50 protein-coding genes and 1 tRNA gene (1 of these 51 running past the window's edge) are annotated in these 56,201 nt (G+C 72.7%); 20 read left to right on the forward strand and 31 right to left on the reverse strand.

The window, feature by feature from the left end; all coding sequences use genetic code 11:
* Window positions 1-567: 567 nt before the first annotated feature.
* The 3 genes from Ani05nite_RS34560 to thrB form a co-directional block, all read right to left on the reverse strand.
* Window positions 568-1,749 carry a nitric oxide synthase oxygenase gene (locus tag Ani05nite_RS34560; protein WP_203775425.1) on the reverse strand — a complete coding sequence of 394 codons (1,182 nt, stop codon included), beginning with the start codon at window positions 1,747-1,749 and terminating at the stop codon, window positions 568-570.
* Window positions 1,750-1,883: 134 nt separating this feature from the next.
* The gene (gene rho, locus Ani05nite_RS34565; RefSeq protein WP_203775427.1) at window positions 1,884-4,070 is read right to left on the reverse strand and encodes a transcription termination factor Rho; all 2,187 of its coding nucleotides are present in this window, start codon (window positions 4,068-4,070) and stop codon (window positions 1,884-1,886) included.
* Window positions 4,071-4,363: 293 nt separating this feature from the next.
* Window positions 4,364-5,299 (reverse strand): homoserine kinase, encoded by a 936-nt coding sequence (thrB, locus tag Ani05nite_RS34570; protein ID WP_203775429.1) that lies wholly within the window; start codon window positions 5,297-5,299, stop codon window positions 4,364-4,366.
* A gap of 83 nt (window positions 5,300-5,382) precedes the next feature.
* On the opposite strand from thrB, the gene Ani05nite_RS34575 reads away from it, so the two are divergent.
* Window positions 5,383-6,087 carry an energy-coupling factor transporter transmembrane component T family protein gene (locus Ani05nite_RS34575; RefSeq protein ID WP_203775430.1) on the forward strand — a complete coding sequence of 235 codons (705 nt, stop codon included), beginning with the start codon at window positions 5,383-5,385 and terminating at the stop codon, window positions 6,085-6,087.
* A gap of 488 nt (window positions 6,088-6,575) precedes the next feature.
* Here the strand turns inward: Ani05nite_RS34575 and Ani05nite_RS34580 are convergent, their stop codons facing one another.
* Both Ani05nite_RS34580 and Ani05nite_RS34585 read right to left on the reverse strand, forming a co-directional pair.
* Complete coding sequence (locus tag Ani05nite_RS34580) at window positions 6,576-7,886, reverse strand: MFS transporter (RefSeq protein WP_203775432.1); 1,311 nt, start codon at window positions 7,884-7,886, stop codon at window positions 6,576-6,578.
* A gap of 90 nt (window positions 7,887-7,976) precedes the next feature.
* Window positions 7,977-11,318: an efflux RND transporter permease subunit gene (locus tag Ani05nite_RS34585; protein WP_203775434.1), complete on the reverse strand. Its 3,342-nt coding sequence runs from the start codon at window positions 11,316-11,318 to the stop codon at window positions 7,977-7,979.
* A gap of 136 nt (window positions 11,319-11,454) precedes the next feature.
* Between Ani05nite_RS34585 and Ani05nite_RS34590 the strand changes: the two genes are divergently transcribed.
* On the forward strand, window positions 11,455-11,985 hold the full coding sequence (locus Ani05nite_RS34590; RefSeq protein ID WP_239130941.1) for a MarR family winged helix-turn-helix transcriptional regulator: 531 nt from the start codon (window positions 11,455-11,457) through the stop codon (window positions 11,983-11,985).
* An 82-nt stretch (window positions 11,986-12,067) separates the two neighbouring features.
* Here the strand turns inward: Ani05nite_RS34590 and thrC are convergent, their stop codons facing one another.
* The 4 genes from thrC to argS all read right to left on the reverse strand — a co-directional run bounded on the left by thrC (window position 12,068) and on the right by argS (window position 17,556).
* On the reverse strand, window positions 12,068-13,117 hold the full coding sequence (thrC, locus tag Ani05nite_RS34595) for a threonine synthase (protein WP_203775436.1): 1,050 nt from the start codon (window positions 13,115-13,117) through the stop codon (window positions 12,068-12,070).
* Between the two features lie 79 nt (window positions 13,118-13,196).
* Window positions 13,197-14,501 carry a homoserine dehydrogenase gene (locus Ani05nite_RS34600; RefSeq protein WP_203775438.1) on the reverse strand — a complete coding sequence of 435 codons (1,305 nt, stop codon included), beginning with the start codon at window positions 14,499-14,501 and terminating at the stop codon, window positions 13,197-13,199.
* Window positions 14,498-15,883 carry a diaminopimelate decarboxylase gene (gene lysA / locus Ani05nite_RS34605; RefSeq protein ID WP_203775440.1) on the reverse strand — a complete coding sequence of 462 codons (1,386 nt, stop codon included), beginning with the start codon at window positions 15,881-15,883 and terminating at the stop codon, window positions 14,498-14,500. The genes Ani05nite_RS34600 and lysA overlap by 4 nt, the downstream gene beginning before the upstream one ends.
* A gap of 2 nt (window positions 15,884-15,885) precedes the next feature.
* Window positions 15,886-17,556, reverse strand: a complete 1,671-nt coding sequence (gene argS / locus Ani05nite_RS34610; RefSeq protein WP_203775442.1) for an arginine--tRNA ligase — start codon at window positions 17,554-17,556, stop codon at window positions 15,886-15,888.
* A gap of 96 nt (window positions 17,557-17,652) precedes the next feature.
* Here argS and Ani05nite_RS34615 point away from each other — a divergent pair, with 96 nt between their 5' ends.
* The 3 genes from Ani05nite_RS34615 to Ani05nite_RS34625 all read left to right on the forward strand — a co-directional run bounded on the left by Ani05nite_RS34615 (window position 17,653) and on the right by Ani05nite_RS34625 (window position 19,253).
* Complete coding sequence (locus tag Ani05nite_RS34615) at window positions 17,653-18,450, forward strand: thioredoxin-like domain-containing protein (RefSeq protein WP_203775443.1); 798 nt, start codon at window positions 17,653-17,655, stop codon at window positions 18,448-18,450.
* Entirely contained in the window at window positions 18,450-19,115 is a 666-nt protein-coding gene (locus Ani05nite_RS34620; protein WP_203775444.1) for a DUF305 domain-containing protein, read from the forward strand. The genes Ani05nite_RS34615 and Ani05nite_RS34620 overlap by 1 nt, the downstream gene beginning before the upstream one ends.
* Window positions 19,116-19,181: 66 nt before the next feature.
* Window positions 19,182-19,253: transfer RNA gene (locus Ani05nite_RS34625), tRNA-Arg, on the forward strand.
* A 193-nt stretch (window positions 19,254-19,446) separates the two neighbouring features.
* Here the strand turns inward: Ani05nite_RS34625 and Ani05nite_RS34630 are convergent.
* The 3 genes from Ani05nite_RS34630 to Ani05nite_RS34640 all read right to left on the reverse strand — a co-directional run bounded on the left by Ani05nite_RS34630 (window position 19,447) and on the right by Ani05nite_RS34640 (window position 24,949).
* A complete protein-coding gene (locus Ani05nite_RS34630) occupies window positions 19,447-19,818 on the reverse strand; it encodes a hypothetical protein (RefSeq protein ID WP_203775445.1) in 372 nt (123 codons plus the stop codon).
* Between the two features lie 154 nt (window positions 19,819-19,972).
* Entirely contained in the window at window positions 19,973-24,397 is a 4,425-nt protein-coding gene (locus tag Ani05nite_RS34635) for a hypothetical protein (protein WP_203775446.1), read from the reverse strand.
* Window positions 24,398-24,433: 36 nt separating this feature from the next.
* Window positions 24,434-24,949 (reverse strand): hypothetical protein, encoded by a 516-nt coding sequence (locus tag Ani05nite_RS34640; RefSeq protein ID WP_203775447.1) that lies wholly within the window; start codon window positions 24,947-24,949, stop codon window positions 24,434-24,436.
* Between the two features lie 303 nt (window positions 24,950-25,252).
* Here Ani05nite_RS34640 and Ani05nite_RS34645 point away from each other — a divergent pair, with 303 nt between their 5' ends.
* The 3 genes from Ani05nite_RS34645 (at window position 25,253) to Ani05nite_RS34655 (ending at window position 27,729) form a co-directional block, all read left to right on the forward strand.
* Entirely contained in the window at window positions 25,253-25,759 is a 507-nt protein-coding gene (locus Ani05nite_RS34645; protein WP_203775448.1) for a MarR family winged helix-turn-helix transcriptional regulator, read from the forward strand.
* 15 nt (window positions 25,760-25,774) lie between these two features.
* Window positions 25,775-26,602: a helix-turn-helix transcriptional regulator gene (locus tag Ani05nite_RS34650; protein WP_203775449.1), complete on the forward strand. Its 828-nt coding sequence runs from the start codon at window positions 25,775-25,777 to the stop codon at window positions 26,600-26,602.
* A 182-nt stretch (window positions 26,603-26,784) separates the two neighbouring features.
* Window positions 26,785-27,729 (forward strand): NADP-dependent oxidoreductase, encoded by a 945-nt coding sequence (locus tag Ani05nite_RS34655; protein ID WP_203775451.1) that lies wholly within the window; start codon window positions 26,785-26,787, stop codon window positions 27,727-27,729.
* A 70-nt stretch (window positions 27,730-27,799) separates the two neighbouring features.
* Here the strand turns inward: Ani05nite_RS34655 and Ani05nite_RS34660 are convergent, their stop codons facing one another.
* Entirely contained in the window at window positions 27,800-30,790 is a 2,991-nt protein-coding gene (locus Ani05nite_RS34660; RefSeq protein ID WP_203775453.1) for a M48 family metalloprotease, read from the reverse strand.
* Window positions 30,783-31,331: a hypothetical protein gene (locus tag Ani05nite_RS34665; RefSeq protein ID WP_203775455.1), complete on the reverse strand. Its 549-nt coding sequence runs from the start codon at window positions 31,329-31,331 to the stop codon at window positions 30,783-30,785. The genes Ani05nite_RS34660 and Ani05nite_RS34665 overlap by 8 nt, the downstream gene beginning before the upstream one ends.
* Before the next feature lie 200 nt (window positions 31,332-31,531).
* On the opposite strand from Ani05nite_RS34665, the gene eno reads away from it, so the two are divergent.
* Entirely contained in the window at window positions 31,532-32,791 is a 1,260-nt protein-coding gene (eno, locus tag Ani05nite_RS34670) for a phosphopyruvate hydratase (protein ID WP_203775457.1), read from the forward strand.
* 44 nt (window positions 32,792-32,835) lie between these two features.
* Here the strand turns inward: eno and Ani05nite_RS34675 are convergent, their stop codons facing one another.
* Complete coding sequence (locus Ani05nite_RS34675) at window positions 32,836-33,807, reverse strand: MBL fold metallo-hydrolase (RefSeq protein ID WP_203775459.1); 972 nt, start codon at window positions 33,805-33,807, stop codon at window positions 32,836-32,838.
* Between the two features lie 178 nt (window positions 33,808-33,985).
* Here Ani05nite_RS34675 and Ani05nite_RS34680 point away from each other — a divergent pair, with 178 nt between their 5' ends.
* Entirely contained in the window at window positions 33,986-34,999 is a 1,014-nt protein-coding gene (locus tag Ani05nite_RS34680) for a hypothetical protein (RefSeq protein WP_203775461.1), read from the forward strand.
* Between the two features lie 81 nt (window positions 35,000-35,080).
* On the opposite strand, the gene Ani05nite_RS34685 is transcribed toward Ani05nite_RS34680, so the two are convergent.
* Window positions 35,081-37,114 (reverse strand): hypothetical protein, encoded by a 2,034-nt coding sequence (locus Ani05nite_RS34685; protein WP_203775463.1) that lies wholly within the window; start codon window positions 37,112-37,114, stop codon window positions 35,081-35,083.
* A gap of 191 nt (window positions 37,115-37,305) precedes the next feature.
* On the opposite strand from Ani05nite_RS34685, the gene Ani05nite_RS34690 reads away from it, so the two are divergent.
* The 3 genes from Ani05nite_RS34690 to Ani05nite_RS34700 all read left to right on the forward strand — a co-directional run bounded on the left by Ani05nite_RS34690 (window position 37,306) and on the right by Ani05nite_RS34700 (window position 39,652).
* Window positions 37,306-37,770 (forward strand): hypothetical protein, encoded by a 465-nt coding sequence (locus tag Ani05nite_RS34690; protein ID WP_203775465.1) that lies wholly within the window; start codon window positions 37,306-37,308, stop codon window positions 37,768-37,770.
* 93 nt (window positions 37,771-37,863) lie between these two features.
* Entirely contained in the window at window positions 37,864-38,424 is a 561-nt protein-coding gene (locus Ani05nite_RS34695) for a hypothetical protein (RefSeq protein ID WP_203775466.1), read from the forward strand.
* The gene (locus tag Ani05nite_RS34700) at window positions 38,417-39,652 is read left to right on the forward strand and encodes an MAB_1171c family putative transporter (protein WP_203775468.1); all 1,236 of its coding nucleotides are present in this window, start codon (window positions 38,417-38,419) and stop codon (window positions 39,650-39,652) included. Before Ani05nite_RS34695 ends, Ani05nite_RS34700 begins: the two co-directional genes overlap by 8 nt.
* 26 nt (window positions 39,653-39,678) lie before the next feature.
* Here the strand turns inward: Ani05nite_RS34700 and Ani05nite_RS34705 are convergent, their stop codons facing one another.
* Window positions 39,679-40,485, reverse strand: a complete 807-nt coding sequence (locus Ani05nite_RS34705; RefSeq protein ID WP_203775470.1) for an SDR family NAD(P)-dependent oxidoreductase — start codon at window positions 40,483-40,485, stop codon at window positions 39,679-39,681.
* 63 nt (window positions 40,486-40,548) lie between these two features.
* Between Ani05nite_RS34705 and Ani05nite_RS34710 the strand changes: the two genes are divergently transcribed.
* The gene (locus Ani05nite_RS34710; RefSeq protein WP_203775472.1) at window positions 40,549-41,352 is read left to right on the forward strand and encodes a helix-turn-helix domain-containing protein; all 804 of its coding nucleotides are present in this window, start codon (window positions 40,549-40,551) and stop codon (window positions 41,350-41,352) included.
* Window positions 41,353-41,361: 9 nt separating this feature from the next.
* Here Ani05nite_RS34710 and Ani05nite_RS34715 read toward each other — a convergent pair whose 3' ends face one another.
* The 5 genes from Ani05nite_RS34715 to Ani05nite_RS34735 form a co-directional block, all read right to left on the reverse strand.
* The gene (locus Ani05nite_RS34715; RefSeq protein ID WP_239130943.1) at window positions 41,362-42,792 is read right to left on the reverse strand and encodes a serine/threonine-protein kinase; all 1,431 of its coding nucleotides are present in this window, start codon (window positions 42,790-42,792) and stop codon (window positions 41,362-41,364) included.
* 149 nt (window positions 42,793-42,941) lie between these two features.
* Window positions 42,942-43,316: a nuclear transport factor 2 family protein gene (locus tag Ani05nite_RS34720; RefSeq protein ID WP_203775476.1), complete on the reverse strand. Its 375-nt coding sequence runs from the start codon at window positions 43,314-43,316 to the stop codon at window positions 42,942-42,944.
* Window positions 43,317-43,367: 51 nt separating this feature from the next.
* The gene (locus tag Ani05nite_RS34725; RefSeq protein WP_239130945.1) at window positions 43,368-43,760 is read right to left on the reverse strand and encodes a VOC family protein; all 393 of its coding nucleotides are present in this window, start codon (window positions 43,758-43,760) and stop codon (window positions 43,368-43,370) included.
* Complete coding sequence (locus Ani05nite_RS34730; RefSeq protein ID WP_203775478.1) at window positions 43,757-44,923, reverse strand: serine hydrolase domain-containing protein; 1,167 nt, start codon at window positions 44,921-44,923, stop codon at window positions 43,757-43,759. Before Ani05nite_RS34730 ends, Ani05nite_RS34725 begins: the two co-directional genes overlap by 4 nt.
* Window positions 44,924-44,956: 33 nt before the next feature.
* Window positions 44,957-45,952, reverse strand: coding sequence for a zinc-binding alcohol dehydrogenase family protein (locus Ani05nite_RS34735; RefSeq protein ID WP_239130947.1), 996 nt, complete (start codon window positions 45,950-45,952; stop codon window positions 44,957-44,959).
* A 74-nt stretch (window positions 45,953-46,026) separates the two neighbouring features.
* Here Ani05nite_RS34735 and Ani05nite_RS34740 point away from each other — a divergent pair, with 74 nt between their 5' ends.
* The 3 genes from Ani05nite_RS34740 (at window position 46,027) to Ani05nite_RS34750 (ending at window position 48,169) form a co-directional block, all read left to right on the forward strand.
* Window positions 46,027-46,416, forward strand: a complete 390-nt coding sequence (locus tag Ani05nite_RS34740) for a winged helix-turn-helix transcriptional regulator (RefSeq protein WP_203775480.1) — start codon at window positions 46,027-46,029, stop codon at window positions 46,414-46,416.
* A complete protein-coding gene (locus Ani05nite_RS34745) occupies window positions 46,413-46,880 on the forward strand; it encodes a hypothetical protein (RefSeq protein ID WP_203775481.1) in 468 nt (155 codons plus the stop codon). Before Ani05nite_RS34740 ends, Ani05nite_RS34745 begins: the two co-directional genes overlap by 4 nt.
* A 455-nt stretch (window positions 46,881-47,335) precedes the next feature.
* Window positions 47,336-48,169, forward strand: a complete 834-nt coding sequence (locus Ani05nite_RS34750) for a VOC family protein (RefSeq protein ID WP_203775483.1) — start codon at window positions 47,336-47,338, stop codon at window positions 48,167-48,169.
* Between the two features lie 13 nt (window positions 48,170-48,182).
* On the opposite strand, the gene Ani05nite_RS34755 is transcribed toward Ani05nite_RS34750, so the two are convergent.
* Window positions 48,183-48,551: a winged helix-turn-helix transcriptional regulator gene (locus Ani05nite_RS34755; protein WP_203775486.1), complete on the reverse strand. Its 369-nt coding sequence runs from the start codon at window positions 48,549-48,551 to the stop codon at window positions 48,183-48,185.
* A 77-nt stretch (window positions 48,552-48,628) separates the two neighbouring features.
* Between Ani05nite_RS34755 and Ani05nite_RS34760 the strand changes: the two genes are divergently transcribed.
* Window positions 48,629-49,531, forward strand: a complete 903-nt coding sequence (locus Ani05nite_RS34760) for an alpha/beta hydrolase (RefSeq protein ID WP_239130949.1) — start codon at window positions 48,629-48,631, stop codon at window positions 49,529-49,531.
* Here the strand turns inward: Ani05nite_RS34760 and Ani05nite_RS34765 are convergent.
* From Ani05nite_RS34765 to Ani05nite_RS34780, 4 genes are all read right to left on the reverse strand, one after another.
* The gene (locus Ani05nite_RS34765) at window positions 49,446-49,907 is read right to left on the reverse strand and encodes a VanZ family protein (protein WP_203775488.1); all 462 of its coding nucleotides are present in this window, start codon (window positions 49,905-49,907) and stop codon (window positions 49,446-49,448) included. The two genes, Ani05nite_RS34760 and Ani05nite_RS34765, sit on opposite strands and share 86 nt — an antisense overlap.
* A 30-nt stretch (window positions 49,908-49,937) precedes the next feature.
* Window positions 49,938-50,273, reverse strand: coding sequence for a YnfA family protein (locus Ani05nite_RS34770; RefSeq protein ID WP_203775490.1), 336 nt, complete (start codon window positions 50,271-50,273; stop codon window positions 49,938-49,940).
* Window positions 50,274-50,300: 27 nt separating this feature from the next.
* Window positions 50,301-50,657, reverse strand: coding sequence for an STAS domain-containing protein (locus Ani05nite_RS34775; RefSeq protein WP_203775492.1), 357 nt, complete (start codon window positions 50,655-50,657; stop codon window positions 50,301-50,303).
* A gap of 320 nt (window positions 50,658-50,977) precedes the next feature.
* Window positions 50,978-51,316 carry a hypothetical protein gene (locus Ani05nite_RS34780; RefSeq protein WP_203775494.1) on the reverse strand — a complete coding sequence of 113 codons (339 nt, stop codon included), beginning with the start codon at window positions 51,314-51,316 and terminating at the stop codon, window positions 50,978-50,980.
* Between the two features lie 305 nt (window positions 51,317-51,621).
* On the opposite strand from Ani05nite_RS34780, the gene Ani05nite_RS34785 reads away from it, so the two are divergent.
* Window positions 51,622-51,912, forward strand: coding sequence for a hypothetical protein (locus tag Ani05nite_RS34785; protein ID WP_203775496.1), 291 nt, complete (start codon window positions 51,622-51,624; stop codon window positions 51,910-51,912).
* Between the two features lie 29 nt (window positions 51,913-51,941).
* Here Ani05nite_RS34785 and Ani05nite_RS34790 read toward each other — a convergent pair whose 3' ends face one another.
* From Ani05nite_RS34790 to sigK, 4 genes are all read right to left on the reverse strand, one after another.
* Window positions 51,942-53,435 carry a molybdopterin-dependent oxidoreductase gene (locus Ani05nite_RS34790; RefSeq protein ID WP_203775499.1) on the reverse strand — a complete coding sequence of 498 codons (1,494 nt, stop codon included), beginning with the start codon at window positions 53,433-53,435 and terminating at the stop codon, window positions 51,942-51,944.
* A 71-nt stretch (window positions 53,436-53,506) separates the two neighbouring features.
* Window positions 53,507-54,139, reverse strand: coding sequence for a fasciclin domain-containing protein (locus tag Ani05nite_RS34795; RefSeq protein ID WP_203775501.1), 633 nt, complete (start codon window positions 54,137-54,139; stop codon window positions 53,507-53,509).
* 184 nt (window positions 54,140-54,323) lie between these two features.
* On the reverse strand, window positions 54,324-55,082 hold the full coding sequence (locus Ani05nite_RS34800; protein ID WP_203775503.1) for an anti-sigma factor: 759 nt from the start codon (window positions 55,080-55,082) through the stop codon (window positions 54,324-54,326).
* Complete coding sequence (gene sigK, locus Ani05nite_RS34805) at window positions 55,079-55,699, reverse strand: ECF RNA polymerase sigma factor SigK (protein ID WP_203775505.1); 621 nt, start codon at window positions 55,697-55,699, stop codon at window positions 55,079-55,081. The genes Ani05nite_RS34800 and sigK overlap by 4 nt, the downstream gene beginning before the upstream one ends.
* Window positions 55,700-55,950: 251 nt before the next feature.
* Between sigK and Ani05nite_RS34810 the strand changes: the two genes are divergently transcribed.
* Window positions 55,951-56,201: the 5' portion of a DUF6223 family protein gene (locus tag Ani05nite_RS34810; RefSeq protein WP_203775507.1), read on the forward strand. It continues 79 nt past the right edge of the window; only the first 251 of its 330 coding nucleotides appear in the window; its start codon is at window positions 55,951-55,953; its stop codon lies off the right edge, out of view.

Raw genomic sequence — 56,201 nt, forward strand, 5'->3', positions numbered from 1 at the left:
GGACGCCACAAGATCCGCACACGACCGACAGCACGGCTCAATCTTGTGGAGCGGTCGCGCCTCCAGCGGAGTGATCGCCACAAGATCCGCCCTCAGGGAGACAGCCCCTACCCCGATCTTGTGACGAGGCGACCCCTCAAGCAGGGCAGCCGCTCCAAGATCCAAGCTCAAGGAGACAGCACTGCCAGATCGTGTGAAACGGTGGCGCGTTGAGCGGGATGGTCGCCACAAGATCCGCACCGGCAGAAGACGAGCGACGCAACGTTGGTGAAGCGAAGACGTACAGAAGGCGCCACAAGATCCACGAACCCAGCGAGCAACCAGCCCGCTCCCCCCGCACAGCGCGCGAGGAGCCGCAGTAGGAGAAATCGCCGAGAACCGCAGAGTGGCACCCGACGGCGGCAGGCCCCCGGCCGGACCACCACAGGGCTGGCCGCATAGTCCAGGCTTGACCGCCCACGGTGAGTGACCCAACCCACCAAGCCGGACAGGACCAAGCACGCAGCCGGCAATCGGCGGGAGCGACGGTCAGTTATCTGCAACCAGGCACGACATAGCCGTGCCGATTCACCCGGTCACCGGGCAGCGCGTCCCGTGCTGGGACAACGCCTGCGCCTCCGGGTCGAGGTAGAAGTTGGGCCGCAGGTCCAACTCGTCGTAGTAGCGGTGGAAGACCGGCGTGATGCCGCCGGACATCGGCGGCACGATCCAGGTCCAGTCGGCCGGCACGCGCCGGCCCGCCTTCTCCTCGTTGCGCAAATGGGTCAGGAAGCGCGCCGACTCGGTGTGGTGGTCGGTGATCTTCATGCCGGCCCGCTCGAACGAGTGGAGGACGGCCCGGTTCAGCTCGATCAGGGCGCGGTCGCGCCACAGCGTCGATTCGCGGCTGGTGTCCAGGCCCATGCGGGCGGCGACGATCGGCACCATGTTGTAGCGGTCGGTGTCCGCGAGGTTGCGCGCGCCGATCTCGGTGCCCATGTACCAGCCGTTGAACGGCGCCAGCGGGTATTGCACGCCGCCGATGGTGAGCCGCATGTTCGCGATCGCGGGCACCGCGTGCCAGCGCAGGCCGAGCTCCGCGAACCAGCCGAACTCGGGGTGGGTGAGCGGCACCTCGAGGATGGCGCGTTCCGGCAGCTCGTAGAGGCGTACGCCCTCGGCCGGGGTTTCGATCACCAGCGGCAGCACGTCGAACGCCTCGCCCTTGCCCTGCCAGCCGAAGCCGCGCATGGCGGCGGTGAACTGTTCGTTGCGCGGGTCGCCGACCGAGCTGCCGTCCTCGGTGCGGTAGCCGGCGTAGCGGATCAGCTGCTCGTTCCAGACCCGCGCGTACGGCTGGCCGGGCAGCGCCGGGGCGAAGATGCTGATCACCGGCCGGATCGCGCCGGGCTTGCCGGCGCCGCCGCCGGCGGTCTGCAGGTGGTGGACCAGCAGCGAGAAGATCTCGTCAGCGGTACGGGCGCGGCGCCGGTCCAGCACCACCAGGCTGCGCCAGTAGAGCCGGCCGATGCAGCGGCCGGCGTTGCGCCAGGCCATCTTCGCGCCGTAGCCGAGCTCCTCGGTGGTGTGCACGTAGCCGCCGGTCGCCGCGATCTGGGCCCGGACGATCGCCAGCCGCGGCTCGACCGGCCCGAGCCGGGGGTTCTCGACGTAGCACTGCCGCAGGAAGTCCTCGGCCTCGCCCGGGTCGACCGGTGCGACCGGGTCCCACCGCTCGGTCGGATGGTCCCGGTACCCAGGCACGATCATCGGGCAGTCCTCCCCACACTTGAGCTGGCGCTACGGGAGGTTCGCACGACCCCGTCCGGGGGCAAACGCACTGCAAGTGCGACAAAGGGGCAGCCACCTCGCGGTGACTGCCCCTTTATGCCGTTTTCGGGCGTTTATTCGCCAGGAGTGGACTTGGCGATCTGCATCAGGAACTCGATGTTCGTCCGGGACTGCTTGAGCCGGTCGAGCAGGAGATCCAGCGCCGCCGAGGACTCCAGCGAGCTCAGCACCTTGCGCAGCTTGTGGACGATCGCCAGCTCCTCCTTGCCGAGCAGGATCTCCTCCTTGCGGGTGCCGGACGGGTGGATGTCGATGGCCGGGAACGTACGCCGGTCCGCGATCTTCCGGTCGAGCTTGAGCTCGGCGTTGCCCGTGCCCTTGAACTCCTCGAAGATGACCGTGTCCATCATCGAGCCGGTCTCCACCAGCGCCGTCGCGAGAATGGTGAGCGAGCCACCGTTCTCGATGTTGCGCGCCGCGCCGAGGAACCGCTTCGGCGGGTACAGCGCGGTCGAGTCGATACCACCGGACATGATGCGGCCGGAGGCCGGCGCGGCCAGGTTGTACGACCGGCCGAGCCGGGTCACCGAGTCGAGCAGCACGACGACGTCGTGACCCAGCTCGACCAGGCGCTTGGCCCGCTCGATGGCCAGCTCGGCGACCGTGGTGTGGTCCTGCGGCGGCCGGTCGAACGTGGCCGCGATGACCTCGCCCTTCACCGAGCGCTGCATGTCGGTGACCTCTTCGGGCCGCTCGTCGACCAGCACGACCATCAGGTGGCACTCGGGGTTGTTGTGGGTGATCGCGTTGGCGATCGCCTGCAGCACCATCGTCTTGCCGGCCTTCGGCGGCGAGACGATCAGGGCGCGCTGGCCCTTGCCGAGCGGCATGACCAGGTCGATGACCCGGGTGGTGAGGATGTGCGCCTCGGTCTCGAGACGCAGCCTCTCCTGCGGGTACAGCGGGGTCAGCTTGTAGAACTCGGGACGCCGGCGGGCCTCCTCGGGCTCCATGCCGTTGATGGTGTCCAGCCGCACCAGCGGGTTGTACTTGTCCCGCCGCTGGTCGCCGGTGCCGCTGTCGCGGGGCGCGGCCCGTACGGCGCCGGTGACGGCGTCGCCGCGGCGCAGCCCGTGCTTCTTGACCTGCGACATGGAGACGTAGACGTCGTTCGGGCCGGAGAGGTACCCCGTGGTGCGGACGAACGCGTAGTTGTCCAGCACGTCGAGGATGCCGGCCACAGGCACCAGGACGTCGTCCTCGTTGACGTGCGGCTCGCGGCCGCTGTCCCGGCCACCCTCGCGGCCACCGTCACGACCGCCGTCGCGGCCACCACCGCCACCGCCTTCGCCGTCACGGTCGCGGCCACGGCGACGGTCGCGGAACCGGCTGCGGCGGCTGCGCCGGCCACCCTCGCCGTTCTCGCCGTCCTCGTCCTCCGGGCCGTCGTTGCGCGGACCGCGGTCGTTGCGGTCGTTGCCCCGGTCGGCGCGGTCGTTGTTGCGGTCGCCGTTCTCGGCCCGCTGCGGGTTGCGCTGACGGTCGCGGTTGCGGGGCTCGCCACGCTCCGGCCGGTCCCCCCGGTCGGTGCGCTCGGCTTCGCCCTGACCCTGGACCTCGGCCGGTTCGCGCCGGCTCTCGCCCTGGTCACGGCCGCCCTGGTCACGGCCGCCCTGGTCGCGACCGTTCTGGTCACGGCCGTTCTGGTCGCGGTTGCCGTCGCGGCCGCCGCCCTGCTCGCGGCCGGCGTCGCGGCCGCCCTGGTCGCGGGAGCTCCGATCGCCGCGGCTGCGCCGGCTCGGCTCGGCCTCGGTCGCGGGCTGCTCGGTCGCCGGGGCCGCGGACTGCGCGGCAGCGGGGGCCGGAACCGCCTCGGACACCGGAGCCGGGGCCTGAGCCGCCGGAACCTGGGCCGTGGCCCGGGCGACCGGAGCCTGGGCCACCGGGGCCTGCGCCACGGGAGCCTCGGCTGCGGGGGCCTGGGCTACGGGCAGGGTCGCGGGCTCGGCCGCCGCGGCGCCGGAGCCGTTCGTGGAACGCGGGCGCGGGGTGCCGGACGCCTTGGCCGGGGCGGCGGGCGCACCGCCGTTCTGGCGCTCCGAGATGGCGGTGATGAGCTCGCCCTTACGCATCCGGGCGGTGCCGGAGATGCCGAGGGAGGCGGCGAGACTCTGCAACTCGGGCAGCAGCATCGCCGACAGCCCCGTGCCGCCACGGCGACGCTTGGTGACAGCAGCGGTGGTGGCGCCGTCGTCAGCGACGTCAGAAACACCCGACGTCACGTCGGTGGTGTCGCTCAATGGATTCCTTCCGTCGAAAAAGCCAAGTCCACCCGGGTCTGCAGCCTGGTGGCCGGGTGCCCTCGGAGCCCGCTTCGCACCTGCGGCGCGGGAGTTTTGCAGCACGGCAGCTCGACGGTTTCCCGACCCGTCGGACAGTGACGGATAGGTCTCGGCGAGTGCAGCGATCTGAGGCTCCGCTGCTCGGCGACGTGCCTTGATGGGAATTGAGACCGGCAGAAACCGTGAGTCTCGGGTGCGCGCCGAACCGCAGAGATCGCTTGCTTCGCGGCTGTGCTAGGTCTTGAGCGTAGTCAACTCTGACGACCTGCGGCAACAGGGCCCCGCTCGGCGTGTTCCACCATACTCCCTCTGACAAGGGCGCCGCCGCCATCCACGCCCAACGAGTGGGCGCGCCATTCGGTTCCGGGGTGAAAATCCGCAGGTACCGGGCTCAGGGCCAGCACGGTCGGGCCGGCCCCGCTGACAACTGCCGCAACCCCGACAGAACGCAGGCCCGCCACCAGCGACGCCGTGCCGGGCATCGCCACGGCCCGGTAACTCTGGTGCAGCCGGTCCGCGGTGGCCTCGAACAGCAGCTCCGGGTCGCTGGTCAGGGCATGCACGAGCAGGGCGGAGCGGCCGGCGTTGAACGCGGCGTCCGCGTGCGGCACGGCACCGGGCAGCGCGGCCCGCGCCGTCGCGGTCAGGCCCCGTTCCTGCGGAACGAAGAGCGTCGGCCGTACGCCGGCAGCGACGTCCAGCCGTACGGCCCGGGAGCCGGCGGCCTCGGTCCAGGCGATGGTGAAGCCGCCGAGCAGGCAGGGGGCGACGTTGTCGGGATGCCCCTCGAGCCGCGCGGCGATCCGCAGCGCCGCGGCGTCGTCCATCGGTTCCCGCATCAGCGCGCGGGCCAGCTGCACGCCCCCGACGATGGCCGCCGACGACGAGCCGAGCCCCCGGGCCTGCGGGATGCGGTTGACGCACTCCACGGCCACCCCGGGCGGCCGGGCCCCGAACTCGTCGAAGGTGGCGAGCATGGCCCGGACGACCAGGTGACTCTCGTCGGTGGGCAGCTCGCCGGCACCCTCACCGGTCACCGAGACGGTCCAGGAGGCGCCGGTGACCCGGGCGCTCAGATCGTCGTAGAGGGTGAGCGCCAGGCCCAGCGAGTCGAAGCCCGGACCGAGGTTGGCGCTGGTGGCCGGCGTACGCACCTGCACCGGCTCGGAGACGAAGGTCAGGCCCATCGCCTCATGCTAGGCGTAGATCATCACCCACGCGTCACCGCGGCGACCGGAGGTTGTCGCACCCGGGGACTAGGGTCGCCGGCATGAGCTTGGGATACCTCTTCTCCGGCGTGGTGGGCCACCTGCCGCTGCTGGCGGTGCTGATCACCGGCCTGATCCTGCTGGCCGGCCGCCGCGAGCGCATCGGGCCGCGCAGGCTGCTCTTCGCCCGGCTGGGATTGAGCGTTCTCATCCTCGGCAGCCTGCTCCAGTTCGCGTGGACGCTGCTGGTCCCGACCCTGTATTCGAGGCTGGACTATTCGGCGTCGCAGTACGGGATGCTGTTCTCCGCGGTCAGCCTGCTCACGGCGGTGATCTTTGCGGCCGGGGTGGGATTGCTGGTCGCCGCGTTGGTCAGCCGGGATTCCGGGGCCGGGGCGGCGTTCGCGGGCCAGCCCTTCGCGGGTCCTCCTGGGCAAGGGCAGTCCTTCTACGGCCAGCCCGGCCATGGGCCGTCCTTCGCCGGCCAGCCTGGCCACGGACAGCCCTACGCCGCGCAGCCCGGCCACGGCCCACCGTTCGCCGGCCAGCCCGGCCACGGACAACCCTTCGCCGCCCAACCCGGGCAGGGTCAAACCTTCTCCGCGCAGCCCGGCCACGGCCCATCCTTTGCCGGTGAGCCGGGCCAGGGACCGCCGTTGGCCGGACCGCCCGGTGCCGAGGGGAGGGATCTCCCCGGGCCGCGCGGCGACGATGGCGTGGCCTCCGGGGCCGGTGACCGGCCGGGCGGGCCGCCGTCCACGGGTTAGCCGCCCGCGACCTGCCCCACCATCACGGCGGACTGCCTCCCCCGCCCGGTCCACCGCCCGAAAGCTGGGCGGCGCCCACCGCCGGCAACACCCTGCCGACGCCGGGCCGATGCAGCCAAGCCAGCGACGGCCGCTGCCGGCCGCACCCCACGGACGCCGGGCCGGCGCAGTCAGTCCCCGGCGCCGGTCACATCCGTCGGCTCCGGGCCGGGGAAGGGGTGGGGCGGCGGACCGGGCCGGTGCGCCCGCGAAGGAAGTGGCACATTCCGGCCATATGGCGTCGGCTCCGGGCCGGGGAAGGGGTGGGCGGCGAACCGCGCCGGCGTGCCCGCGAAGGACTTGGCAGGTTCCGGCCACCGCGGCGACCTACCGATCACCGCAGTCGCCGGCGAACTGCTGCGGTTCGATTGACCGTGGCTGGTCCCTGCACCTCCGGCTGGGGACCCGGGCCGCCGAGCCTGCGACTCGGCTCCATCGTCGAAGGCGGCTCAGCCCTTTCCCTCGAGCCCGGCTCGGCCGTCGCCCGCGGTCGGGACGCCTTCGGCAGCCGGGACAGCGCCGGTCGGCGGGATTCCGTCCGGGTCCGGCCCGTCGGCCAGGGAGAGGTTGCGGGTCGCGATGCGCCAGCCGATCGCGTACACCAGGGTGATCAGGCCGCAGCCGATCAGGATGACGCGTTCGTCGACCTGGTCGACCACCGCCGCGGCGCCGAGCTGGCTCACCGAGATGGCCAGTGTCGCCAGCATCATGTCGGTGGCGAAGACCCTTCCGCGCAACCGGTCCGGCACCTCGCCCTGCAGCGCGTAGTTGGACAGCACCCAGTTCGTGCCGCCCGCGAAGTGGGCCACGAAGACCAGCGCCAGCACCACCGGGAACCACGGCGCGAAGGCCACCCCCAGGTAGCCCAGCCCGTACAGGCCCATCGACAGCGCGAGGCCGGGCAGCAGCCAGGTGCGGTGGTTCAGGACCGGCCGCATGACCAGCGGGCCGACCAGGGCGCCCGCGCCTCGTACCGCGAACAGCAGGCCCGCGCCGAGAGCGCCGACGCCGTAGCGGCCGGCCAGCAGGGGGAACACGGTCAGCACGCCGTTGCCGAGGCCGACCGCGGACTTCACGGTGACCAGCGCGCGCAGCCGGGGGCGGGCCCCGATGTAGCGCAGCGCCTCGATCAGGGCGTGCCAGGCCCGGGGCGGCACGTGGTCCGGCTCGCGTGGGGCCTGCAGGGGGCGGCGGATCAGGGCCGTCAGCACCGCGGCCGCGAGCAGGCTCACCGCGGCGACGGCGAAGCTCACGTACGGGCCGAAGGCGCTGCTGACGATGCCGCCGAGGGAGGCGCCGACGATGGTCATGGTGCCCCAGGCCGAGCCGGCGACGGAGTTGGCCGCGGCCAGGTCCTCGGGGTCGACCACGTTGGGCAGCGCCGCCGAGGCCGCCGGGGAGTAGAAGGCCTTGGCGACCGCAACCGCGCCGATGGCCACCAGCGCGAGCGGCGCGGTCGCCGCCGAGCGGACGGCGAAGAGCAGCAGGACCGCGACGAGCGCGGCCAGGTTCGCGGCGATGAGGATGAGGCGCCGGTCCAGCCGGTCGGCGATCGTGCCCGTGTACGGCAGCAGCAGCGCGTTGATCCCGGTGTCGGCGGCCAGCACCAGCGCGCCCCACACCCCGCTGCCGGTCAGCTCGGGCAGCAGCACCAGCAGCGGCACCATGACGAACCAGTCGGAGCCGAACACCACCAGCTCGGCCCCGAACAGCCGCCGGAAGTCACGGTTACGGGTAAGGACCGAGAAGGGAGTTGCCACGTACCGGAATCTACCGGCCGGGACGGGACGCGGCGCGGCGGCCGACCCCTGGGGGCCGGCCGCCGCGATCCGTTCCTACCGTGCGCCGGGTCAGGCCGGCGGCGGGGTGGCCGGGCGGCGCGGCATCTTCAGGACCTCGAACTGGTCCGTGTAGCCCCGCAACGCCCCGCTCTGCGGCTCGGCGGACGCCCGCGCCGGCTGCCCGGCCGGGGCGCCCTCCGGCGCCTCGTGCGCGCCGCCGCTCGAGTCGGGCGCCGCGTCGTCCGGCCCGACCAGCCCGTCCGGCTCGTCCGCCGCGTGCTTCGGCGTCTCGGCCGTCACCGGCGTGCCGCCGCGCTCCGCCGCCTTGCGCGCCCGGCGCTCCTGGCGCCGGTTGCGGCCCTTCAGCTTGGTGTTCTCCACCATCGTGTAGAGCGTCGGCACCAGCACCAGGGTCAGCAGCGTCGAACTCACCAGGCCGCCGATGACCACGATGGCCAGCGGCTGCGAGATGAAGCCGCCCTTCCCGGTCAGCCCGAGGGCCATCGGCAGCAGCGCGAAGATGGTCGCGATGGCCGTCATCAGGATGGGCCGCAGCCGGTGCCGGCCGCCCTCGACGACCGCCTCCTGCACGCCCATCCCGCCCTGGCGGTAGTGGTTGATCAGGTCCATCAGCACGATCGCGTTGGTGACCACGATGCCGACCAGCATCAGCACACCGATCAGGGCCGGTACGCCCAGCGGGGTGCCCGTCGCGAGCAGCAGCGCGATCGCGCCGGTCGCGGCGAACGGGATGGAGATGAGCAGCAGCAGCGGCTGCAGCAGGCTGCGGAACGTCGCCACCATGATCACGAAGACGATCGCGATCGCCGCCAGCACCGCCATCCCGAGGTCGGCGAACGCGTCCGCCTGGTCCTGGCTGACGCCACCGATCTCGTAGCTGGCCCCCGCCGGCAACTGCAGCGCGTCGAGCTTCTTCTTCAGCTCGGTGGTGGTCTGGCCGACGTTCGAGCCGGTCGCCGTGCCCTTGACCGTGACGCTGCGGTTGCCGTCGATCCGGGTGACCTCCTCCGGGCCGCCGACCTCGGCCACGTCGGCGACCGCGTCGAGCGCGACGGCCTGGCCGTTCGGCGTGGGCAGCGGCAGCTTGCGCAGCGCGTCGGCGTTGGCCGGCGGCGCGCCCAGCGCGACGACGACGTCCTGGCCGACCCCGTCGATGCTGATCTGCCCGGCCGGCGCGGAGCGGAACGCCCCGGCGACGGCCTGGCCGATCGTGGCCTCGGTGAGACCGCGCGCCGCGGCGGCGGCCCGGTCGACCTTGACGTCCAGCCGCGGGACGCTCGCCGCGAGCGTGCTGCTCACGTCGGTGACCTCGGGCGTCGCGGCCATCGCGTCCTGCACCTGCTTGGTCGCGGCGGTCAGCGCCTGCTGGTCGCTGGCCTGCACGACGACGGCCAGCGCGCTGCCGTCGAAGCCGGTGCCGCTGTCGGCGCCGACGGTGACCTCGCCGATGTCGGTCATGCCCTTGAACTGCTCACGCAGCTCGTCGGAGACGACGGCGGCGTCGGCGCCGTCGTTGAGGGCCACGTTGAAGCTGGCGCCGCTGGCCCCGCCGGAGCCGACGAACGGGTTGAAGTCGCCGTTGCCGACGGTCACCTGGTAGTGCTCGACGTCGTCGCGAGCGGCCAGCACGGCCTCGACCTTCTTGGCCGCCGCGTCCGTCGTCGCGAGGTTGGTGCCGACCGGCAGGTCCTGGGTGAGGTTGATCTGGTCCTGGCCGGACTCATCCAGGAAGTTGGTCTCGAGCCGGGTGGCCAGCCCGAGCGTGCCGATCAGGATCACCACGCCGATCGCCACCGTGCTCCAGCGGGTGATCCGGCTGCGGGTCACCCAGCGGATGATCGGCAGGTAGGCCCGCTGCAGCGGGCTGCGCAGCTCCTTCGCCTCGGCGGCCCGGCGGACCTCCTCGGACTCGGAGCCGCCGGCGGCGGGCCGGAGGAACCAGTACGCGAGCACCGGTACGACCGTGAGCGCCACGAACAGCGAGGCGATCAGCGCGACCGTGACGGTGATGGCGAACGGGGCGAAGAGCTGCCCGACGAAGCCGCCGACGAGCGCGATCGGGGCGAACACGGCCACCGTGGTCAGCGTCGAGGCGGTGACCGCGCCGGCCACCTCCTTCACGCCGGACGTGATCGCGTGGACCTTCGTCTCGCCGTACCCCAGATGCCGTTTGATGTTCTCGAGCACGACGATGCTGTCGTCGACCACCCGGCCGACCGCGATGGTGAGCGCGCCCAGGGTGAGCAGGTTGAGCGAGTAGTCGCCGAGCTTGAGCGCGATCAGCGCGATGACCACCGACAGCGGGATGGAGACCGCGGTGACCAGCGTCGAGCGCACCGACAGCAGGAACACCAGGATGACGATCACGGCCATGATCAGGCCGAGCAGGCCCTCAGTGGTCAGGCTCTCGATCGACTTCTCGACGAACGGGGCCTGGTCGGTGATGACGGTCAGGGTGGCGTTCGAGGACCGCTCCAGCTCGGCGATCTTGTCGCGCACCTCGTGCGAGATGTTGACCGGGTTGCCGTCGGGCGACGCGGTGACCGCGATGCCCAGGCTCTCGACGCCGTCCGTGCGGGTGAACGACGTGGCCGCGGCCAGCTGCGGGGTGACCGAGGCGATGGACTCCAGCTTGACCGGGCCCTTGCTGCCGGTCAGGTAGAGGCCCTTCAGCTCGTCGACCGAGGTGATCGGCGAGCCGACCTGCACGCTCAGCGAGCGGGTGCCGTCGGAGACCGCGCCGGCCGGGATGGAGATGCCGTTGGCCTGCAGCACGGTGGTGATCGACCGCGGGTCGACGCCCGCGGCGCCGAGCTTGGCGGGATCGGGGGTGATCACGATCTGCTGGTCGCGGGTGCCGGTGACGGCCACCTCGCGGACGCCCTCGATCGCGTTGAGCTCGGGCACGACGACCTGCTGGAGCCGGTTGGCCAGCGCGGCCTGGTCCTTGCCGCCGTCGGAGGCGGCCAGGATGATCGCCGGGATGTCGTCGGTGCTGCCGGCGAAGATGGTCGGCTCGACGTCGTCGGGCAGCGTCGGCTGGATCCGGTTGACCGAGGTGGTCAGCTGGTTGACCGCGTTGTCGAGGTCGGTGCCGAACTCGAAGAGGACCTGGATGGTGGCCGAGCCCTCACGGGTGGTGGAGGTGATCGTGTCCAGGCCGTCGGCGCCCTTCACGGCGTCCTCGATCGGCTTGGTGACCTGCTGTTCCATGATCTCCGGGCTGGCGCCCGGCAGGACCACGCCGATGAACGCGCCCGGGAACTCGAGCGACGGCAAGAGCTGCTGCTTGAGGGTCGGCACCGTGTAGATGCCGAAACCGGTGATCACCACCGCGATGAGGGCGACGAGCCCCCGGTTGGCGAGACTGAGCCTGGTCAGAAACGACATCTGCTCCCCCGTGAAAGTTCGGCTTAGGCATATAGTTTGCCCGACGCGAACAAATGGTTATCGCCGGGGTCCGCTGATAGCGTCCCGTCACGTAACGGACGCGCTCCGGCCACCGGCGCGCAACACTGGAGGTGCGGTGGCCGGGAACGAACGACTCATCGCTGACATCATGGCCGCCCAGCAGCGGCTCCAGCACCTGTTCGCCTATGACCGCTCGGACCCGCTCTTCGCGTCGCAGCTGACCATGCCGCAGCTCAAGATCCTGCTGCTGCTGTACCGGCTGGGTGACACGTCCGGGCGCGAGCTGGCCGGGCTGATGGGCGTCAGCCTGGCCACGATGAGCGGCATGGTCGACCGCCTGGTGGCGCACGACCTGGTCACCCGGGCCGAGGACCGGCACGACCGGCGGGTCCGCCGGATCGCGCTGAGCCGCACCGGCAAGGAGATGATCGGCAACATCATCACGGCCGGGACGGAGAAGCAGGCCCGGCTGCTGGGCCGGCTGACCGACGCGGAGCTGCGCACGGTCGCGGAGGCGATGCGGGCGCTGGTCCGGGTCGCGGGCGAGGACGCCGAGCTGAGCGGGGACGAACCGTGCGCCGCGGCGGCCCGGGCGCAGGACGCAGCCCCCGGGGCGGCCCCGGTAGAGGACCCGGCCTCGGCCTGATCACCACCGCCCGGCGGGGCCGGCCTCGGCCTGACCACCACCACCGCCGGCGGGCCGGCCGGGCCGGGCCGTCAGGGCCGGGTCAGGCCAGGTCGAGGGCCTGGGCGGCGGCCATGACGTCGTTCATGATCGTGGTCGGCGACGGGGCGGTGCTGATCGCCCACTCCGGGTCCTTGAGCCCGTGCCCGGTCACCGTGCACACCACCGTGCTGCCGGCCGGGATCATCCCCGCCTCCGCCTGCTGAAGCAGCCCGGCCACGCTGGCCGCGCTGCCCAGCTCGACGAACACGCCGACCTCGCGGGCCAGCAGCCGGTACGCCGTCAGGATCTCCCGGTCGGTCACCGCCGAGATGAGCCCGCCCGAGCTGTCCCGCGCGTCGAGCGCCTTGGTCCAGCTCGCCGGGTTGCCGATGCGGATCGCGGTGGCGATGGTCGACGGCTCCGGCACCACCTGGCCGTTGACGATCGGGGCGGCGCCGGAGGCCTGGAAGCCGTACATCTTGGGCACGATCTTGCTGTTGCCCGCCGCCTGGTCCTCCTGGTAGCCCATCCAGTACGCGGAGATGTTGCCCGCGTTGCCGACCGGCAGGCAGTGGATGTCGGGCGCGCTGCCCAGCGCCTCGACGATCTCGAAGGCGGCCGTCTTCTGCCCGTGCAGGCGGAAGATGTTGACCGAGTTGACCAGCGACACCGGGAAGTCCTGGGACAGCTTGGAGGCGAGCGCCAGGCAGTCGTCGAAGTTGCCGTTGACCTGGAGCAGCTTGGCCCCGTGGACCAGCGCCTGGGCCAGCTTGCCGAGCGCGATCTTGCCCTGTGGGACGAGCACCGCGCAGGTCAGCCCGGCCCGGGCGGCATACGCGGCCGCGGACGCGCTGGTGTTGCCGGTCGAGGCGCAGATGATCGCCTTCGACCCCTCCTCGACCGCCTTGGACACGGCCATGGTCATGCCGCGGTCCTTGAAGGAGCCGGTCGGGTTGGCCCCCTCGACCTTGAGGTACACGTCGGCGCCCGTACGCCGGGAGAGCACCGGCGCCGGCACGAGCGGCGTGTTCCCCTCGTGCAAAGTGATCACGGGCGTGGCTTCGGAGACCGGCAGCCTGTCCCGGTACGCCTCGATCAAACCCCGCCACATGGCCCTGCCCCTTCGTCGTCAACTGTGCCAGCATGCCGTACGTACCCGAATAGCGGGACCGACCGTCCACGACTCGGGATCAGGCGCCGCCCTCGACGCGCAGCACGCTGGCGATCGAGCGGACGATGTCGAGCGCCCGCAGATCCTCCACCGTGGCCGCCAGGTTCGCATCCGGCGCGCCGTGGGTCACGATCACCAGGGTGGCGTCGTCCTCCCGGCCGGACTGGCGGACCGTCGCGATCGACACCTCGTGCTGGGCGAAGACGCCCGCCACGGTGGCCAGCACGCCCTGACGGTCGGCCACGTCGAGGCTGATGTGGTAGCGGGTGACCGACTCGCCGATCGGCCGGATCGGCAGGTGGGCGTACGAGCTCTCGCTGGGCGCGCGGGTGCCGGAGAGGCGGTTGCGGGCCGCCGCCACGATGTCGCCGAGCACGGCGCTGGCGGTGGGCGTACCCCCGGCTCCCCGGCCGTAGAACATCAGCTGCCCCGCGGCCTCGGCCTCGACGAAGACCGCGTTGAAGGCGTCGCCGACGCCGGCCAGCGGGTGGCTGCGCGGGATCATCGCCGGGTGCACCCGGACGCTGACCGAGTCGGTGCCGGCCGAGTCCGGGCCGCGCTGGGCGATGCACAGCAGCTTGATCGTGCAGCCCATCTCCTTGGCGCTGGCCATGTCCGCGGCCGTCACGCCGGTCATGCCCTCGCGGAACACGTCCGCGGCGGTGACCCGGGTGTGGAACGCGAGCGAGGCCAGGATGGCGGCCTTGGCCGCGGCGTCGAAGCCCTCGACGTCGGCGGTCGGGTCGGCCTCGGCGTACCCCAGCTCGGTGGCCTCGTCCAGCGCCTCGCCGAAGCCGGCCCCGGTGGCGTCCATCGACGACAGGATGAAGTTGGTCGTGCCGTTCACGATGCCGGTGACCCGGGTCACCCTGTCGCCGTGCAGCGACTCGCGCAGCGGGCGCAGCAGCGGGATCGCGCCGGCCACGGCGGCCTCGTAGTACAGGTCGGCGCCGCCCTCGGCGGCGGCGTCGTGCAGGGTGGCGCCGTCCTCGGCCAGCAGCGCCTTGTTCGCCGTGACCACGCTCTTGCCGGCCCGCAGCGCCTCGGTGAGCCAGGAGCGGGCGGGCTCGATGCCGCCCACCACCTCGATGACCACGTCGACGTCGTCGCGTTTGACCAGGCCGAGCGCGTCGGTGGTGAACAGCGCCGGATCGATGTCGCTGCCGCGCTGCCGGCCCGGGCGGCGCACCGCGATGCCGACGAGCTCCAGCGGGGCGCCGATCCGGGCCGTCAGGTCGGCCGACTGCTCGTGCAGCAGGCGTACGACCTCGGTGCCGACCGTGCCGCAGCCGAGCAGCGCCAACCGAACCTTGTCAGAACTCATCCCACATCCAATGCGAGCAGATCATCTTCGGTCTCCCGGCGGACGATCACGCGAGACGCGCCGTCGCGCACGGCGACCACCGGCGGCCGGGGCACGTGGTTGTAATTGCTGGCCATGCTCCGGCAGTACGCGCCCGTACCCGGCACCGCGAGAAGATCTCCGGGCTGCACGTCGGCGGGCAGGAATTCATCCTTCACGACAATGTCCCCGGATTCACAATGCTTTCCCACGACGCGGGCGAGCAGCGGGGGCGCGTCGGACTTGCGACCGGCCAGCGTGGCCGAGTACGAGGCGTCGTAGAGGGCGGTGCGGATGTTGTCGCTCATCCCGCCGTCCACGCTCACGTACGTCCGGATGCCGTCGACGTCCTTGACCGTGCCCACCTCGTACAGGGTGAACACGGCCGGTCCGACGATGGCCCGGCCGGGCTCGATCGACAGCTTGGGCCGGCGGAGATTCTCGGCCGCGCACTCGGCGTCGACGATCTTGTTGATCCGCTTGGCCAGGTCGCCGGCCGGCGACGGGTCGTCCTGGGTCGTGTAGGCGATGCCGAACCCGCCGCCCAGGTCGAGCTCCGCCAGCTCCACCCCGCGCGCGTCGCGGATCTGCGCCTGCAGCTCCAGCACCCGGCGGGTGGCCACCTCGAAGCCGGAGGTGTCGAAGATCTGCGAGCCGATGTGCGAGTGCAGCCCGTGCAGGTCGAGCACGCCCTCGTCGAGCACCCGGATCGCCGCCTCGAACGCGGCCCCGCCGGCCAGCGAGAAACCGAACTTCTGGTCCTCGTGCGCGGTCGCGATGAACTCGTGGGTGTGCGCCTCGACGCCGACGGTGACCCGGATCAGCACCTTGGGCCGCTTGCCGCTCTCCCGGGCCAGCGCGGTCAGCCGGTCGATCTCCTGGAACGAGTCCAGGATGATCCGGCCGACGCCCGCGTCCAGCGCCCGGGTCAGCTCGGAGACCGACTTGTTGTTGCCGTGGAAGCCCATCCGCTCGGCCGGGAAGCCCGCCGCCAGCGCGACGGCCAGCTCACCGCCGGAACAGACGTCCAGGAAGAGGCCCTCCTCGTCGATGACCTTGACGACCGCCTTGCAGAGGAACGACTTGCCCGCGTAGTAGACGTCCGCCCCGGCGAAGGCGGCCGCGAAATCGCGGCAGCGCGAGCGCAGGTCGTCCTCGTCCAACAGGTACGCCGGAGTGCCGTGCTCCGCGGCCAGGTCGAGCACGCTCGCCCCGCCGATCTCCAGCGCCCCGGCCTCGGCGCGGCGCACGGTCCGCGGCCACAGCTGCGGGACCAGCGCGTTCACATCCTGCGGGGGCCGCAGCCACGCCGGTCCCCGGTTGCCGATGTCGCCGTGCAGCGCCCCGGCCTCATGTGCCCGCATGACTACATCCTCTCGGGGGCGGAGACGCCCAGCAGTGCCAAACCGTTCGCGATCACCGTTCGGGTGGCGTCATTCAGCCACAGGCGGGCCCGGTTGGCCGGGCCGATCGGCTCGTCGCCCTTCGGCAGGATCCGGCAGGCCGGCTCGTCGTAGAACCGGTGGTAGGCCCCCGCGACCTCCTCCAGGTAGCGGGCGACGCGGTGCGGCTCCCGCAGCTCGGCCGCGCTCGCGACCACGGCCGGATACTCGCCGAGGGCCTTGAGCAGGTCGTTCTCCTTCTCGTGGGCCAGCAGCTCCGGGTGGAAGTCGGCGGCGTCACCGCGGGTCAGCCCGACCGCCTCGGCCTGCCGCGCGGCGCTCGCCGTGCGGGCCGCGACGTACTGGACGTAGTACACCGGGTTGTCCCTGGACGCCCGGGTCCACAGGGCGATGTCGATGTCGATGGGCGAGTCCGAGGAGTAGCGCGCGAGGGCGTACCGGGTGGCGTCGACGCCGAGGGCGTCCACGAAGTCCTCCAGGGTGATCACCGTGCCGGCGCGCTTGCTCATCCGCAGCGGCTCGCCGTCGCGGACCAGGTTGACCAGCTGGCCGATGAGGATCTCCAGGTTGGTCTCCGGGTCGTCGCCGAAGCACGCGGCCATCGCCTTCATCCGGCCGATGTAGCCGTGGTGGTCGGCGCCCAGCATGATCACGACCCGGTCGAAGCCGCGCTTGCGCTTGTCCAGGTAGTAGGCGCAGTCCGCGGCGAAGTAGGTCCAGTCGCCGTCCGACTTGCGCAGCACCCGGTCCTTGTCGTCGCCGAAGTCGGTGGTCCGCAGCCAGGTGGCGCCGTCCCGCTCGTCGATGTGCCCCTGCTCGCGCAGCCGGTCCAGGGCCTCCTGCAGCTCACCCCGGTCGTGCAGGTCCTTCTCGTTGAAGTACGTGTCGAAGTGCACGCCGAACTCGTCCAGCGACTGCCGGATCTCGGCGAACATCAGCTTGACGCCCTCGACCCGGAACACCTCGAGCGCCTCGTCCCGGCCCAGCTTGAGCGCGTCCGGGGCCGCGGCCAGCACCGCGGTGGCGATCTCCGCGATGTACGCGCCGCCGTAGCCGTCCTCCGGCGCCGGCTCGCCCTGGGCCGCGGCGTACAGCGAGCGGGCGAACCGGTCGATCTGCGAGCCGGCGTCGTTGAAGTAGTACTCCGTGCCGACGTCGGCGCCCGCGGCCCGCAGCAGCCGGGACAGGGCGTCACCGACAGCCGCCCAGCGCACCCCGCCGATGTGCACGGGGCCGGTGGGGTTGGCCGAGACGAACTCCAGGTTGATCCGCTGGCCGGCCAGGCGGTCGGTGCGGCCGTACTCCTGACCCGCCAGCACCACGTCGCGCGCCAGCACCCCGGCGGCGGCCGCGTCCAGCCGGATGTTGAGGAAGCCCGGCCCGGCGATCTCCACCGACTTGATGCCGGGACGGCTGCTGAGCTCGTCGGCGAGCGCCGCGGCCAGCTCACGCGGCGCGACACCGGCCTTCCTGGCGAGCTGCATGGCCATGGTCGACGCGTAGTCGCCGTGCTCGGGATTACGGGGTCGCTCCACCGTCGTGGTCTCCGGCAGCAGGGAGACATCCAGGCCGCGGGTGACGAATACGGCACGCGCAGCTGTGAGAACGGTGGAAGCGAGGTCAGCGGGAGTCACTGAGCCATGCTATCCGGGTAGACTTTGCCGCCCGGCGGCGTACCGGGGCCTGCTCGCGGGCCCGGCCCGACCTTTCCATCGGATTGACGAGGAACGATGAGCATGAGCACCCCGGGACCCGAGCGGGTCCCGTCCACCGTGAAGGTCGACAAGACGTCGGGCCAGGGCAAGCCGCCCGCCGCGAAGGCCGCCGGCGCCAAGTCGGCCGGCCGGCCGGGCGCCCGGCCGCAGGGCAAGGGCGGCGGCAAGGGCCGCAAGCCCACCGCGCCGGTCAAGGTCAGCGGTGGCCGCAACTGGGGTCCGATCGCGGTGGCCGGCGTGGTCGTGCTGATCGCGCTCGGCATCATCGGGTACGGCGTGTTCGCCTCGATCAAGGGCACCGAGTCCTGGCAGGACCGGGCGGCCGGGATCGACGGCGTCGTCAACTACCGGGCGCAGAACAACCCCGCGATCAACTCGCAGGAGCACAAGGAAGGCCCGCTCACCTACGTGACGAACCCGCCGGTGGGCGGCGCGCACAACTCGGTGTGGCAGAACTGCATGGGCGACGTCTACCCGCAGCCGATCGCCAACGAGCACGCGGTGCACAGCCTCGAGCACGGCGCCGTCTGGGTGACGTACAAGCAGGGCCTCGCCGCCGACCAGGTCGCCAAGCTCCAGGAGAAGGTCCAGGGCCGCGACTACATGCTGATGAGCCCGATCGCGAACCTCGACAAGAACATCTCCCTGCAGGCGTGGGGCTACCAGCTCAAGGTCGACAACGCCGACGACAAGCGGATCGACGAGTTCATCAAGGCCCTGCGCCTGAACGCGTCCCTCGAGCCGAACGCCGCCTGCTCCAGCGGCAACACGAAGACCGGCCCGGTCGAAGCCGCCGCCCCCGCGGGCAACTGATGTCCGTCTCGACCGCGTCGAGCGCGCCCGCCGGGACGCCGAGCGACGACGCCGCCCCGGCCGGCCGCCGCCGGTTCGGGGCGGCGTGGCTCGCCGCGGCCCTCGCGTTCGGCCTGCTCGTCGGCCTGGCGATCGGCCTGCTGGGCCCCCGCCTGAGCACCCCGGGCGACGACTCCGTCGAGGCCGGCTTCCTGCGCGACATGAGCACCCACCACGCCCAGGCGGTGGAGATGTCGATGATCGCGCACGCGAACTCGACGAACCCGAAGGTCGTCACGCTGAGCGCGGACATCGCCCTGACCCAGCACGGCCAGATCGGCTACATGCAGGCCTGGCTGCGCGACTGGCACCTGAGCCCGACCAGCTCGCAACCCCCGATGGCCTGGATGAAGGACTCGGCGGGCGCGGTGCAGAACGGCCTCATGCCGGGCATGGCCACCCCGGAGCAGCTCGCCCAGCTCCGTACGGCCACCGGCACGGCGCTGGACCGGCAGTTCCTGACCCTGATGCGCCAGCACCACCTGGGCGGCATCCACATGGCCCAGGAGATCCTCGACGAATCGGACGACGCCGACGTCACGTGGCTGGCGGAGTCCCAGGTCCGCGGCCAGCAGAGCGAGATCAACCTGATCGACTCGATGCTCAAGCAGCTCCCCACGAGCTGACCGGCGGCGCGCCGCGGAACCGATTGGCGATGGCTCCGCGGCGCCTGCTAGGCTCATCACCGCTGAGCCCCCGTAGCTCAGGGGATAGAGCGTCGCCCTCCGGAGGCGAAAGCGCAGGTTCGAATCCTGCCGGGGGCACCCAGGCTTAGCAGGGCAGACGAGGCCATTGACCAGGCGAGAGCCGGTCAGTGGCCTTTCTTGTCATGTCTGTAACCAGCCAACTGATGTGCGACGTGGATCCGCCCGGTGATGTGCGACAGGTTCCATCCATGGCGGGCAAACGTCCGGATCCGCCGAAGAGGGGATGTGCGCCGCGACGCGTGAGGGTTGCTCATGCTTCCGCTGCTGGGCGCAACCACGGCGGAACAACGCCGCATTGGCTTGCCGCCGCGAGATCGTCAAGCATGCTCACCAGTTGAAGATCCGAGAAGTCCTGCGCGGCGCCGACGTAGATCTCATCTTCGGGTGACCAGATCACGCTGACATCAGCGATAGGCCCGTAGAACAGGTGGACCAAGGCTTCGAGGTATTCCCCGCGCATCTCGAGGCTCCAAGTGGGATCCATGCCGGGTGCTTCCAAGGGGCCGTCCAGCTTTACGGCGAGAGCGCTGGATTGCGCAGCAGCCCAAGACCGAAGGGCAACTCCGAGTTCGAGATCCCGGCTCTCGTACGGCTCGTCAGCTGGCTGGATCCGCAGTTGCATGCCAGAAAACTACGCTTTGGCCTATGCCGACATGAAGGTGCCCTGCCGCGATCCGCGCTCGCCTGTCGCAGATCATTGGGCGGACGACTGGCGCACATCACCCTGCGGAGCACACTTTCTTGTCATGTCCGGTTGTGTACTCCCCACCTCGGGACTAGACGGGTCCCAGCCGCGCCCGACTCAGCGCTTGAGCCGCCGCCGCCCTGCACGCCTCGGCTCGGCTCAGTCGTTCGCGGTACGCCTGCGGGCGGTCACGGCTGAGCCGTCGCAGGATGCGCACCGCTTCGTCAGCCGCCGCTGATGCTTGGTCCTGCCTGACGTCCAACGCCAGCAGCAGCGCAGCCTGGTGTCCCAGATACTCGGCAAGCTCGGCGGTCGACTCCTCGGCGCCGTCGGCGGCCATTGCGCGGACGGTCGCTACGCTCGCGGCCACGGCCGAGAGTGCCTCTCCTGTCCTCTGACCGCTGGCGTGCAGGAGGCCGAGCCCGTGCAACGCGTGAGCTAGTTCGCGGTCGTATTCACCCGGGCGGGCTTCGGACAGCTCCCGAAATACCTGCACTGCCTCGCGCATGGGGCCCGCGGCGTCGTCGCGCTGGTCTGTCCCGCTCAGCGCCATGGCTTGCTCATACAAGGACTCGGCAAGCTTCGGCGCGAACTCCGGTGCGTCGGCCGCGAGGGACCGGTACGTGTTGACCGCGTCTGCCGCAACGTCCCGGGCCTGCTCGAAGTGGTCCGACTCCAGCAGGTGCTGACAGAGCAAGTGAAGTGCGTCGGCCAGGGCAGGAGTCCGAGACGGGTCGGTGACTGCGAGCCGGCGATAGACCTCCGCCGCCTCCGCCAGTGACGTCAACGCGTCTTCGTTGCGCTCCTGTCGGGCCAGGACCACCGCAGTGTTGTGCAACGCCTGGGCGAGTGAGAGCTCGGAGTCCGCAGCGCCGGTGTCCGCCAACCGACGGTAGATCTCCACGGCGTCGGTGAGGCTCATCTCGGCCTCGTCGAATCTCCTCTCTCCCGCCAGGCGAACGCCGCGACGACTCAGGTCATCGGCAAGAGCTCGTTCTGGTGTCGGCCGAGGCAGGTCGCCGTCGGACACGAGCGGGGCAGATGCGGCCAGGGGTTGCGGCGCCGCAGCGGCTGCATTCTTGATCTGGTCGAGTGCGGCTCCCATCGCAGGACTGAACTCCACCAGTTCGGGGGGTTCCGAGGAACGACCGGACAACGGTGGGAGCCCCGCACCGGCCCATCTGATCGACATGAAGTCCGCGAACTCCGGGGTCAACTGCTCCAGATAGGTGGCGAAGTTCACTTCCACCGTCTGCAGATTGTGCTCGTGCCCGGATTCGGCGAAACAGACAGCCGCATGGATCAGATATTCGCCGGCCTGCTCCATCCTGTCGTGTCTGTAGTAGGCGCGCCCGAGTGCGTTGTAGGCCGCGCCGGCGCCGAGGCGGTCCCCCGTCGCCTCGAAGCGGGTCGCCGCTTCGGTGAACGCGGACACCGCCGCGGCGAGATTCCCGGCCGCCAACTCGACGGTCCCCAGAACTGCCTGCGCATTCGCGTATGTCCGATCGTCCGTGGACAGCTTGGCCAGGGATACCGCTCGTCGAGCGGCCTCACCCGCCTTCGACATCTCCCCCTGTGTCTGGCTCGCGCGTGCACGTACCTGGTACAGGTAGCTGAGCAGATCGGGGCTGTCCTCCGCTGATTCATCGATGGCGATGGTTGCGACGAGCTCGACCACCAGCTGAGGGTCCGCGGCGAGCTGGCTCACGTAATGGGCGATCTGAACGGCGAGCGCGCTGTCGCTGATCTCGGCGATCAACCGCGAAGCGGCCATCATGGAGTCCCTGAAGCCGCTCCAGTCGCTGGTGGCTTCGGCCAGCCTGCCCTGGTAGAACAACAACCTTGCCCGTAGGTCGGCCGGCACCGCACCCGTCGTTGACCGAATCCGTGCCTGCGCTGTCTCGGTCCATCGGTGGGCCTGGTCGAACTGGCGGCGCGACAGCGCCAGTTCCGCCAGCTGAAGCGCCGTGGCCACCTCGACGTCCGGAGGCTGCGAGCCGAGCGCGGATCGTGTCACGCACAGCGCCAGTACCCGCCGGCCACGGTCGGCCTCGCCCACCCGCAGCAGTTGCAAGCCGAACTGGCGTGCGTAGCCAAGTTGCCCATGTTCGATGGCAAGGTCGGCCGCATGGTCGAGCAGCTCCACCGCTAGCCCTGGTTCCCTGCCTTCCTGCAGGCAGACGCGTACCGCGGACAGGAATGCCAACGCCTGCTCATGATCGACCGGGGCGACAGCGGATTGCGCCCGCATCACCGAGGGCAGCATCGGATGGAGCGCTCCCTGCTTGTCCGCCAGACCTGCCGCCTGCAACAACGACATCACCTGAGCCCCATCGTTCTCCGCTCCGGCGCCGTGCATCTCCCGCAAGGCTTCGCCCAACACCGGCGGATTGACCGCCGGACCATGCAGCAGGATCTGCGGGATGGCTCGCGCCAGCACCGGCTCCCGTAAGCAGTGCAATACCGGTCCTAGCCGCTCACCGTCCTTGTCGATGACGGCCGGGATCCCGGCTTTCTCCCGCAGCGCGTGCAGCAGGTCGCCAGCCGACGTACGGTCCAGCCGGAGTGCGGCAACGTGCCGGGTCAGGGCCGGATGACCATTCAGAACCGTTACCAAGTTCGAGAAGTGCCCCTCCGGGGCCACACGGGTTCCGCCCACATCATCGGGACGGCTGCGTCCACGCTCGGCTCGCACCAACGCCCACCGGTCGTCCTCCCCCAAGCCGGGCACGAGCAGGGTGGATGAGCGGCACCCGGCTTGCAGCCAGGAACTGTCCCGGCGCCCGGCCGCCAGGACCACCGAGGTGCCGGCCCGTACCCGCCCTACCAGCCTCGCCAGACGATCTCGATCGGTGTCGGTGTAGGTGTAGGTGCCGGGCAATGCGAGACCGTCGACTGGCCGATCCGCGACGTGGGTATGGTCCCAGATCACTATCCGAGGGTGGTCGTTGAGAGCGTCGACGACAAATGTCTCGAGATGGTCGTCCGCTGGACGCACCGCGGGTGTGTTCGGTAACGACTGAGCCATCGTCCACAACACATCGGAGGCGTCAGACCGCTCCTCGAAGTCGATCCGAAGGGCCGGGCGATGATCGCCAGTTCGATCCCGCCACCACAGAAACTCCGACAGCAGCGCCGTCTTGCCCTGACCGATGATTCCGTGCAGATACACCAGCTGGAAGCCAGTGTCGACCGCACGATCCAGCGCCTGTATCAGCTCGTCGCGCCCGACGAACAGCTCGTTCCCGGCCGGCGCGGACAACGGCACGGCGGCGTCAGGCGTGAACGCCGGCGGCCACATCGCGACCGCGCCCCGCACGTCGGGGTGAAGATCCTCGTCGGCCCGACTGTAGACGACCGGAATGAGCCAGTCCTCCACAGCTATTGCTCCGCCGACGCACGTCCGCTCCGGTCGCTGCTTCATCAGCCGCCGACCGCTCAGCGCGGCGTCCGCGGAGCACGACCCCTCAGCCAGGCAGTGGTAGAAGGCCTCAACGAACGGGGCGACGGCATCACGATGCAGGTTGTACCCCATCGCCGTGACTTCCTCGACCCGGGAGTGCTGCAGCAGACCGGTGGCCAGGGAGACGTACGGCAGCACCGCCGCACCCTCGGCTTTCCCGGACCGGCACGCGTTTATCACGATTGTGCGGGGACATCGCTCGCCGAGCGCCTGCACCAGTTGCCGCGACGAATACGGGCGAAGGTTGCCGTCAATGTCGGGTAGAAGTAGATGAGCCTGCTCAAGGCCGTCGCTGGTCGCGCCCCACCAGCCGTGACAGTCGAAATGCAGCACATCCCAGTGGCGCCCATGCGCACCGGTCGCCTGGACGAGCGCATCCAGCGTGGCGGGCCGGAGCAAGGTCAATCGGACGTCGGCCGACGCGGCCAGGTCGCGCCCGATGATCCGGTACGGGATGTCATTGGCGACCGACCTCGCCGTGACCAGAAGAACTTCGAGACCGGCTGCCCGAACGGCGCCCTCTGGTCGATCCCGGGTCGCCACTTCGCCGGTGTAGCACCGCTCCAGCACCGCGGAGAGGCCAATCGGTTCGGACATCTCCCCGAACAGCGCCTCCCACGGCCAGGCCAATACGGTGGGATCGTCCGAAAGAACCGCTATCCGATGACCTTGAAACAGCGCCCCGCTCACCGCCTCGGTCAGCGCCGCCCGCGCGGATCGGGTCGAGAACAAGTGGTGGAATACGTATCGTCCCCAGTCGCGCAGGGCCTCCAGGACGTACCGGGAGCGGTGATCGCCAGGTCTGGTGGGATGGTGTACGTAGTCCTCCAGATACCAGGACAACGCCTCGGCCAAGGTGGTGTCCCGATCCACCGGCACGGGCCAGACTCGTGGTGGCGGCGCATGAGCGGGCGGCGCCAATGACTCCCGTAGCGCGGTCAGCGCAAACGACGAGTCATCCCCCGACGCCGGCACCAGAGCCGATCGTCGCCACCGCACCTCGAACAGCGGTTCGTCTCCTCGTCCGACCTGTGCGATTTCGAGCACCGCCACACCGTCACCCGCCTTCCCGCTGCGGCCTCGGTCCGGTTACCTGCTCTGCACCAGTTCGAGGAGAGCGCGCATCAGCTTGAGCAGCTCCGCCTGAATGGCTTTGCTGGCCGGGTTGAGCCGGAACTCGAAGATCCACTGTCCGTTCTTGTCCCGCTCCAGCTTGACGTACATGTTGAGCACCACCAGAGCGAGCGTGGCCGCGCTGACAAACGAGATCGGATCGACAGCGAAGTCGCGATCATGGCTTCGCACGCCGCCGCCCGATCCGCTCCGCACCGCGTTCACCGCGCGCCGGTAGGCCGGGTCGGCAGCCAACACGCTCAGGGCCTGACCGGCGATGTCGACTGTCTCGGTGCTGGCGGCCGCCGCGTCCGCGTCCGGCACCTGCAGGCCGTGCCGGAGGCCCTCAACGAGGGGATCGCGGGCGGCGTCGGAAGCGAGCTGCGATGCTTCGCTGACGTCTTGTCGCGACTCGTAGAGGACCTTGCGCAGGATGGCCTCGGCACCACCGGTCTCACTGGAAGGAATGACGGAGCGAGGTTCGTGGCTCATGGTGAAGTTTCCTCCGTTATTCCGAACGCCTCCGTTGTTCCGAACGCCACAGCAGCCGGGCGGAGACGCGAGAATCAGCACTTCTGCAGCTCCGGAGGCTGAACCGACACCAGCCTACTCCCGCCGTATCCCGACGGGCGGACTTACGACACCGCTCTCCCCCGTGTCAGATTAATGACGAATTGGCGGTGAGAAGTGATCCGCCCTGATCACGAAAGGGCGATCACGCAATCGGACCGGCCGGCGGGGAGTGGGTGGAACACCCGAACCGCACTTCGAATTCAAAGCAAGTAAGATCGCCGGGTGAGCGACCCGGCCCCCGGCCTGAACTCCGAGCAACTCGGCGCGTACTTCGCCCTGATGGAGGTCAGCAGCCTTCTCCAGTACGCCGTCGACGAGCACCTCCGCGCCGACGGCGACCTCAGCTACGTCCAGTTCCAGATCCTGGCCCGGCTGGTGGACGCCCCCGAGGGCCGCCTGCGGATGACCGACCTGGCCGACGGTGTCGTCTACAGCCGCAGCGGGCTCACCTACCAGGCGGGGCTGCTGGACAAGCGTGGCCTGATCACCCGCTCACCCTCGCCGGACGACGAGCGCAGTGTCATGGTGACCGTCACCGACGCCGGCCGGGAGCTGATCGCCCGGGTCCTTCCCGGGCATGTCGACCGCGTCCGGCAGTTGCTGTTCGAACCGATGACCGGCAAGGACCTCGCCGCCCTCAGCACCGTGCTCGGCCGCGTCCGGGACCACATGCGCGCCACCCCGCCGCGGTCGGCCAAGCCCCGCGCCGGCCGTAACCGAGCCGGCTGAGGGGCGGCGGGCGGGATGGATCGGGCACTGCTGGCGGATTTTCTCCGGGCTCGACGGGAGAGGCTGCAGCCGGAGGATGTCGGGCTTCCCCGGGGCTCGCGGCGCCGTACGGGCGGACTGCGGCGCGAGGAGGTCGCGGTGCTGGCCGGCATGTCGGCCGACTACTACAGCCGGCTCGAGCAGCAGCGCGGTCCGATGCCGTCCGAGCAGATGCTGACCGCCCTGGCCGGGGCGTTGCGGCTCAGCCCGGTCGAGCGGGAGCACCTGTTCGCCCTGGGCGGGCATTCGGCTCCGCGCCGGGTCCTGCGGGACGAGCAGGTCAGTCCGGCCATGCGGCGCATCGTCGAGCGGCTGCCGGACACGCCCGCGATGGTGTTCTCCCGGTTCGGCGAGACGTTGCTGCAGACCCGCGCGGCGGTTGCCCTGTTCGGCGACTACACCCGGTTCGACGGCATGTCCCGCTTCCTGGTCTACCGGTGGTTCACCGACCCGGCGCAACGTGCCCTGTATCCCCCGGAGGACCACGCCGTCCGGGGCCGGGTGTTCACTGTGGACATCCGGGCGGCCTACACGGCCGATCCGGCGGGTCCGGCCGGCGAGATCGTCGCGGCGCTGCTGGCCGTCAGCCCCGAGTTCGCCGAGGTCTGGCGGCTGCACGAGGTCGATGTCACCCATCATCTCGAGCTCAAGCGCTACCGGCATCCGGAGCTGGGCGAGCTGGAGCTGCACAGCCGGCGCCTGACGGACCCCGACGAGGGTCAGGACCTGCTGGTCTTCCTGGCCGAGCCCGGCTCGCCGAGCGACGGGAAGCTGCGGCGCCTGATCTCGTCATCCACGGACTGATGGTCAGTGGATAACGGCGCCATTCCTCCGGTTCCCGGCCCGCGCCAGGCTTGAGCAGTCCGCCTGCCGGCGGCTGTCGGCCGGCTCACACCGGACACCACTTGCTTCGAACTCGAAGCGCGCTATGGTCATGAAGTGCTTCGAAAACGAAGCACAAGCAGGAGAAGAGACGAGGGCTTGCGATGAAGGCAGTGCGTTTCCACGAGTACGGCGACCCGAGCGTCCTGCGCTACGAGGACGTCGAGCCGCCCGTCCCCAGCGCCGGGCAGGTGCTGATCCGGGTCGCCGGTACCTCCTTCAACGGGGTCGACGGCAACATCCGCGCCGGTTTCATGCAGGGGCCGATCCCGGTGACGCTGCCGCACACGCCGGGCATCGACGTGTCCGGCACGGTCGCGGCGCTGGGCACCGGCGTGGACGGCTTCGCGGTCGGCGACCGGATCATCGGGTTCCTGCCCATGGGGGCCGACGGCGCGGCCGCGGAGTACGTCGTCGCTCCGGCCGAGATCCTCGCGCCGGCGCCCGCCACCGTCCCCCTGGCCGACGCCGCCGCGCTGCCGGCCGTCGGTCTCACCGCGTGGCAGGCGCTGCACGACCACGCCAGGCTGGCGGCCGGCCAGCGCGTGCTGATCAACGGCGCGGGCGGGGCCGTCGGGGGCTACGCCACCCAGCTGGCCCGGAGCGCCGGCGCGTACGTGATCGCCACGGCCGGCCCCCGCCGCGCCGAGCAGGTCAAGGCCGCGGGCGCCGACGAGATCGTCGACCACACCACCGCCGAGGTGACCGCGGCGGTCGGCGAGCCGGTCGACGTCGTGCTCAACCTGGCCCCGATCGACCCGGAACGGCTGGCCGCGCTGCTCACCCTCATCCGTCCCGGCGGGGTGCTGGTGAACACCACGGTGTGGATGCCCGCGCCCAGCGACGAGCAGCGCGGCGTACGCGGCATCGACCTGTTCGTCCGCAGCGACGCCGGCCAGCTGTCCCGGCTGGTCTCGCTGGTCGACTCCGGCGAGCTGCGCGTCGACGTCGCCCAGCGGGTCCCGCTGGCCGACCTGCCGGCCGTGCACGCCCGGGCCGCGGCGGGCGACCTGCCCGGCAAGACCGTCATCGTCGCGCCCACGGCCTGACCGTCGACTCCCGGCCCGCGATCACGACGACGTGGTCGCGGTGTCGGCGCGACCGGCCGATCCGGCGTCGTCACCTCGGCGGATCGTGCCGGAGGCGCTGCAGCACGGCGTTCAGCAGCGCCTCGGCGAGCCGGTCGCGGTCCCGCCGGGTGGCCTCGGTCGGCGGCCCGCCGGAACTGCTCATCGTGATGCTGACGGAGACCAGGTTGTGGCCGGCGAGTGCGTACTCGGCCAGCCACATCGTCACCACGGGCAGGGTACGGACCGAGGCGGTGAGCGTGAAGTCGCTGCGGAACCCGGGATAGGGCGAGCGTGGCGGCGGCCCCTCGGTGTACGAGCCCTCCGCGGTGCCGGTGTCGGACGCCCGGCTGGGTATCGTGAGGCGCCCGCACTGGGCCGTCGCCTCCCGGTAGAGGGTGAAGTCGGGCACCGGCGTCCGGTACGAGACGATGCCGACCTCGACGGTGACCTCGGGGTGGGGGCCCAGGGCGATCGTGTACCGCCGGGCGGTGTCCGCGGTGCGGGGCCGGGCCCGTTGGGCGTCGGTGCTGCGGTCGAGCGCCTGCCGGCAGGCCTCCGGCTGGAGCTTCAAGGGCTTCGCGGCGTCCGTGTCGTCCGGGAGCCGGCGGTACCCGGCGGGCAGCAGCCGATGGATGCCGGTCAGCGCCGCGCCGACCGCGGCGTCGTCGAGCGGCCGGCCCGGGTCGGCGCCCGGGGGCGGGTCGTCCGGGGGCGTCGACGGCGTGGGCGCAACGGCGGGAGCGGCGCGCTTCGCGTGAGGGGCGGCCAGGTAGTCCGACCAGTCGTGCGGGCCGACGGCCAGCGGCGGAATCGCCCCGGCGACCAGTGCCGCGCTGAACGCCGTGATGACGACGCCAGTGCCCGGGCCGGCGGCCCACCCGCGGGCGCGCCGGCTGAGGCGATCCGCCCGGGCGGCGACGGCGGCCAGCCCGGGCAGGGTCAGCACGACCGCGACGAGGAGCTGCCACATCGGCCACCGGACCGCGTCCACCAGGACGTCCACTTCGCGTCCCCGGCCGCCCGCGGCCGCGATGCCGAAGAGCACCACACCGGCGAGAGCCGCGGTGGCGAACCCGGCAGCCAGCGCCGAGGGAACCCGCGGCAGCACCCGGGCCGGACTCGAGCTCGCGGGGTCGGCCGGGCGCGCGAACAGCAGCACCGCCAGGGCCGCCCAGCCGGCGAAGGCGCAGATCATCGACCGGTGGCTCACCAGCACGAACACGGCGTCCTCGGAGTCGGCGGCCCCGATCCGCAGCTGCCACGTGAGCCCGGCGGCGACGCCGCCCGCGAGGACCGCGACACCGATCACCGCCAGCCCGGGCCATCGGCTCCGGACCACCGGGGCGTCCGGGCCGCGCCGGTGGGCCCACGCGACGAGCGTGCAGCCGGCCAGGACGAGCAGCGGCGCCCACCGCCACTCCCACAGCCCCGCGCCCATCAGCGACGTCCGGACCCGGCTCAGGCTCGCGCCGGGGAGATAGCCGACCAGCATCCAGATCGCCGTCGGGAAGGCCGTGGCCCACGCCGTGGCCACAGCGACCACCGCAGCCGCCACCGCCCACGCCCGCTCGGGCCGGCCGGCGGCCGGCACTGCGGCGGCGAGTCCGGCCGTGAGCACCGCCGTCCCGGCCGTGACCACCGCCAGGACGCCGACGCCCGGCATCAGGCGGCCGGCGAACAGGACGGGCACCAGCCCGCGGGCCGACGCGGCACCGCCACCGGGCGCCTGGGTGAGGAAGCCCGCGACCGTACCCAGCACGGCGCCGGCGATCGGGCCGGACCAGCTCGGCGTGGAGCCCGCGGCGGCGGCGATCCGGGCGCGGCGGCGCCACGCCGGGACGACGACGCACGCCCACAGCAGGCCGCCCAACGCCGCCGCGACGTCCAGCGACAGCCGGCCGGACCGCCAGGCCCAGTCCGTCGCCGAGAGGACGGTGTAGGCGCTCTGCATCGTGGACATGGCCAGCACGCCGGCCACGGCGGTGACAGCGAACCCGCCCTCCCACCGTTGCGGCGCGACCGGATCGGCGTCGGCCCGTACCGCGGCCGGCGGATGCACCGCGATTCCCCGCCTGGTCGAGGCGACGACCCGGCGGGCCAGACCGGCGACGCCGGCCCGGGCGACCCGGCCCCGCCCGGCGGCGCCGCTCGCCGGCCGGCCGAGCAGGGCCCGGAGGGCGTCGGCGGAGCCGAGGACGTCGAGGGCGTAACGGTCCGCCGCGATCTCCCGCCGGCGCAGCAGCGCCGCGCGCAACCCCAGCACCACGGCCGACAGCACAACCGCCAGGGCCAGAACGGGAAGGTACACGGCGAAGATCCCCGACCGCTGATGCGGCCACCGCACCAACGGGCTCAGCGCGAGCAGCAGGACCGGTACGTTGAGCCACCCGGTCCACCACACCGCCGATGCCCAGGACACGTCGCGGGCCCGTACGTGCGCGAGTTCGTGCAGCACCACCACGTCGAACTGGGCCGGCTCGAGGTAGGCGTGACTTAGCGGGACCACGACCACCGGCGCCCGGAAAGGCAGTCCGGTGGTGAACGCCTGCCGGCCGTACCGGGACGGTGGAGTGATCACCAGCCGGGGCCGGCGCCGGCCGGTCAGCCCCAGCCGGTCGCACCAGTGCTCGAAGCGGTCCCGGGCCCGCCCGGACGCCGCGCCGGCGGCCGGTGACACGGCACTCCCCGCCAGCCGCCACCGGACCGCCAGGCCGCCGCCGATCATCGACAGCAGGGCGGCCGCGGGCAGCAGCACGGCCCCCAGCAGCATCCACCAGCTCAGGTCCCGCGCGTTGCCGGCGATGCAGGCCCACACCTGATCCCGGCCGGCCGCGGTTTGCAGCCACACGGAGTCGACCCCCTGCAGGGCCGCGCTGTCGATGCCCCGCTCGGCGAGACACCGGATGGCCGCAGCCGGGTGCCGGGCGCTGGACGCGTCGCGCAGAGCCGTCGCGGCGCCGCCGCCCAGCAGCGCCAGCGCCACCACAACCAGCAGATACAGCGAGGACAGGCGGCGCGGGGAGACGGCCGCGCTAGTCATCGTCGCGGCGAGGCTCCGTCATCGCCCGGCACAGGGCGCCGTACACGGCGTCGGCGAGCACCGTCGCCTCCTCGGGGGACAGTCCGAGGGCTGCTCCGTGGCGTACACAAGCCGACCGCAACGCCTCCGCCTGGCTCGCGTCGAGTGTCACGGGCGCCGCCGGCAACGCGACCGGCTCGTCCCGGCCGGAGCGCGCTCGCCGGCGCCACCGCCGGACCGGCCGGGGACGGCTGTGCCAGGCGGCGACCACGGCGTCCCCCAGCACCTCCGCCGACGCGCCGAGCAACACCGGCAGGATGACCTCACCGAGCAGCAGGGGTTCGATCCCGGATCCGACCGACCCTCCGGTCCAGCCACGACGCGGCCCGTCGGGACCGGCGCCGGCCTCCCACCGGGTCGCCACCTCCGTCAGCAGGTCGAGCTGCTCCGGGACGGTGGCCACCACGACGCTGCGCGCGACCCCCACCAGGTCGACCGTCGCGATTCCGTCGGCGGCCGGCGTGTGCCCGCCGTCCGCATCCTGTGCAGCCCGGTCAACCACACGGCCTCCTCATGACGGCTCCCTCGGCCCAGGCACTCCACCGTGGACACGTCACGATAACCAGTCGGGAGCACAAGGAGTAATAGATCAATGTCGCTCCGCAGCCCCGGAAGGCTCACAGGACGGGACCTTGGACCCGCGACACGCGCCGGCCGTGGGGGTCAGGGTCGAGGTATCGGTCTTCGACAAGGAGCTGTGACATGACGTTGACCATCACCGGCGTGCGCGCCGTGGAAGTGCTCGACTCCCGCGGTCGGCCGACGCTGGCCGTCACGCTGAGCCTGCCGGACGGCAGCAGCGTGCACGCCGGGGTGCCGTCCGGCGCCTCCACCGGCAGCCGCGAGGCGGTCGAGCTGCGCGACGGCGACCCGGCGCGCTACGCCGGCAAGGGGGTGCTGCGCGCGGCGGGCAACGTCAACGGCGAACTCGCCGACCTGCTGTGCGGGCGCGAGTTCCCCGACCTGGCGGCCGTCGACCGGGCGATGATCGAGGCCGACGGTACGGACACCAAGGCCCGGCTGGGCGCCAACGCGATCGTGGGCGTGTCGATGGCCGCCGCCCGCGCGTTCGCCGCCGCGGCCGGGGTGCCGCTGTGGCGCTATCTCACCCCGGAGGGGGTGACGCCGCGGTTGCCCGTACCGCATTTCAACGTGGTCAACGGCGGTGCGCACGCCCCCAACCGGCTCGACTTCCAGGAGTTCATGATCGCCCCGGTGGGCGCGCCGAGCCTGGCCGAGGCGGTCCGGGCCGGCGCGGAGGTGTACGCCGCGCTGCGTCGCCGCCTCGCCGACAAGGGCTTCGCCACCGGCCTGGGTGACGAGGGCGGGTTCGCGCCCGAGATCGACGCCCCCGAGGACGTGCTGACCGCCCTGGTCGACGCGATCACCGACGCCGGCTACACCCCCGGCCGGGACGGCGTGGCCATCGCCCTGGACCCGGCGGCCAGCGAGTTCTACCGCGACGGCGGGTACCACGTCGCCGGCGAACGGCTGAGCAGCGACGACATGATCGCCCGGTACGAGGCGATCATCGAGCGCTATCCGGTGTGGAGCATCGAGGACGGCCTGGCCGAGGGCGACTGGGACGGCTGGATCCGGCTGACCGAACGCCTCGGCCAACGGCTCCAGATCGTCGGCGACGACCTGCTGGTCACCAACCCGGCCATCGTCACCGAGGCGATCGCCCGCCGGGCCGGGAACGCCGCCCTGATCAAGGTCAACCAGATCGGCACCATCACCGAGACCCTCGAGACGATGCGGCTGTGCCGCGACGCCGGCTGGGCGCAGATGGTGTCCCACCGGTCCGGGGAGACCGAGGACACGTTCATCGCCGACCTGGCCACCGGCACCGGCTGCGGCCAGCTCAAGACCGGCGCCCCGGCCCGCGGCGAGCGGGTCGCGAAGTACAACCGGCTCATCGAGATCGAGGCCGGCGACCGGATGGCGTACGGGCTGCGCTGAGCGTCGGCCGTCCCGACCCGCACGGCCGCGGCCGTGCGGGTCGCTCAGCCGGCCCCCTCCGCCGACCGGGACCGAGCCGCGCTGATCAGGAGTTCCTCGCCGACGCGCAGCGTCCGGTATCGATCCCCCAGGCGCCGGCCGAACTCGTTCATGGTCCACGGCGTGCTGTCGTGGCCCGACAGCGCCACAACGCGCGGGCCCCGGGCGGTGATCTCGTCGAGCACGTGCGCCACGTCGGCCTCGCCGATCGGCTGCCACGGCGGGTGGGGACTGCCGAGGATCGCCTGCGGCAGCAGCGGCGTGCCGACCGGGTGCACCGGCAGGTGCAGGCCGCCGACCACCGCACGGATCGGCACGTCCAGGACCAGCTCGGCGACGCCCAGCATCCGCTCGATCGGCGGGTGCCCGCAGCCCGAGATCAGCACCAGCCCGAACCCGCGCACGTTGACCAGCAAGGCCTGCTCGGCGACGGCGCCCAGCCAGAACAGCATCCGGGGCAGGGGTGGCAGCACGGCGACGCCCGGCGCCACCACGCGGGGCCCGGTGGTGGGCACCACTCGGGCGCGGTCGTGGTGCATGTCGGTGGGGACGTAGGCCGGCACCCCGGCGGGTTCCAGCGGCTCGCCGGCGAAGGCGAACGTGTGCCGGCGCATCGCGCCCACCCCGCCGACGTGGTCGGCGTGCCGATGCGAGATCACCACCGCGTCCAGGTCGCGCAGATCGACGTCGAGGTGGCCGGCGTTGCGGACCAGCGCCGACCGGTCCCGGCCGCCGGACAGGCCGACGTCGAACAACAGCCGGGTGCCGCCGGCCCGCACCAGGTACGACAGGCCGGGCTCGCCGACCAGCTCACCGCCGTCCCGGGTGAGCCGCTCCACCACGGGAAGAATCGACACCTCGTCGACCTCGCCCAGGTTCCGCAGGCGGGATTCCACCTGCACCGGCCAGGACCGGTCGGCGCGGGCCGTGCCGGCGGCGTACCGCAGGGCCAGAGCCGCCAGGCCCGCTCCGGTCACGGCGCCACCCACGGCGACACTTCTCCACGGCATCACACACCCCCGGCGCTACGCGGGCAGTCCACCGGGCAGCCGATGTCCGGTGACGGCCTGACGCTAGTCGCCGGCGCCGCCGGGAGGCAGGGCCCAACGGCCCTGGAAGTGACCGGCCCTGGCGATCGGCCCGCAGAATGGGGCCATGTCCGCCGACGAGTCGCCGCCGCCCGGATCGGCGGTGCCGCCCTGGCAACGGACGCTGGTGCGCCGGCTCGGCCCGGCCGTGTGCGGCGTCGCGCTCAACCAGATCGCCGACGTGGTGCCGTATCCGGCGGTCGCGGTGGCTGCGGCCGTGCTGGCAATCCTGTACGGCCTCAGCCGGCTCGACCGGACGGCACCGCTGGTGCGCGGGCTGCCCCGGGTGCTGCTGCGCGTCATCGCGGCCGGGGTGGTGGCGGCGATGCTGCTGCCGGCGTCCTGGACCGGCCCGGTGATCGCGGGCCTGACCGGGCTCATCGTCCTCGCCCTGCTGCTGACCCGGCGGCGCGGCGACGCCCTGGCCGCGCTGATCGGCATCAGCGTCTTCTCCTACGGCGTCGCCCTGGTGTTCAGCGCCACCCAGCTCAGATCGTCCATCGTGGTCACCGGCTTCCTGGCCGGCTGCGGCGTCCTGCTCGCGCTGGTGGGTCTCGGCGTGCTCAGCCACCCCGAACAGGTGATCCGTTCGAACGGCCTGAGCCTGGCGACGCTCGGCGGGCTCCGGCGGTGGGTCACCGACGGCGCCGGCTTCGGCGTGCTCGCCGCGCTCGGCGGCCTGACCCTGCTGGCGGGCCTCGGCGTGCTGACCACGGACGGCCGGGTGGCGGTCCGGGTGGCTGCGGCCGTCCTGCTCGTGGTGGCCGGCCTGGCGGTGATCGGCGCGGAGGTCGTCCTGTGGTTGCCGGAGCGGCACGGTCCGTTCTTCGGGGTGCTGCTGGCCCTCGCCGGCCTCGCGCTGACCGCGCTGGGCGGGCTGATCGGGTTCGCGGGGGCGGGACCGGATCTGGTCGCGGTGCCGATCCTGGGCACGTTCGGGCTGGCGCTGGCCGGCGGCGGGCTGTCCCTGCTCGACGACGCCGGGTCCCTGCGCCGGTGGCAGCGCCGGCTGAGGTGCCTGGTGCGGCCGGATCCGGACGCACGTGCGGCCGGCGGGCGGTCAATCAGCCCCGGTGAGTGAGGGGGACGGCCGGATGCCGCCCGAGCCGTCGCCGGCACGAGAAGCGGTTCCTCGTCCCGGCGACGGTGATGGGGTACGGGGTCAGGCGTCGGGGAAGGTGGCGATGAAGCCGGCCGGCACGTCGGTGTAGGCCTGGCTGGGCAGGGCCGCGTACTCGGCCGGGGTGAGGTGGTGCTTCCGGCCGGCGGTGATGGAGTAGATCGCCGTGCTCACCGGGTCCCGCAGCAGCGTGCCGTCCGTGGGCCGGGCGCCCAGCCGGGCCAGCAGGCCCGCGGGCACGTTCAGGCTGACCGGGCTGCCGAGGGCGGCGTACTCGGCGACGCCGAGGTGGTACTTCGCGCCGTTGACCACCTGGTAGATCGCCGTCGACACCGGGTCGCGGAGCACCAGCGAGCCGGCCGGCACGCTGGCGGTCACCGCGGTGACGAAGCCGTGCGGGACGTTGACCGCGGCCGGGCTGCCCAGCGCCGCGTACTCGGCCGGCGACAGGTGGTACTTGGCCCCGCCCACGATCTGGTAGATCGCCGTGTCGGTGATGTCGCGCAGGAACGAGTTGTCGGCCGGTACGACACCCAGGCGGTCGATGAAGCCGACCGGGACGTTGACCGCGGCCGGGCTGCCCAGCGCCGCGTACTCGGCCGGCGACAGGTGGTACTTGGCCCCGTTGACGGCCTGGTAGATGGCGCCGGTGGTGGCGTTGCGCAGGTAGCCGGCCGACGGCAGGGTCCGGGTGATCGACAGGATCAGGCCGTGCGGCACGTTCGTCGACGGCGCGCTGTCCAGGGCGCTGTACTCCGACGGGGACAGGTGGTACTTGGCCCCGCCGACGATCTGGTAGATGGCGCCGTCGGTGATGTCCCGGATGAAGCTGCCGTCGCGGGGCACGGTCGCGGTCCGGGCGATGAAGCCGGCCGGCACGTTGATCGCGGTCGGGCTGCCCATGGCGGCGTACTCGGCCGGGCTCAGGTGGTACCGGGCGCCGCCCACGATCTGGTAGATCGCGGTCGTGCCGGGGTCGCGCAGGAAGACGGAATCGGCCGGCACCGAGCCGGTCACCGTGTCGATGAAGCCGGCCGGCACGTTGGTCGCCGCGGGGCTGCCCAGGCCGGCGTACTCGGCCGGCCCGAGGTGGTACTTCGCGCCGGCGACGACCTGGTAGATCGCGGTGCTGGCGGGGTCGCGCAGGAAGGTGTTGTCGGCCGGGACGGCGCCGAGTCCGGCGACGAGCCGGTTGGGCACGTTGCGGGCCGGCGGCCCGCCCAGCGCCGCGTACTCGGCCGGGCTCAGGTGGTACTTCGCGCTGCCGGCGATCTCGTAGATCGCGCCGTCGTCGGCGGTCCGCACGAACGTGCCGTTGGCGATCACGCCGGGCATGGCGGCGAAGGTGCCGGCCGCCACCGCGGTGGCGGGCGGCGAGCCGAGCGCGGCGTACTCGGCCGGGGTCAGGTGGAACGGCGCGCCGCCGACCACCAGGCTGATCGCGCCGTTCGGCTCGCGCAGCACCGAGCTGTCCGGGCTGGCCGGCGGCGGCCCGTCGTCCGCGATGTTGTTGTACCGGATCGGCAGGTAGGTGGTGAGCTCGCTCCAGCCGTCCCGGCCGATCCGGCCGAAGTTGTCGGGGGCGTACGGGTTCTGCACCGTCTCGCCGGGGTTGTTGAACGAGTACACGAAGGCGCCGTCCTCGTGCCGGCCCTCGTTGACCCACTTGACGAACAGCTCGATGTGCCCGTCGCGCAGCACCGCGTCGCCCGCCCGCAGGTCGTGCAGGCTGGGCAGCTGGTGCTTGCCGCTCCAGCTCAGGAACGTCCTGGTGCTGCGCGAGTCGGGCAGGTGCCAGGCCATCGACACCAGGCCGGAGCAGTCGCGGCGATAGGTCCGGCCCTGCGGGTCGGGCGCCCAGGGGCCGGTCTGGGTGTAGGTGACGCCGCGGTCCACCCAGTACTGCGACCGCTGCAGCGTCTCCGAGCGGGTGACCGGGCCGCCGACGCTGGACGCGGCGACGGCGGCCTGCGCGCCGAAGACGGCCGCCACCGTCCCGCCGGCGGCGCCCACCATCAGGGCGGCGGAGAGTGCGGTGCTGGTCGTGAACGCACGGCGTAGCCTGCCGATTGACATGGTTTCCTCTCATCGGTGCTCGAGGTCTGGCCGGTTCCGGCGAGGCGCCTCGTAAACGCCTGGCTCCAAAAATGGAATCCTTGAAAACTTACGGCTCCATAGTGGCCAGACGATCGAGGGCTGTCAACGATTGATTCCAACAATCCGCGACGTGTAATCTGCGGTTGACGAAGGTAGGAGGGCCACTGACGGTGACTGGCGATTCGCACGCGCGCCGCACCTTCGCCGACCGCCTGGACGAGCTGTTCCGGACGGTCGTCACCAGCGAGGGACGCCTGTACAGCACGCGGGCCGCGGCCGCCGCGCTCGCGGAGCTGGGGTGTCCGGTGTCCCACACGCATGTCGGCAAGTTGCGCCGCGGCGAGGCGGACCCGCGGCGATCCGAGATGCAGGCGTTCGCCACGCTCTTCGGCGTCAGCCTGGCGTACTTCACCCAGGACGACGACGACAGCGAGGTCGACCGCCGGCTCGCCCGCGCCCTGGGCGACCCGGCGATCCAGGCGGTGGCGATGCGGATGGGCGAGGCCGAGATGTCCGCCGCCGGCAAGGCCGCGGTCGCCGCCATGGTGGAGCAGGTGGTGCTCCTGGAGCAGGCGGCGCGACAGCGGAACGCGCCCCCCGGCGGCTCCGGCAACCCGCCCGGGACGGGCGACTGACCGGCGGAACCACGCCAGCCGCACCACTCGCCCGGCATCCACACAGGACGATGTCGGTTAGGGTGGCGCGGTGAGGCCAGGCAGGTGATGCGGGTGCCGAGGTGGACCCCGCGGTCAGCGACCCGTCGCCGGCCGGACGGCTTCTCCGAGCTGGTCCGGCAGGCCCGGCAGGGTCTGACCGGGCTGGGCCTGCGCGGCCGGTTCACCGAGGACCGGCTGCACGAGAAGATGCAGGCGTACCGGGGACGGCCCGTGCACGTGATCGCCCAGCCCCTGCCGCCCGGTGGCCCGCACGGGCTGTGGGTCGCCGGACGCGACGCGGACTACGTCTTCTTCCCGGCGGCCGCGTCGCCGGTACGGCGGCATGTGATCGTCGGGCACGAGTACGGCCACATGCTGTTCGACGACCCCGCTCCCCCGCTCCCCGCCCCGGCCGACCCGACGGCCATGGACCCGGCCGAGCTGTCGGCCGCGGCCCGGCAGGCCCGCAGCTCGTACGAGGAACTCCCCGAGCGGCGGGCCGAGATCTTCGGAACCCTGGTCGCCCAGCGCATCACCGACTGGTCAAGGCCGCCCGCGCGCGGCACGGAGAGCGACGAGGCGGCCCTGCGGCGGCTGACCGGCCTGCTGGAAAGCACCGACGAGAATGGATGACGTCCTGCTCGCCGCGGGCGCCGCGACGGCCCTGATCTGCTTCGGCCTGACCGTCGGCCGGTTGTGGGATCTCGCCCGGCACCGCCACGACGGTCTGCGCCGGCTGCTCTGGTTGACGATCGCCATGGGCACCGTCGCCGTCTCGATGCAGCCGCTGAGCGCACGCGTGGACCAACTGCTGGGCCTGCTCGACGTCTGCCGCCTGGCCGGCAACCTGCTGGCCGTGGCCGTCGTCGCCACCGGCCAGGCGTTCCTGCTGCACACCCTCGACCCGGGCCCGGCGACGCGCCGCCGGGTCCGGGCCCAGTACGTGATCACCGCCGGGTGCTGGGCGACGATGATCGGGTCGTACGCCATGACGCCGGCGCCGTACCGCACGGCCGATCCCTTCGTCCGCAGCGGGGAGTACTACGCCTCGCTGCATCCGCCACCGGCCGCCTACCTGGCCGCCTACCTCTGCTTCATGCTCTGGTCGCTGCCCCGGGTGGGCCGGCTGTGCGCCCGCTACGCCACGGTGGCTCGGCGGCGCCCGGTGCAGATCGCCCTGCGGATGATCGCGGCCGGCTGTTTCCTCCACTTCGCCAACGTCGGCCTCAAGGTCGTCAACCTGGCGGTTCGCCATCAGCCGGCGGTCTCCTCGCTGCTCTACCGGCTCACCTTCCTCACCTACGCCGTCGCCGTGCTGGTGATGGTGGTCGGCGTGATGATCCTTTCCTGGGGGCGCCGGCTGCGACTGGACCAGGTGGCCGAACAGGTGGAGGCGTGGCGGGCCTGCCGGCGGCTGCAACCGCTGTGGCTGCTGGTGTCCGAAGTGGCCCCGCAGATCACCCTCGGGGACTGGCCGGTCCTGCGGGACCGCCTCGGAACCCTGGCCCGCGCCCGCATGCGGCTGATCAGAATGACCACGGAGATTCTCGACGGGTACGCGGTGGTGTGCCCGTGGACGAACCCGCGGGTGGCCGCCGAGGCGCGGGCCGCGTCGATCCGGCTCGGCCTGACCGGGGACCGGCTCGAGGCCGCCGTGGAAGCCCGCGTGGTGGCCGAGGCGGTGGCGGCGGTCCGGTCGGCCGCACCCGGCGGCGCCACGGTCGCCCTGCCGTCGGCCCGGGCGGCGCACGCCGGCGACGCCGGCACCGAGGTGGCCTGGCTGATCATGGTCGCCGCCCAGCTGCCCCGCCGGTCCGGCGGCGGTCACCGGGTCGCGCGGCGGGTCTGGCGGACCGCCTGACCCGGCGGGCGGTCCGGAACCACGGATCAGGCCGTCTCGGCCACCGCGCGCCACTGCTCCCAGGTGGCCAGCCGCTCCCGGTAGACCCGCTCGGCGACCGCGTACGGGAACGCGCCCAGGAACAACCGCAGCGGCGGCTCGGGCGCATCCACCAGCGCCAGGATGGCCCCGGCCGTGGCGGCGGGATCGTTGGGCGCCCGGCCCGCCGCCCCGGCCCGGCGCGCCTCCCGGATCGGCTCGTACGCGGCGATCGGCTCGGTGTGCACCGCCGACGCCCCGGACCAGTCGGTGCCGTACGGGCCCGGCTCGACGATCGTGACCTTGAGGCCCAGCGGCGCCACCTCCTGGGCCAGCGACTCGCTCAGCCCCTCCAGGGCCCACTTCGACGCGTGGTAGAGGCCCAGCGTCGGGAAGGCCGCGACGCCGCCGATGCTGGACACCTGCAGGATGTGGCCGGCGCCCCGGGCCCGCATGAGCGGCAGCACCGCCTGGGTCACCCACAGCGCCCCGAACAGGTTGGTCTCGAGCTGCGCGCGGGCCTGCTCCTCGGTGGCCTCCTCGACCATCCCGAACAGGCCGTAGCCGGCGTTGTTGACCGCGACGTCGAGGCCGCCGAGGTGCCCGGCCGCCCGCTGGACCGCCGCGAACACCGCCCGCCGGTCGGTGACGTCGAGGGCGAGCGGCAGGACGCTGTCGCCGTACGCGTCGATCAGGGGTTGAAGGTCTTCGGGGCGCCGGGCCGTGGCGGCCACGCGGTCCCCGCGGCCGAGGGCCGCCCGCGCCCAGACGTTGCCAAGACCGCGGGCCGCACCGGTGATGAACCATGTCGTCATGGCCTCCACGCTGACGCCGGCGCGCGGCGGTAGCCAGTACCGCGCCAGGGCTACCCTGCAGCGATGGCGGACGCCAACCTCCTCGGGGAGTTCCTGAAAGCGCGCCGGGCGCTGCTGCTGCCGGGAGACGTCGGGCTGGTCCCGTACGGGCGCAGACGCGTCGCCGGGCTGCGGCGCGACGAGCTCGCGCGGCTCGCCGGCGTGAGCACCCACTACCTGACGCGGCTGGAACAGGGCCGGGACCGGCGCCCGTCCCCGCAGGTCCTGGACGCGCTGGCCCGGGCGCTGCGGCTGGACGCGGACACCACCGCCCACCTGCACGCCCTGGCCCGGCCGGCCGGACCGGCGGCGCGGCGCCCGCTCGACCCGGCCGTCCAGCGGCTGCTCGACGACTGGGCGGGCACCCCCGCCTACGTCCGGGGACCCCGCCTCGACGTGCTGGCGAGCAACCGGCTGGCGACGGCGCTGTCCCCGATGTACGCCCCCGGGCACAACCTGGCGCACGACATGTTCCACGAGCCCGCCGTGCGCAAGCTCTTCCCGGACTGGGCGGACGTCGCGGCCCGGACCGTGGCGGCGTTGCGGGCCGGCGCCGACGCCGGCGACCCGGAGCTGATCTCGCTGGTCGGCGACCTGAGCGCCGACCCGGACTTCCGGCGCTGGTGGGCGCGGCACGACGCGCGGCCGTCCCGGGACGAGACCAAACACTTCCACCATCCGGTCGTCGGCCCGCTCACCCTGCGCCGCCAGGCCCTGGCCGTGGCGGGCGCCGAGGAACAAGTGATCATCGCGTATCAGGCGGAACCCGGCAGCCTGTCCGCGGCCGCGCTCGCCCGGCTGGCCGCCCTGGCCGGACATCGCATTTAGCGGCCGGGCTCACAACGGCAGCACGGCCACCGTGGGGTCGCCGTCGACGCAGGTCACCGTCATCCGGATGCGGCTCTTGGCCTTCTTGAAGACGATCTCCGCCGCCGGTGCCGGCCCCTCGTCGACCTTCTGCACCTCGTACCGGTCCGCCGCGGTCCAGGAGATCAGCTCCGCCTGGCCGGCGGTGTCGCAGCGCGCCTCGACGCTGCCGCCGCGGGAGGTGAACGTCCGCGCGGTGGCGGTCGGCTCCGCGCTGGTCGGTTCGGCCGTCGGCGTCGGCTCCGGCCCGGGCGCGGAGGCACGCGGGGACTCGGCGGCCGGGGCGGAGGCCGTCCCCACCGCCGATGGGGCCGCGGACGGCGCCGCCCGGGTCGGTTCGGGGGCCCCGGCCGCCGGCCGGGTCGCCGTCGCCGCAGGGCCGGGGGGAGCCGCACCGGTTCCGACCCGCCCGGAGACCGACGGCGTCGGCGGCGCCGCGGCCTCCGATTCTCTCCCGGCCCCGCCGGGCAGCAACGTCCACAGCAGGGCCACCGAGGCGACAGCCGCCGCGACACAGCCGAGAATCAGCCGCCCGCCGGGCCGCCGCGGGACGGCGACACCGGGCGGCGGCTCGGCCCCCGCCCCGGTCCCGGCCGCCTGCCGCAGCACGCCGGCCGCCTGCGCGGCACTCGGCCGCTCGGCCGGGTCCTTCCGCAGGCATCGGTTGACCAGGTCGGTGACCGGCGGCGGCACGGACTCCAGCGGGGGCAGCGGCGCCGGCTCCACGTACACGTGCGCGCTGAGCATCTGGGTCGTGGTGTCCACGGCGAACGGGGACTCGCCGGCCAGGAGCCGGTACATCAGCACGCCCAGGGCGTACACGTCGGAGGCGGGCTCCACCGGGCCGCCGGTCAGCCGCTCCGGCGCCAGGTAGGCGGGGGTGCCGAACACCTCGTCGTCGGGGTCGGCCGGACCGGCGGCCGCGGCCAGGCCGAAGTCGACCACCTTCGCGCCGTCCCCGGTGACCATGACGTTGCCCGGCTTGATGTCGCGGTGCACCAGCCCGTCGGCATGGGCCGCGGCGAGGGCGGCCGCCACCTGGGCGCCGACCCGGAAGATCTCGGCGGGCGGGATCGGCCCGTCCTTCATCCGCTGCTGCAGCGTGACCCCGTGGACCAGCTCCATGACCACGTACGGCACGCGCCGGCCGTCCTCCTCGGACTCGCCGAAGTCGTAGACCTGGGCGATGGCCGGGTGCGACAGGGTCGCGGCGGCGCGGGCCTCGTCCCGGATCCGGGCCCGCGACTGCGGGTTCCCGGCGTACCGCCCGGCGAGCACCTTGACCGCGACGGCGCGGCCGAGCACCTCGTCCCGGCCCCGCCAGACGACCGCCATGCCACCCCGGCCGAGCTCGTCCACCAGCGTGTACCGGCCGCCGAGCATCTGCTGCTGCACCTCCACCCGAGGCAGTCTGCCGGTAACGAGCCGGTTCCGCACCGTACGCCACCGGGGAATGCGGCTCATCTTCGCGCGTGGCGGCGACAGAGCGCTCAAATCGGAAAGTGAGCGGCCCGTCACGGGGAGATCTTGCAGATGGGGAGAAAAGGCCGTCACTCCGCCGTGGGCGCCGGGTGCTGCATCCACCACTCCGTGAACTGCCGGGCCTGACCGAGATTGTCCAGCCGCAGCACCCACATGTTGCTGAACGTGCGGGCCGGTGCGCGGTAGACCGTCGTGGCCTCGATGACCGCCAGATCCTCGGTGACGATCAGCGGATGCCACTCGAAGGTGGTGCCGCCCGGCTCGTCCCGCCGGCGCAGCCACTGGGCCACGATCTCGTCCCGGCCGAGCCAGGGCTTGGCGTACGGCTCCGTGAAGTACGCCGCGTCGTCGGCGAACAGCCCGCCGATGTGCTCGGGATCGTTGGACTCCCAGGCGCGCCGGTAGTTGTGCACCCAGGCGGTGACAGCGTCGAGGCTGCTCATCGTCTCCCCTTCCGCGCGGACCGCGCCCGTCAGCGTACCCACGGGGTGTCGTCAGTAGGTGGCGATCTCGACCAGGTTGGCGTCGGGGTCGCGGACGTAGACGCTGCGGATCCGCCCTTGCGCCCCGGTGCGGGTGACCGGCCCCTCGATGATCGGCACCCGGTGCTCGGCCAGCGCGGCCACCACCTCGTCGAGCGGGGTGCGGGTGATCAGGCAGACGTCCACGCTGCCCGGGGTCGGGCTCGCCGCCCGGGGCTCGAACTCGTGCCCGGCCTCGTGCAGGTTGAACTTCTGCGTGCCGAAGTGCAGCGCCCAGCGCACCGGATCGGCGCCGAAGGGCTCGGCCCGCAGACCGAGCACGCCGGCGTAGAAGGCAACCGTCCGCTCGATCGACGCCACGGTCAGGACCAGGTGGTCGAGGCCGGTGATCTCCACCGGGCTCATGCGTAGACCGCCTGCCGGAAGTCGGTGAGCGCGCCGCTCCACAGGAAGTCGCTGACCTGGGTCATCGCGATGGCGGTGAGGTCCTGGTGCGGGTCGTTGAACCAGGTCGTGCCGGAACCGCCGGACCAGCCGTACTGCCCGGCGTGGGTGACCGGGGGCGACGGCGTCAGGGTCACGCCCATGCCGAAGCCCCAGCCGCTGCCGTCGAGCAGCACCCCGCCGGTGGCGATCTGTTCCGGGGTCAGCCGGTTGGTGGTCATCAGCTCGACGGACTGCTCCGACAGCAGGCGGGTGCCGCCGTGCACGCCGCGGCGCAGCAGCATGCGCACGAACGTGTGGAACTCGTCGACCGTGGACACCAGCCCGCCCGCGCCGGACGGGAACACCGGCGGCCGGCTCCACACCTCGGGCGGCGAGGCCGTCTGCTCGGTCAGCTCACCCGACGCGGGATCGGTCTGGTAGCACGCCGGCAGTTGGGCGGCGCGCTCGGCCGGCAGCCGGAAACCCGTCTCGGCCATGCCCAGCGGGGCGAACAGCCGCTCGCGCATCAGCTCGCCCAGCGGCTGCCGGGCCGCCCGGGCGAGCAGCACGCCCAGGATCAGCGAGCCGACGTTGTACTGCCAGCGCTCGCCGGGCTGATACATCAGCGGCAGCGTGGCGAAATGGCGGATCCACTCGTCGGGGTCGTGCGGCGTGCGCGGGTCGGGCGCGCCCAGCACGAGCCGGAGCCGCGCCGCCGCCTCGACGACCGGGAACGGCGGGTCGAACGTCGGCTCGATGAGCGTGCCGAAACCGTTGCGGAAGGTCAGCAGATCCTCCACCGTGACCGGCCGGCGCGCCGGGACGGTCTCGTCCAGCGGGCCGTCGACGCGGGCCAGCACCCGCTGGCCGGCCAGCTCGGGCAGCAGCCGGTGGACCGGCTCCTCGAGGTCGATGATGTCGTCCTCGACCAGGATCATCGTGACCGCCGCGAGCACCGGCTTGGTCAGCGAGGCGATCCGGAAGATGGTGTCGCGGCGCATCGGCACACCGCCGCGGAACGCGGTGTCGCCGATCGCCTCGACCCGGACGTCGTCACCGCGCGCGACGAGCGTGACGATGCCGGGGAACTCGCCCCGCCCGACGCGCGCCGCCATCGCCTCTCGCACCTTGGAGGTCTGCATGACCACCACCCTGCCACCCGGGACCGACAAAAATCAGAACCCGGCGAGCACCGTCTTGCCGATCGCCGAGCCGCGCTCGACGATGCCGTGGGCCCGGCGCAGGTTCTCGGCGTTGATGCCGTCGATCCGCTCGGTCAGCGTGGTGTGCAGCACACCCTTGTCGACCAGCGCGGCGGCCTCACGCAGGATGTCGTGCTGCGCGGCGCTGGCCGGGTCGTACAGCGCGCGGGTGAACATCAGCTCCCAGTGCCACGCGATGCTCTTCGCCTTCAGCGGCCGCAGGTCCAGGCCGTCCGGCTCGTCGATCGCCACCACCGCGCCGTACGGGCGCAGCAGCCGGGCGAACGTGTCGACCATTCCCGCCGAGTGCGGGGAGAAGACGTAGTCGACGCCGTCCGGCAGGGCCGCGGTCAGGTCGCCGTGGTGGTCGACCACCCGGTGCGCGCCGCGGTCGAGGACGTACTGCTGCGACTCGGGGCGCGACGCGGTGCCGACGACCTCCAGCCCGGTGAGCCGGCGGGCCAGCTGGACCAGGATGGAGCCGACGCCGCCGGCCGCGCCGAGCACGAGCAGGGTGCCGGTGCTGGCGGCGGTGAGCCGGAGCCGGTCGAAGAGGGCCTCCCAGGCGGTGAGCGTGGTCAGCGGCAGGGCGGCGGCCTGCGCGAAGTCCAGCGTCGCCGGCTTGGGACCGGTGATCCGCTCGTCGACCAGGTGGAACTGGGCGTCGGTGCCGGAACGCGCGATCGAGCCCGCGTACCAGACCTCGTCGCCGGGCCGGAAGAGCGTGACGGCGTCGCCCACCGCGACCACGACGCCGGCCGCGTCGTACCCGAGGATCTTGGGCGTGCCGCCCGGGTCGGTGCCCGCCCGGACCTTGGTGTCGACCGGATTGACCGAGACGGCCTCGACCCGGACCAGCAGGTCGTGGGGGCCCGGGACGGGCACCGGCAGCTCGAGGTCGAGCAGGCTCGACGGGTCGGAGATCGGAAGATTGCGGCGGTAGCCCACCGCATGCATGAGTTCAGCCATGTCAGTGACGCTATGCCAGAGACCCTAGTTACCGTCAACGGACACTGGTATCCGATGGGAACTATGATGGGCCGATGGTGACCACCTCCTGCGGCAAGCCGCACGACGTCTACGCGGCCGCGTGCCCGTGCCGCGACATGCTGGACCTGCTGGCCAACAAGTGGAGCGCGCTGGCCCTGGGCGCGCTCGAGGACGGCCCACGCCGCTTCGGGGCCATCCGCACGCGGCTGGAGGGGGTGAGCCCGAAGGTGCTCACCGCCACCCTGCGCCGGCTGGAGGAGCACGGTCTGGTCGACCGCACGGTCTACCCGGCGGTGCCGCTGCACGTCGAATACTCGCTGACCGAGCTGGGCCGGGACGCCTGCGAGCCGCTGGCGCTGCTGCGCCACTGGGTGGTCGACAACATCGACCGGTTCCCCGGCCCGGCGGTTCTGTCGGACCCGGCCGCTAGCGTCCGGGCGTGACCAACCAATGGCGGCACCTGCCCGCTCCCGCCCGGCCGATCGCCGCGGCCACCGACGCCGCGGTCACGGCCGCGCGTGAGCACGACGCCGAGGCGCTGACCTCGGCGGTGGACGAGCTGGCCGGTCAGGATCAGGCCCAGGCGGGCCTGATCCTGGGCACGACGGTACGGCTGCTGCTCGAGCTGACCCATCCCGACGGCCTCGACGGCGACGACATCCGCGGGGTGCTGGAGCAGAGCGTCCGGGCGGCGGCCGCGTGGCAGCCGGAGGTGGATCCGCACGTGGTGCTGGTGCTGCTCGCGGGCGCGCTCGGCGTGCACGACGACGAGGAGCCGGCGGTGCGCCCGGACGCCCTGGCCCGGCACTCGGCGCTGCTGATCGCGCACCTGCTGGGCCCGCGGGAGCTGCCGGAGCTGCTGGCGCTGGCGCTCGGCGAGATCGAGCGGGCCCAGCTGAACGACTGACCGGCGGCGGCCGGCGCGGCCCGGTCACCGGGATCTTCCCCCTGGCGCGGGCGGCGGTCGTCGTGCCGATGATCGTGCGGCCCGACGCCACGACGGACGGCCCGGCTGCGCCGCGGTCGCGGCCCGGACCGGCGTGGAGATGTATCGATGAGCGCCACGGGTCGTTGAACCTTCCGGCGGCGGTACCTCGCCGACGCCGGAAGTCCGCTCGACAGGAGCCCGCCATGGCCAAGCAACGACCGGTCCCGCCCGGAGGCAGGAAGCCGGCGAACGCCCGGGAACGACAGGCCACCCCGGTACGTCCCCAGACCGCGCCCGCGCCGCCGGGCCCCCGTCGGCCGACGGCCGGGGACCCGACGGACCCTCGCCCCATCGCGGCCCCCTTCATGCAGCCCGGGGCGGCCGGCTACGAGGCGGCTCCCCCGCCCCACGCGCCGGTCACTGCGGCTCACGGGATGGCGACGGTTCCCGGCCGACAGCCGGAACCGGCCCATGACAACCCGGGCGCGCAGCCCGCCCGGGCCGCGCAGCCCTCCGTAGCCGCGCAGCCCTCCGTAGCCGCGCAGCCCTCCGTCGCCGCGCAGCCCTCCGTCGCCGCGCAACGGGACACCGCCGAGCAGCCCGAGGTTCCCGAGCAGCCCGGTGCCGTCGAGCCCGGTACCGTCGAGATATTCGCTGACGCCGGGCCGGACGCCGTCGAGGTGGACGCCGCGGAGCCCACCGCCGAGCTCACCGCGGAGCTGCCCGCCGAGCGGGACATCCCCAGCGCGGTCGGCCCGCCCCACGACCAGCCGTTCGTCCGGACCTCCGGCCGTCCGATGCCCGGCCCGCGCCGCCTGCCGTCCCCGGAGGACACGGCCGGCCCCGGCGGCCGCCGGCCGGAGACCGCCGGTGTCGCCAAGGTGCCGGTCCGCCCGCTGCTGCCCGGGCTGCAACTGCACCCCACCGTGCACGTCGACGACATGGCCGCCGCTGTCGCCTTCTACGAGAAGCTCGGCGGGGAGATCAACCACGGCGACCGGCACGGCGACTGGGTGCTGATGCAGGTCGGCACCGCCCAGATCGGCCTGGTCACCCGCCCGCCGGACGCCTCGCGCGGGGAGAGCACCGTCGAGCTCAACTTCACCGCCACGATGCCCCTGGAACGCCTCGAGCGGATGCTGCGCGAGCGGGGCGTCACCGTGGTCGGGATGGCCGCGGACCGGGACCTCGGGGTGCGGCTGCACGTAGAGACCCCGGAGGGCATGCCGATCAAGATTCATCAGGTGGAGCCGGAGCTCCTGGTCTGACGCGCGGCCGGGCTCAGCGAACCGCCGGAGCCGGCCCGCCGGACGGGGCTCCGGCGTCCGCCTGGGACAGAGCCCACCCGCAGATCGCCGCCAGCGGCTGCTCCAGCGTGCGGCCCAGCGGCGTGAGGGCGTACTCCACGTGCTGCGGCGGTTCCTGTTTCAGGACCCGCCGCTGCACCAGGCCGTCCGCCGCCATGGCGCGCAGCGTCTCGGTGAGCACCTTCTGCGTGAGCCCCGGCAGCCGCCGGCGCAGCTCGGCCGGGCGTTGCGGCCCGGCCAGCAGCGCGTAGATCAACAGGACCCGCCACTTCGCCGCCAGCCGCTCGAGGGCCTGCCGGGTCGCGCAACTCTCCTGCAGCACGTCCGGGATCACCAGCGTCATCGTCCGCACCCCCGAGCCGGATGGGCACCGCGAGGTGCCTTCTGGGCAACCACCCGCGCAGAGCCTAGCGTCGGGGCGTGGACGACATCCGTACCGAAGAAGTGACCTTCACCGCCGACGGCCTCACGCTGCGCGGCACCCTGCGCGTGCCGGCCGGCGCGGACGGCAGCGCGGTGGCGCTGACCGGGCCCTTCACCGGCGTCCGGGAGCAGGTCACCGGCCTCTACGCCGACCGGCTGGCCCGCGCGGGGCTGATCACGCTGGCCTTCGACCACCGCGGTTTCGGCGCCAGCGAGGGCCGGCGCGGCCACGAGGACACCCAGGGGAAGCTGGCCGACCTGCGGTCGGCGGTGACGCTGCTGCGCGACCGCTCCGAAGTGGATCCGGACCGGGTCGGCCTGGTCGGCATCTGCCTGGGCGGCGGGTACGCGGTCACCGCCGCCGCCACCGATCCCCGGGTCCGCGCGGTCGCCGGGATCGCCGGCGCCTACAACAGCCCGGCCTTCTTCGCCGGCGACCCGGCCGGCTACCGCGCCGCCCTGCGCGGCTTCATCGACTCCTACGACGACCACCTGCCGGCCGTGGCGCCGGACGGCGGCGCGGCCGCGATGGCCGGCGACGAGCCCTTCGCCTACTACGGCACCGCCCGGTCCGCCGCCGCCACCTGGGAGAACAGGGTGACCCGGGGTTCGCTGCACGCGCTGCTGACCTTCGACGCACTCGGCCGGGCCGCCCTGCTCGCCGAGACGCCGCTGCTGATCGTGCACGGTCGCCGCGACGACTACTGCAGCCCCGAGCTGGCCACCCGGATGTACGACCGGACCCCGGGCGACAAGGAGATCGTCTGGCTGGACGCCGGCGAGCACATCGACCTGTACGACCAGGAGCCCTACGTCAGCCAGGCGGTGGCGGCGACGGCCGGCTTCCTGCGCCGAACGCTGCGCGGTGCCGGCGTGACGGCACGGCCAGCCGCAGGATGAGCAGCCCGGCCAGCGCCCCGGCGGTGTTGGCGATCAGGTCGTTGACGTCGACGGTGCGGCGGCTGCCCAGCGTGATCCCCAGCACGAACTGGGTCGCCTCGATGGCCAGGCTCGCCGTGACGGCCACCCCCGCGAGCCGCCGGTACGCGTCCAGCCCCGGCCGCAGCAGCGGGAGCAGCACCCCCAGCGGCACGAACATGATCACGTTGAGCACGAAGCTGGGCGCGTCGACCTCGCCCGGGATCCAGCGCAGCACCGTCCACCACGGCTCGCCGGTCCAGTAGCCCGGCGGCCGTACCCGGATCGGGAAGATCGTGACGGCGACGACGCCGAGGGCGTACAGGACCAGGATCGTGACCGTGAGCCGTCGCACCATGATCTGTCAACGGTAGGCGACCGGCGGCGCTCAGGCCCCACGCGGCGCGTACATGATCACTGCCACCCCGGCCAGGCACAGCAGCGCGCCGGTCACGTCCCAGCGGTCCGGCCGGAAACCGTCGACCAGCATTCCCCAGGCGAGTGACCCGGCGACGAAGACGCCGCCGTACGCGGCGAGGATCCGGCCGAAGTCGGCGTCGGGCTGCAGGGTGGCGACGAAGCCGTACGCGCCCAGAGCGAGCACGCCGGCGCCGGCGAACCACAGGCCGCGGTGCTCGCGCACCCCCTGCCACACCAGCCACGCCCCGCCGATCTCCGCGAGCGCGGCGAGCAGGAACAGGGCGACGGAACGCAGCACGGACATGTGCTGCATTCCAGCAGAGCGGCGGGATCAGCTGGGGCGCAGGCCCACCGAGGTGCGCGGCGACGGCGGCTCGGCGCAGCCGAGCAGGCCGACCAGGCCGGAGATCCAGAGCTGCCGGTAGACCGTCGGGCTCGGGTGGCTCACCACGAGCTTGACGCCGCTGGCGGCGGCGGTGTGGAAGCAGGCCACCAGGATGCCGATGCCGATGCTGTCGATCAGCATCACCCGTTGGAGGTCGAGATCGATCTTCCCGGGCGTGGAGGTGGTGAGCACGTCGTTGACCGCGTCGCGCATCACGTGCGCGTTGTCGAGGTCGATCTCGCCGCTGGGCGCGATCTCGACGGTGCCGTCGGCCAACTGGCGAGTGGTGATCGGCAGATACACAGCTGCCCTCTTCCTGGGCGTCGTGCGGGCGACGCCACCTCCGCGCGGGGGTCTCTGCGCTGACCAGCTGCGCAGCTCGGCGCCTCACCCGGGCGCCGACCGGTTACCGCGTCCAACAACAGTCCGCTGGTCTGCAAGTTACGCCAGGTAGGCGCGGAACGCCAGAGTAGTTCATCCGGCTGGAATGTGCGGGATCGGTCACGCAACGGCGCGCGCGTCGGCAACCACCTGGCAGCAGTGATCCAACTCGGACCCGAGGTCATCAGTTGACCACCATCCGGCCGCTCGTGACGCGCGCCGCACCCGATCCGGGCGCGGCCCTACTCGCCGGGGTCGTGGCGGGGGCGGTGGCGCGGCAGCTGCTCTATCCGGGGCGCGCCGGCGCCCTGACCGAGCAGGTCCCCGCGCGGCGGCACCCAGTCCCGCCAGGGCCCGAGACGCGGCGGCACCGCGGTGGCCGCCCCGTCGCCGGAGCCCTGCAGGGCGCGGAGATACTCCAGCACCCGGGCCGCGGAGATGCTGCCCTCCAGAGCCATGTGCAGCAGCGTGCGGGTGTCGTCGTCGGACAGGGGCTCCCGGCCGCGCAGCAACGCGACGAGCCCCGCCAGCATCTGGACGACCTCGCTCGCGTCCCGCTCGGCGTCCGGCAGGCTGCTCACCTCTGAACATCCCAGCGATCGATCATCTGTCACGTTCCCCTCGCGCCACGTGCCGCGAGTCGCCGCCGGCGGCCCACGCACCGAGCGGTCCCCGCCGGAACACTCATACACGTGCCAACGCAGAAATGTATTCGGCTCGCTACACACCGTCCATCCGATGCGCGCGGCGGTTGTCCGAATCACGCTCGCTTGGAGGCGGAAGGGCATGATCGTCCCTTTTATGAGGGCAGGACGGCCCTGGATGAGGCGGCGCGCCCCGGGGTAGGACAGGATCGATGGACGCAGGTACCCACCATGGAGGAGCCATGACCGACGAGAACCGCCCGCCGCTGGAGGAGAGCCCGGAGGTGGCGGACGCCATCGAGGACGACGTGGCCGTGAGCGCCTTCGTCACCGGCGGCGGGCCGGACGCCGAGAACCCGGTGTTCCTGTCGCCGGGCGAGCAGCCGAGGCTGCGCACCGGGGCGGAACAGCCGTGGGAGCCGGTCGATTTGGCCGTGGCCAAGGGCTGGGACCCGACGCCGGAGAACATCGAGCGGGCCCGCCGGGAGCTGGAGCGCGACGGCGCCGCGGCCATCGAGCGCACCGTCCCCTGACCCGGCGGCCCGCGCGGCGCGGCGCCGGCTCATTCCACCGTCGCGGTGACGGTGTGCCAGCCGGTCGCGCCGTCCGGGAACGGGGTGGCCCGCTGCTCGACCTGCACGGCGCCGGTGCCGTCGGTCGCCCGCACCGAGAGGGTGTGCAGGCCGGCGGTGGCGGCCCAGTCGTAGCGCCACTGCACCCAGGTGTCCGTGGACGGGGCCGGCAGCAGCTCGGCCTTGGCCCAGGCCCGGTCGTCCACGCGTACCTCGACCGAGGTGATGCCGCGGCCCTGCGCCCAGGCGACCCCGGCCACGGTGAGCCGGCCCGCCGCCAGCTTGGCGAACGGCGCCGGGCGGTCGATGCGCGACGCCGTCTTGACCGGGCCGCGGGCGCCCCAGCCCCGGCGCACCCAGTACGCGTCGAAGTCGGCGAAGGTGGTCAGCTCGATCTCCGTCAGCCACTTGCAGGCGCCGGCGTAGCCGTACAGGCCGGGGGTCAGCATCCGGACCGGGAAGCCGTGCACCAGCGGCAACGGCTCGCCGTTCATCCCGACGCAGAGCATCGCGTCGCGGCCGTCGAGCACCGTCGCCACCGGCGTCCCGATGGTCATGCCCTCGACCGAGCGGGCCACCAGCTGGTCGGCGCCGGGGTCGACGCCGAGCTCCCGCAGCAGCGGGGCGAGCGGCACCCCGAGCCAGCGGGCCGTGCCGATGTACGGCCCACCCACCTCGTTGGACACGCAGTTGAGGGTGACGTCCCGCTCGATCAGCGGCCGGCGCAGCAGGTCGTCGAAGGAGAGTTCGACCTCCCGCCCGACCATGCCGTGGATCCGCAGCCGCCAGGCGCCGAGGTCGACGCTCGGCACGGTCAGCGCGGTGTCCACGCGGTAGAAATCGGCGTTGGGGGTCACGAAGCCGGGCGCGGTGCCGGCGGGCAGCGGCTTGGCCGGGTCGGCGGCCGCGGGCAGCGCGACCGCGTCGCGTGATCTGGTCGCCGCGCCGCCGCGCACCCGCTTGACCGCCTCGGCGGCGCCACCGGCGACGACGGCGCCCCCGGCCACCAGGGCCGCGGTGCGCAGGAAGGCGCGCCGGTCGAAGGCTGTGGCGGTGGGCCGGTAGGAGCGGCGGAGCAGGAACAACAGGGTGCCGCCGGCGATCGCGGCGCCCACGATGGACGGTACGACGTCGTAGGCGACGGCGGCCGGCCGCAGGGCCGCGGCGGCCGCACCGGCCAGGCCGAAGAGGGCGGCGCCGGCGACGGCGACCCAGCGACGCCGGACGCTGAGGATGCCGACGACGGCGGTGAACACGACCAGCGCCAGGCCGATCGTGGCGAGCAGGACGGGCTTGTCGTTCGTGCCCAGGGTCCGTACCGCGAACTCCTTGAGCGGGGCCGGCGCCGCGTCGATCACCGCGCCCCCGACGGCGATCAGGGGCCCGGCCTGGGGCCGGGTCGCGGCCGCGAGCACCTCCGCGAGGGCGACCCCGAAGGCGGCCGAGAGCACACCGATGAGGGCGGGCGGGACGATTCGACGCATGACGGCTCTCCTTCTCCCTGCCCGGGCGCCGGCCGTGGGCATCGCCACGGCCGGCGCATTCCCGCTGGTGATCAGCTCTTCGGCATGAGCACCGAGTCGATGATGTACACCGTGGCGTTGGCGGTCTGGACGTTGCCGCAGATGACCGAGGCCTCGTTGACCTTGAAGTCGCTGCCGCTGCCCTCGACCGTGACCTCGTCACCCTGGATGGTCTTGTGGGTGCCGGCCAGCTCCGCCGGGGTGAGCTTCCCCTCGACCACGTGGTAGGTCAGGATGCTGGTCAGGGTCTTCTTGTCGGCCAGCACGGCCTTGAGGTCGGCCGCCGGGATCTTGGCGAACGCGTCGTTGGTCGGCGCGAACACGGTCAGCGCGGGCGCGGTGTTCAGCGTGTCGACCAGGCCGGCCTGCTTGACCGCGGTGACCAGCGTGGACAGCAGCGGGTTGCCGGAGGCGGCGGTCGCGACGGGCTGCTTGCTCATGGCGTCGAAGCTGCCCGGGTCGGCCGAGTCGGTCGGCACGGCGGCACAGCCGGCGCCGAAGTTGGCCATCGCGTCGGTGGCGGCCATGGATGGCGCGGCCGAGGTCGTGGTGGCGGCCGGGGCGGCGGTGCCGGCGTCGGAGTCGGTGTCGTCGCCGCCGCACGCCGCCAGGGAGGCGGAGAAGATGAGAGCGGCGGCGACTGCGGTGAGCTTGGTGGCGCGCATGGTGAAAACCCCTTCGGATGTGGATGTCACTGCGAATTCAGAACGAACTGCTCGAATGGATGCGCGCGATGGCGCTTGTCACTGGGCCGGGCCGGATCGGCGGCGGCCGACAGCGCTGGAGCGGCTTACGCCCCTTTTTTTTATCTCTGCATGGGATTCGGAGCGGTATGCCCCACGGATGGGTCTAGATGAGCGGAACCTTCGCCACGATCTGATCGGGCGTGGGCTGGGCCGAGCCGGCGGCGGGCTCCACCGACACGGCGAAGACGTCGTTGCCGGGCACGCCGTTGACGATCTGCGCCGCCGAGGCCTCCCCGGCCGGCAGCAGACCGGCGCTGACCGGAGCGGCGCCGTCGCGGATCGTCCACAGCTGGAAGGCCCGGTCGGCGGCGGGCGCCCGCTCGGCGCGCAGCGACACCACGCTGGCCGCCTGCAGGGCGGACGACGCCACGGTGACCCGGCCCCCGCCGGTCATCGGCGCGGTCCGGACCACCAGGTCGGGAGCGGCCAGGATGGCCTGGGTACGGGCCTCGCGCAGCTGGGCGGCGGCGACAGCGGTGTTCTTCTCGCGTACCCGCTGCTCCTGCACCGCCCACGTGGCCGCACCCGCCCCGGCGGCCAGGACGCCCGCCGCGGCCGCGCCCGCCGTGAACCGGCGCCAGCGCGACACCGCCGCCCGGGCATCCGGCCCCGGCCGGGCCGACTCGGCCGGCGGCAGCTGCCGGGTCCGGCCGATCGCGGCCAGCACGTCCGTGCGCAGCTTCGGCGGCGGCACCGACCAGGTGCTGTCGGCGAGCCGCGACGCGGTCTCGCGCAGCTCGTCGACCTCCACCCGGCACCCCTCGCACGCCACGATGTGACGTTCGAAGGCGGCCCGCTCGAGGTCGTCCACCGCGTCCAGCGCGTACGCGCCGACCAGGGCGTGAATATCCGTCGTGGTCATGCCGGCACCTCCACACCCAGGCAGTCGCGCAGGCGGATCAGGCCGTCGCGCATCCGGGTCTTGACCGTGGGCAGGGGGGTCTTAAGCAGCTCGGCCACCTCGCGGTACGAGTGGCCCTGGTAGTACGCCAGCGTCACCGCCTGGCGCTGGAGCTCGGTGAGGTCGTCGAGGCAGTGCCGCACCTGCTGACGCTCCAGCCGGCCGGCCACCTCGTCGACGACCTCGTCGTACGGGGTCTCCACCGAGGCGATGCCGACCTTCATGGTGCGATCGGCGGCCGCCTGCTCGGCGCGGACCCGGTCCACCGCGCGGCGGTGGGCGATGGTGAAGATCCAGGAGGTCGCGCTGCCGCGGGCGGCGTCGAAGCGGGCCGCGCTGCGCCACACCTCCACCAGCACCTCCTGGGCCACCTCCTCGGCCTGGGCCGGGTCGCGCAGCACCCGCCGGATCAGGCCGTAGACGCGGGGCGCGACCAGGTCGTAGAGGCGGGCGAACGCCGGCTCCTCGCCGCGCGCCACCGCCCGTACCAGCTCGCCCATGTCGGTGACCGGCCCGGCCACCGGGTCGGGCACGGCCGACAGATGGTCGGGCCGGCGGGCCGCGCCGCGCTCAGTCATGGGGTCAGCCTCTCCATCGCTCATGCCGTGTCAACTCTCATTCGGCACGGACGGCTACGCGGATGGGTCACGGCGGCCGGTCAGCGGGGAGCTACCACGCCTGCGGTAGTTCTCCGGCGGACGACTGCATCCGCCGTAGCGGCATCACGCGCCCGCGGCAGCGCGAAATGCCACGCCGGGACGATGACCGGCCGGGGCGCCGCGACCAGGCTCGGAGTCGACAGCCGACCCCCGAGGACGAGGAAGATCCCATGCGCATCGACGACCTGTACGCCGCGTCCACCGTCGCCGCGAGCACCGTGACCGCCGACCGCGTCATCGCGAGCGCCGCCGCCCTGGTGGCCCTGGCCGCGACGATCGCCGGCGGCCGGGCCCTGTCCCGCCCCGCCGGCCGCGGCAGCCTCGTCGCCCTGGTGGCCGGGGTGACCGGCATCGTCGTGGGCGGCTGGGTGATCGCCACCGCCGACGGCGGCCCGGGCACCGGCAACGGCATCGTCGGCGG

The sequence above is a fragment of the Actinoplanes nipponensis genome (assembly GCF_016862275.1).
GTDB classification, from domain to species: Bacteria; Actinomycetota; Actinomycetes; order Mycobacteriales; family Micromonosporaceae; genus Actinoplanes; species Actinoplanes nipponensis.

Coding starts and splice junctions, on each gene's coding strand:
- Ani05nite_RS34560 (WP_203775425.1), bottom strand. CDS start 1,749: ATGATCGTGCCTGGGTACCGGGACCATCCGACCGAGCGGTGGGACCCG.
- thrB (WP_203775429.1), bottom strand. CDS start 5,299: ATGGGCCTGACCTTCGTCTCCGAGCCGGTGCAGGTGCGTACGCCGGCC.
- Ani05nite_RS34575 (WP_203775430.1), top strand. CDS start 5,383: ATGAGCTTGGGATACCTCTTCTCCGGCGTGGTGGGCCACCTGCCGCTG.
- Ani05nite_RS34585 (WP_203775434.1), bottom strand. CDS start 11,318: ATGTCGTTTCTGACCAGGCTCAGTCTCGCCAACCGGGGGCTCGTCGCC.
- thrC (WP_203775436.1), bottom strand. CDS start 13,117: ATGTGGCGGGGTTTGATCGAGGCGTACCGGGACAGGCTGCCGGTCTCC.
- Ani05nite_RS34600 (WP_203775438.1), bottom strand. CDS start 14,501: ATGAGTTCTGACAAGGTTCGGTTGGCGCTGCTCGGCTGCGGCACGGTC.
- lysA (WP_203775440.1), bottom strand. CDS start 15,883: ATGCGGGCACATGAGGCCGGGGCGCTGCACGGCGACATCGGCAACCGG.
- Ani05nite_RS34615 (WP_203775443.1), top strand. CDS start 17,653: ATGAGCATGAGCACCCCGGGACCCGAGCGGGTCCCGTCCACCGTGAAG.
- Ani05nite_RS34620 (WP_203775444.1), top strand. CDS start 18,450: ATGTCCGTCTCGACCGCGTCGAGCGCGCCCGCCGGGACGCCGAGCGAC.
- Ani05nite_RS34630 (WP_203775445.1), bottom strand. CDS start 19,818: ATGCAACTGCGGATCCAGCCAGCTGACGAGCCGTACGAGAGCCGGGAT.
- Ani05nite_RS34640 (WP_203775447.1), bottom strand. CDS start 24,949: ATGAGCCACGAACCTCGCTCCGTCATTCCTTCCAGTGAGACCGGTGGT.
- Ani05nite_RS34650 (WP_203775449.1), top strand. CDS start 25,775: ATGGATCGGGCACTGCTGGCGGATTTTCTCCGGGCTCGACGGGAGAGG.
- Ani05nite_RS34655 (WP_203775451.1), top strand. CDS start 26,785: ATGAAGGCAGTGCGTTTCCACGAGTACGGCGACCCGAGCGTCCTGCGC.
- Ani05nite_RS34660 (WP_203775453.1), bottom strand. CDS start 30,790: ATGACTAGCGCGGCCGTCTCCCCGCGCCGCCTGTCCTCGCTGTATCTG.
- eno (WP_203775457.1), top strand. CDS start 31,532: ATGACGTTGACCATCACCGGCGTGCGCGCCGTGGAAGTGCTCGACTCC.
- Ani05nite_RS34680 (WP_203775461.1), top strand. CDS start 33,986: ATGTCCGCCGACGAGTCGCCGCCGCCCGGATCGGCGGTGCCGCCCTGG.
- Ani05nite_RS34685 (WP_203775463.1), bottom strand. CDS start 37,114: ATGTCAATCGGCAGGCTACGCCGTGCGTTCACGACCAGCACCGCACTC.
- Ani05nite_RS34700 (WP_203775468.1), top strand. CDS start 38,417: ATGGATGACGTCCTGCTCGCCGCGGGCGCCGCGACGGCCCTGATCTGC.
- Ani05nite_RS34705 (WP_203775470.1), bottom strand. CDS start 40,485: ATGACGACATGGTTCATCACCGGTGCGGCCCGCGGTCTTGGCAACGTC.
- Ani05nite_RS34710 (WP_203775472.1), top strand. CDS start 40,549: ATGGCGGACGCCAACCTCCTCGGGGAGTTCCTGAAAGCGCGCCGGGCG.
- Ani05nite_RS34720 (WP_203775476.1), bottom strand. CDS start 43,316: ATGAGCAGCCTCGACGCTGTCACCGCCTGGGTGCACAACTACCGGCGC.
- Ani05nite_RS34725 (WP_239130945.1), bottom strand. CDS start 43,760: ATGAGCCCGGTGGAGATCACCGGCCTCGACCACCTGGTCCTGACCGTG.
- Ani05nite_RS34730 (WP_203775478.1), bottom strand. CDS start 44,923: ATGCAGACCTCCAAGGTGCGAGAGGCGATGGCGGCGCGCGTCGGGCGG.
- Ani05nite_RS34735 (WP_239130947.1), bottom strand. CDS start 45,952: ATGGCTGAACTCATGCATGCGGTGGGCTACCGCCGCAATCTTCCGATC.
- Ani05nite_RS34740 (WP_203775480.1), top strand. CDS start 46,027: ATGGTGACCACCTCCTGCGGCAAGCCGCACGACGTCTACGCGGCCGCG.
- Ani05nite_RS34750 (WP_203775483.1), top strand. CDS start 47,336: ATGGCGACGGTTCCCGGCCGACAGCCGGAACCGGCCCATGACAACCCG.
- Ani05nite_RS34755 (WP_203775486.1), bottom strand. CDS start 48,551: ATGACGCTGGTGATCCCGGACGTGCTGCAGGAGAGTTGCGCGACCCGG.
- Ani05nite_RS34765 (WP_203775488.1), bottom strand. CDS start 49,907: ATGGTGCGACGGCTCACGGTCACGATCCTGGTCCTGTACGCCCTCGGC.
- Ani05nite_RS34770 (WP_203775490.1), bottom strand. CDS start 50,273: ATGTCCGTGCTGCGTTCCGTCGCCCTGTTCCTGCTCGCCGCGCTCGCG.
- Ani05nite_RS34785 (WP_203775496.1), top strand. CDS start 51,622: ATGACCGACGAGAACCGCCCGCCGCTGGAGGAGAGCCCGGAGGTGGCG.
- Ani05nite_RS34790 (WP_203775499.1), bottom strand. CDS start 53,435: ATGCGTCGAATCGTCCCGCCCGCCCTCATCGGTGTGCTCTCGGCCGCC.
- Ani05nite_RS34795 (WP_203775501.1), bottom strand. CDS start 54,139: ATGCGCGCCACCAAGCTCACCGCAGTCGCCGCCGCTCTCATCTTCTCC.
- Ani05nite_RS34800 (WP_203775503.1), bottom strand. CDS start 55,082: ATGACCACGACGGATATTCACGCCCTGGTCGGCGCGTACGCGCTGGAC.
- sigK (WP_203775505.1), bottom strand. CDS start 55,699: ATGACTGAGCGCGGCGCGGCCCGCCGGCCCGACCATCTGTCGGCCGTG.